Source organism: Mucilaginibacter oryzae (assembly GCF_003148845.1).
In the GTDB taxonomy this organism is placed as follows: domain Bacteria; phylum Bacteroidota; class Bacteroidia; order Sphingobacteriales; family Sphingobacteriaceae; genus Mucilaginibacter; species Mucilaginibacter oryzae.
The window spans coordinates 180795-237774 of sequence record NZ_QGHA01000005.1 but is presented as its reverse complement, the minus strand read 5'-3'; the positions used below and the strand labels follow the sequence as shown (position 1 = coordinate 237774).

Sequence of the window (56980 nt, the reverse complement as noted above, 5' to 3'; positions counted from 1 at the left end):
TGGACGGCGGTATCGGCTGGACGAATGGACGCTACTCGGTAAACGCGATTGTCAACAACCTGTTGAACCGCTTCAATTACGGCAGCGCCTGGATCACGCCATCGTCCGGCACTGTGGGTACCTATGCCTATGTTCCATATCCGCCGCGTGAACTGCGACTCAACGTAGGATTTAACTTTTAGCAAGGCAGATGGCCTGGAGAAAGAAATTAACGAAAACGGCTTTTAAGCTGCATGGCTGGGTAGGCCTGTTTGCGGGTTTATTCTTCTTGCTGTACGGCATAACCGGTTCCATGCTGATGTTCAGACATCAGCTGGACCGCTACTTTAACCCGGAATTACATCAATTGAAGCGCATTGGTCAGCCAATACCGGCCGACCGGCTTTACCGGATGGTACTCCGTACGCACCCTAACTTAAGGAAACTGGTCTTACATGACTTTCCCGCAGATCAACAGGATTGCTATGAATTTATGCTGTATAAACGGCAGCAAAAGCTAACGGATAATTACCTGTACTACGTATTTGTTAACCCATATACCGGGCAGATCATCCGGGAAGGCAGTTACGGATCGGTAACGCCTTCGTTTTTCCGCTGGTTATATACGCTGCACTACAGTTTACAACTGGGCATACCCGGCATGTTACTCAGCGGCTTAATGGGTCTTGGGATGTTAGTATCGCTGTTGACGGGGGCTATCATTTATCGTAAACATTTCTGGCGAGCCTTCAGGTTAAAGGCTGGATTAAATTTCAAGAACAGGCGTACCGCTGTTTCATCGCTGCACCGCATATTGGGCGTCTGGTCCTTAGGTTTTACAGCTGTTTTGTTTTTTACCGGTTTCTGGATGCTCAAAGAATATTTCACGCCGGCACAATGGACTTTACCTCGATACCAGGCGGCGTATGCCGTACCTGCCAATATTAATTCGATGGTCGCCCGGGCAAAAGCGATCGTCCCGGGATTTAAGCCCATCGCGGTGATTATACCGACAACTAAGGGGGCAGACGTATTGGTCAGGGGCTCGATGCCGACAACCGGCTTTTTGCTGTTGCAGGGAAAAGCAAGCGGGTTATTTTTTGATGCGGTGACAGGGAAGTTTAAAAAGCTATCGGATATCGACAGGCAAAGTTTTGATCAGCGTTTTGAAACAGAAGTTTACAACCTGCATATCGGTTCTTACGGTGGAAATTGGATCCGGTGGTTATATGTAGTCCTTGGATTATTACCGGGATTGTTATCGGTGACCGGCGCTTTGCTCTGGTTCAAAAAAGTCTATCAGCGATAACTTTATTTGCCGACGAAGTTTTTAAATATTTCATAGCACCAACCGTTTTTATTCTCAATGCAATGATCCTTCAGCGCCCCTCATAAATTTTGTTAAGCCGGTAATTTAGTTCTCCGACTGGCAACTGTATTTCAGCGGGTATCCTGTTTGATATTATTTATGAAGAATGATCTCGTTGCCTAAGTCATTGGCTGGGGTCACGAGGCTATTTAGGCAACGTAAAAACAAAAAGGCTGCCTTGTCCATCCTGCGGCTGTTCCGCCCATATGCGTCCTCCATGGCGCGTGATGATCTCTCCGGATAAATAAAGACCGATCCCTGAACCTTCGAATTTATGAACGACGTTTTCAGACCGGTAATACTTCTGAAATATTTTAGCGTGTTCAGCTTCATGCAATCCTATGCCGCGGTCACGAACGCTGATCTTAACATGATCCGGCATTTCGTGGACAGCCATCTCGATCGCAGAAGACGCTGGTGAAAATTTTACCGCATTGGCTAAAAGATTGATCAGTACCTGGCTGATCCGGTCCCGGTCAGCTGTGATCATAACAGGTCCGTTACCTTGAAACTGATACGAATGCAGCGGACTAACCATAGCGATACTGGCGGCTGTTTCCTCTAAAAGTGCGTGAATGTCGATTTGCTGCTTTTCTAAAATCAATTGATCACCCCTCCGGCGCGCAGGGTCAGAAATCTCCTGAAGCAGCCGGGCCATTCTTTCAGTTGCGGAAAGACTTTTTCTTGAAATCTCTGTAAACTTTTCATTGCCTGTCCCCTGTATAAATTTATGAAGTAGCTGAAGATATCCCCTGATGGCGGTAAGCGGCGTTTTAAGCTCATGAGTAGCTGTACTCAATAGCTCATCCTTCAGCATTTCCAAGTCCTTCTTCGCGGTAATGTCCAGCGTAGTACCTACCATGCCGTACGGTTGCTCGTTATTATAAAGAACTTTTCCATTGGCTTCGATCCAGTGAAGGCTGCCATCCGGATGGATCACCCGGTATTCTGAATGATAAGTACCGCAACCAGGTGTTAAGGCAGCAGCCACATCTGCCCGCATCTTTTCACGATCCTCAGGAATAATATTGCTGTTCAGGTCCTCGTAACTGATTGTTTCCTGATCCCCGGCCCCGACATTGATCTTGCATTGTGTAGTGCAGATCATGGCGGTAGTCACAAGATCAAGTTCCCAAAAACCAAGCTTCGTATGGTTTAATGCGATGTCCAGGTGTTCCTGTGATATGACTAGGGTTTGATCCTGTTTCATAAAATATATTTCAGTAAATGTACTATTAAAGTTAGCAATGAGAAACGGATCTATCCGCAAAAGGAACAAGCTTGGGGCGATTCTGCATCGTAAATTTAATCACTGATATAAATAATGGTATCAAGCCGGTTATTTTAAATGAGGCAGATGAATCTTTTGATAGCAGCGATAGAACCCTGGCGAATCCACACCATCCATTTAGAGTAAAAATACTGAACATAATAACCAATACAATACAACACATTTACAACTCACCCAAATCTGATTAATGAATATAAAAACCGTTGGGCCGCGCCGAATACTTGCCGGCTATGGTATATGATGTATATGCTTTGTCAACTTGATTCTGGTCTTCTCCTGCATATTCCTTCCGGTCAGAAACCACCACATCGCGTAGCGTGTCGTTTTTAATCTACTGCAAAGCTTCAGCCGCATGAGATCCTATACTTGTAAAGCTGATCAATTCGATCGACCTTCAATGACTGCGAGTTATTTGCCTGTTACGGATGGTCTTTCACGATCATAATCTTCAAACACAGGTATTAACCGGGGTAAAAAAAAATGATAGTCGCATTTGAATTAAATCGATGACAGCAACTGACTGATAATGTTGCTACCGGTATAATAATTTATGCGCCGTTACTTGGCCACAATGTATTTAGTGGCGATCAACAGCATCAGGGTCCGGTCCGCGCGTGCCTCATCGTAATTTTCTTTCAATAATTTCCTGATCTGTTTATTCCTGATCTTCACGGCTGCCATTTCCAGTATCTGGAAGGATGCGACCTCTACACTTTCGATCTGCTGCATGTAATTCGCGATGGCCAGATCCCTAAGCCCGTGATCGCGTCCCTTATGCCGCTTGATCGCCTGGAAAGCCTCCTCGATCATCCCGATCATTCCGGGACACCGCTCAGCAGTCATTTTTTCGCCAAGCAGTTCAAAGATCATCTCCACACGTACCATCTGTTTCAATACATCTTCTACCGTTTCCAGTATCCCTTTCCGCAGATCATGATAATGTACCTCATCCAAGATCTCGGGCAATTTACTGACCAGGTGCGATTTGGCCGCGTAGATCACGTTGAGGTGGTCAATAAAAAATCTGTGAGGTTCTTAGCACCAAGTTTAATGCGATTGGCGGGGCCGGGCTGTTCTTCCATGTTATTTTAAAAATTTCCTGATTTCCATAAGCAGACTGGGAATGTCAAAGGGTTTTGTGACGAAACCGTCAGCACCGCATCGAAAAGCGATCTCACTGATATCCGTCTCAGCAGATATCAGCAACACGGGTATCCTTGCACTTTTAAATTTTTGCTTGATATTTCTGCAAATATCTTCCCCGCTTTGCGGCGAGCCGCTGATCCGGATATCTAAAATAACCAAATCCGGTCCGATCTCCAGTATCTCGTTTGCGGTTTCACTGTGATTCGAAGTTATGACATTATAACCTGCATCACGAAATAATATGCTGAAAATATCCAGAAGGTCTTCATCATCATCAATTACAAGGATACGTTTCATAAGCTACAACTTACTTAACCACAAAGCAAAAATATTTCCAATCTATAGCCTTCACGTAATTTTTTTTCATATCCTTTGATTTTTCCTGAATTATGAAGGATGACATGATTTTCGGATACTTAAAGGCAGCATTAGCTTTATTCGATTTACAGGACATTTGCGTAATGCCTTTGAGCGGCAACGCGTTAATTGTGCTATATAAATCCATTATTTAAAACTATTAGGAGTTATTGTAGTTGAGCTTGTGTAGCTTAGCCGAAGATGTATAACAAAAAAAAGAAAGTACTGGTCATTGACGATGATCATGATATATTGGAGATCATCAGTATGGTACTGGATTCTTCCGGTTATGATGTGCTTACCGCGGATAATGGACGAAATGTTAACGAATTGGTCGAATCGTTTTCGCCGGACATCATTTTACTGGATGTGACGATCGGCGAAATGGACGGCCGGGATATCTGCAAGGCTTTGAAAAGCGAACCCCGGACCTCCAAAACTCCGATCATTATCGTATCGGCAACCCACGGTTTACATACCAGCAGCGAAAAGAAATGTAAAGCGGATCACTATATCTCGAAGCCATTCGACATCGATGACCTGGTTCAACAGGTGGTTAAGTATGCCTAAGGTTTGTCAGATGACTTTTCTTTAAATTTAATTAGCTGATAATCATTGTTTTATTAAGATTTGTGAAGGCCGACCAAATACTCATCGTTCCTGTTATTATCTGACATTTTGATGGACCTGAAATGGTTTTCCATCGAGCATATCGATGCCTGCCAAAGTAATGTTAGCTGACAACACAGACGGTTTATTCTTACCTGTCGTAGGTCTTACCGATTGGTCGCAACGCGATATGTCGGATCTTCGATGATATTCACCTCGATCACCTCATCCGCATTTTTAAGCAACATCCGGCAATCCTCGCTGAGGTGCCGCAAATGAAGCTTTTTGCTGTTTTTAGCATAACGTTCAGTCAATTTGTTCAAAGCCTCGATCGCGGACATATCTGCAACACGGCTTTCTTTAAAGTCAACGATCACTTCGGCAGGGTCATGCTGCACATCGACCTTTTCATTAAACGCCGTAACGGATGCAAAGAACAACGGGCCGTAGATCTCGTAATGCTTTACGCCTTTTTCGTCCAGGTATTTACGGGCCCGGATTCGTTTGGCATTTTCCCAGGCAAATACCAGTGCAGAGATGATAACACCGATAAGTACAGCTAAAGCAAGGTTATGAAGGAGGATTGTTATGATAGCCACTAAAATGCCAACAAATATGTCCTGCCTGGGCATTTTATTGATGATGCGGAAGCTAACCCATTCAAAGGTGCTTACGGCCACCATGATCATTACACCGGTTAATGCTGCCATCGGCACACGCTCAATGATCGGTGCGCCGAACAGAATGATCATTAGGATGGATAAAGATCAACCATGGTACAAAAAACTGGTCACTGTAGTTACCTGGATTGAGCTATTGTCCGCCAGTGGAAGCGTGCTTGCTGATAAGTTGTTAAAAACGAGCGCTAAGAACTTGATAGACGAATTCGGACGCAACTGGCCAGCTGAGTTTGAAACGGATTCCAGGGGAGCAGAAGCACGACAGACTCTCAATGATATTGCTGGTGTAGCAACAGTTCCGATTTCAGAAATGTTTGAATCATATAAAAAGGAAGTCGAAACGGAGTTAAAACGTTTAGAAAAGTTAGATGAGTTGGGTACTTTTTCATCTACCAACCCGAATGGAACACCAAGACATAGTCCGGAGATAATGACTGAGCTCCTGGAATTGGCTTATAAAAAAGAAACACCCGTCAGTGAAATTGCAGATCTGATACATATTAATTATAAGAACAGAAAGCTCATAGAATCAGAACAGTTATTATTGCAGGTGAAGTATTTTATCAATGTGACTAAGCTGAAGGGCTATCCAGCCGGATTCGCATCTCTTGAGAAATATGAAGATTTCTGTAATGCTGTCAAAACAGAGTTAAATAATATATTGGTAAAATTCGGAGAATCGTATAACGCAGATTTTAGATCTATTCAATTCGAGTTGAAAATTCAAGGGTCCTCACTGCGCAAGCGCTTTCTTACAGATCCTTTTCCGGAGGGGGTGGATCCAAGCGACTACGTCGGATTAGATGTTCCTGGAGATATAGAATTTGGGATTTTTATGGATGAGGAAAATTTTGAATCCTTTGTTAGGGAACTGGGAAACGCTCTAGCAAAAGCAAAAGGGCAAGGAAAATTAAACTCAAAATTAGGCAGCGCGATAAATTATGCAGGTAAACAAAGTGAAATTAGTAATAATTTTCTGATGTATATTCCTACTGAGCAAGGCAACGCTCTTGATGCAATAAAAAATCCAGGTTTTCAACATATTACCGGACTCCCATCAGCTGCTGATGTGAATTTTAAGTTTTTTAAATCCGGGGCCACCGGTGGCTTGGAACCGCTTTTAGAATTTAAATATTGATGATAAATCTTTTAATATTAATAATACAATGGCAACAGAAATAAAGTATAAGAACGCTTTGGGTTTGCAAGTGTCAGCTCAACAAGCTAATCTTTTAATAGGAGATTATAGTCACGAACTGTACGTTGATGGCGTTTTGAAGAAAATTGATTTGTTTGAAGATGGACAACTTGATAACGGGGAATATTTTTTATCCGAAGGTGAAGATATTCAATCTGCATTGCTGCTAACTCAGTCAGAGTGGAATTCCGGTGTGTATTTAACAAAGGTGCAGCAAACGGCTAATTACACTTTATTTGATTGGATACTTTATGAAAAAACTACAAAACTTGAAGAGGGCAAAAGGTTAGTTGATAATCAGGGAAGAGTTATTGCGGAACAATATATGGATCTATCGACACATGCTATCCGATATACGGTTAAATATTCCTATTTAGCTAACCTTGGAAGTTTTGTGAATTCAGGGACCATCAGCAATTACGGAACACTTGAATTTACTTACGGTTACCGGGAGCCAAATGAAATCATGGTAGAGGTCAACTTGCCTGGTTTTAATAACGAAACCTATTTCATAACAGCGGAAGATAATATTTTAAATCATCCAATTATAACCCCTTTGTTTTCGTGGGATACGCAAATATATTACCATTCTGATCAACTAATACCATTATAAAATGCTGGCTATACCGCATCATTTGTCTATGTGCGGGGAGTTCAATGTTTGATTAATAACACATATAACACAGTTATGACTACTTTAAATAAAGCGGTTACTAGGAGGTATTACCCAAGGCTGTCTGAACATATGTCGGTTGACGATCTTCCCGAGTTCTTGCATTTTGCCGAGTCTCCTCTTAACACATTATTAGATAATATTCATTATAGAAATTTTCAATATTCTAAAAGCTATCAGGGAGACGCGGCTTTTTATAGCCTCGACGTAGTTTCCAAAAACATAGGTATCGATCTTCCTTTCGGGTTACGGTTAATGCTGAACCCGGTTGATGATGGGGATCCTTCTATATCTGCCTTTCCTGTTAGCGTACAATACGAATGGGTGGTGCTGGCCTTCTTAAGGTCTTTTGATTTACACAATTTTTCATTCTCTCCAGATGGTTTTTTTGGGTTAGGGCTTAAGCTTTTTAATGTCACTAATGAGCAAGTCGTTGCTCTGGCAGTAAAGTCATTTATTAATCCCTTAAATGATAAATCAAAATACCAACAACTCATCGATGAAGTCAATTTGCGTTATCCAGCCGCAGGGCTAAACCTTCCTCCGGGTCAGGTTCCTACAGCCGCATCTGTGGTGACGTTAATAAGCCAGAATGCGAATATTAGCAAGGTAATCCCTGATTTAATTTTTGATTTATACATATCGAGCGCGGACATTGCTATAAGCGGAAAGAGGCTTTCGACTTTCTTTAACACGATAGCACCCAATGGAATAGAGAATTATATCTCTGATTTGCTTACCCCTAAAGCCAAAGCCACGCTTACGCTTTCTGCCGGGATTGAATTCCCCACGAGCGTTCTGCAGCCTGTAAATCTTGATGGTAGTGTCATTCCCAATACCAAGACTATGTTCAAGTTTGGGGAGGCTACATTTTATATCGATACAGAAGTAGGGATCGGCACGCAACTCGAGTTTGACGGTTCACTGATCCCTAACTATTCCCGTATCGGTAATACCGGCTTTATTATCGAAATTAAGAAAGCCAAACTTGATCTGAGCCAAACCACCAATATTCCGGAAGCGGATGCTGCCGGATATCCATCAGATTTTACAGGCCTGTATGTTCAGGAAGCAATGATCAAAGTCAGTAAGTATAACTTTTGCTTTGTCTAAAATAAATGAAATACCCTATTTAAACTTTGGCACCTTCCCTGTAGATACATTTAATCCCGCAAGTTATTACTTAAAAATTGCAATAATGCCAACTGTCAATGGAAATTCCTAATTCTTTACCAGCCTTATGACCGACGCCTGTATTTCATCAATGATAGACCAATCTTTTGACAAATATAAGTCCGTTACAAAGTTGTCATCGTCAATGTGATTCAATGCTAAAGCTTTATCATCGACTGAGAATCTACATTTATTTCTGGCGAAATCTGCAAAGGCATGCCTTGCATCGTAAAACTCTAAATTGGCTATTTTAAGCATTTTGCCAATGGCGCGCATGCCATATGCGATGGCCTGATCCAAAGTCCTGTGATCTGAATACCTTTCTGACAAAGCTCCTGCATATTTCATAAATATCGACCTGGCTTCTTTGATAAGGTTTATACTTATAAATGCGTCGTCGGTCCTTCTTGACGCTGTTTTGGATCGGGAGTAATCAATCCTTTTAGGAGCCGTTGTCGAAGAGCGCATTTTATAAATGTCAACGGCGTTCATGCCGCAGAGATAAAAGCTTAACATAAAAAGTTCTTTTGCTAGTTCGATTCTTGAATCTTTTGGCGCAACCAAATCTCGTATCGCCTGTACTTGCGCGATCGTCAATTTCCTTTTTCTACGCGGTTTGTAGCGTTTGATCTTAAATTTCTTAAATGGGTAGTGTTTTACAACGACTATGCCGTGGTCATCATCATTATAGTGGTCTTTGATGTTATTGAAAAGAATTCTCAGGTCCCTGAAATGACAGTGAATGCCATTGTCTCTTAATCCGGGTTCATTAGTAGTCACCAATTCACTAAACTGGTTGTAACGTTTTAAAGCGCTTGGCCTTTTCAAGTAGAGCTCATACTTAGTTAGCATTTTGGCGGTAATAGCAGTGATCGGAACAAAATCGGATTTAAAATAATCTTCCAGGCTATTGACCACAGTCGTCATATTACCTGCACTTGATGTCCGATTTAGTTCGCGCAATTCATTTATTCTGTTCCGGCCAAAAGAAATCACATTAATGTCATCTGGCTTAATGTTACCTAATTTAGTTTCTTCTATTTCGTTTAGCTTTTCAGCGAGTTGCCAAACGTCGAGGTAGTCATACTTGGATACAAAATCGTTCAGTTTATTGCGGTATGCTTCTACTTCGTCAAGAACCTTCTTGAGGATGAATGTATCCTTTAATGCAAAGGATTTATCCAATTGTTTTGAGCTTACGAAATAATTGGTATCCATATAGGTGGATTTCCTTTTGTGGGTAAGTCTGATCTTTACGTTCCACGTGTTGTCCTCTTTTTTGTGATGAGGTAAAATAATTTGTTTAAGGGTTGCCATTCCATCTTTCATTGCGACGAAATGTTTAACAAAGCGAGATTTTGTAAAACATTTACGTCAAATTCAACAAAAAAACCTGTTTAACTGCCTTTGACCTATCAAGGCGATATGGAAATGGAGAGAGCCGAAAAATGGCCCTGGAGTGCTAAAAAAGCCCTTTTTTAAAGTAAAAAAGGGCTTTTAAAATCTGTGACCCCGGAGAGATTCGAACTCTCGACCCAATGATTAAGAGTCATTTGCTCTACCAGCTGAGCTACGGAGTCGTTTTGTTATGGTATTAAATACCGGGCTGCAAATATGCGAATTTATTTTGTTTTAAAAGGTCGAAATCAGTAATACAGTACCGAAGTTTGTTTATTAAAGGTCAATTTATCGTTGATTAAGCAATAGGTGTTTTCACCGGGAAGAATAACGTAGTTATACGCAAAAAAATGAAATTTTGGTATTTTTAACGAAATCTTCGTTTTGTTATTATTTTATTAACAAAAAAGTGATTATATTGCGGATAATAACACCTTGAGCTATGAAAAAAAGAAAATTACTTAAACTAAACAAATCACAGTACGAGAAATTTGTAAAAGATTTTATTTCTCAGCATGGTTTAAATGTACAGTATTCGTACACCAAAGATCATTTTTATCTTTATAGCGATGAATCAACTATTGATCAGCTCGAAAACCAGGCTTTCGGTTTGGCGTAGGTTTAACGGTTAACATAAAAAGCCCGACTATCAGTAATAATCGGGCCTCATTCTTCATCAAGTTATTTATGCCGTAGCGTATAATTCTTCCTGTTGTTTTTGAACTACAGGGCTGTTAATATACTCGTCGTAAGTCATCAGCTTATCAATGTAGCCACCCGGTGTAAGTTCAATAATGCGGTTGGCAACGGTTTCAACCAATTCATGATCCCGTGAGGTGAAAAGGATGGTACCTCGAAAATCTTTCATGCCGTTGTTAAGCGCCGTGATCGATTCCAGGTCGAGGTGGTTGGTAGGTTCATCAAACATCAGCAGGTTGGCTTGTTGCAGCATCATACGGCTAAACATGCAGCGCATTTTTTCGCCGCCTGAAAGTACGCTGCATTTTTTCATCACCTCTTCGCCCGAAAAAAGCATCCGGCCCAAAAAGCCCCGGATAAACTGATCGTCTTTTTCGCCCGGCGAATATTCGCGCAGCCAATCAATAAGGTTATCGTTTTTACCCTCAAAATATTCGCTGCTGTCATTAGGGATGTCGGCAGCGTTAATAGTTACGCCCCATTTAAAGGTACCGGTAAAATCTGTATCCCTGCCCGTTAAAATATTGTAGAAGGCGGTGGTGGCCAGGCTGTTTTGCGAAAGGATAGAAATTTTGTCACCTTTATTAACCGTAAAGGTGATGTTGTTGAACAGCACTTCGCCGTTAAGTGTTTTGCCGAGATTTTCAACGGTAAGGATCTGGTCACCGGCCTCGCGCCCCTGGTTATTGAAAATAATTCCCGGGTATTTACGGTTCGATGGCTGGATTTCGTCAAGGTTAATTTTATCCAAAGCCTTTTTACGGCTGGTAGCCTGCTTTGATTTGGAGGCATTGGCGCTAAACCTACGGATAAACTCCTGTAACTCTTTAACCTTATCTTCGGCCTTCTTGTTTTGTTCGGCGCGTTGTTTCAAGGCCAGCTGGCTCGATTCGTACCAGAAGGTATAGTTACCGGTATAGATGGTCATCTTACCGAAGTCGATATCCACTACGTGGGTACATACAGTATCCAAAAAGTGCCTGTCGTGCGATACTACGAGTACAATAGCTTCGTAGGAGGCCAGGAAATCTTCCAGCCAGCTGATGGTGTGGATGTCCAAATCGTTGGTAGGCTCATCCAGCAAAAGTATGTCGGGTTTGCCAAACAGGGCCTGAGCCAATAATACGCGTACTTTTTGCGTATTGTCAAGGTCTTTTACCAGCTGGTAATGAAATTCCTCTTTTATACCAAGGTTGCTGAGCAGGGTAGCGGCATTACTTTCGGCATTCCAGCCATCCATTTCGGCAAAAAGATTTTCCAGTTCGCCGGCACGCTCACCATCGGCATCGCTAAAATCTTCCTTAAGATAAATAGCGTCTTTTTCTTTCATGATGGCATACATTTCCTTATGGCCCATCATTACCGTTTCTAAAACAGGGAAATCGTCAAAAGCGTAATGGTTCTGACTTAATACCGCCATACGTTCGCCGGGGGTAAAGCTTACAGAGCCGCTGGTTGGATCAATATCCCCCGAAAGGATTTTCAGGAAGGTTGATTTACCGGCGCCATTGGCGCCTATAATGCCGTAACAATTGCCTTGTGTAAATTTCAGGTTAACGTCTTCAAATAAAGTACGCTTACCATAACGTAAAGAAAGATTGGATACCGTGATCATGCTGCACCTATAATTTGGCGCAAAAATACGCTAAAATCTTCATTTTAACGATTTATACCGGCGATATTATGGCATGGAATTTTGACGGGCAAGTACTTTCCCCATCAATATTATTTATGGGTATTCAATTACACAAAAATGATAATTTAATGTAAACTAAAAGTACTAAACCTGCGTTAATACCATACATTCAGCCAATTATAACATAATGGTATAACCTTTGACTAATACTTACTATAACACAATTATTTAATATTAATATAAATTAACATTGGTCATGGGCGAACTAATCATCGGCTTAATTATCATCAATGTGATAATAGGCATTTACAATATACAAAAACGCAAGGTATATTAAACCTTACAGGCGCAAAAATCTAATATTAGCTTAACAGGTTAAGCAGGCTTTGCGTTTCATGATCGGCTAATTTTTGAAGTGGGCCTGATGCCAGCATCTTCATCATCATGCTAAGTTCTGCGCCGATTGTGAATACAACATCAGTATGGTCGTTGTCGAAAGATAACGACCATTTTAGTTCCAGGTCAAAAGGCGGCTTTTCGGCAGGAATAATGGTGATCAGTTCATCCGGCACACGTTCACTTATTTTTAAAGCCAGCTTAGCCATATTTTGGATGCTGAATCGGGCTTCATCGGTAGTGGAGGCCCATTCCTGAATATTATCGGGCATCAGTTGCCGGTGATTATTAAAATCGGCTAAAAAATCATAAACCGCCTTTAGCGGCTTGTTGATGCTTACCTTGCTGGTAAATGTATTCATTTGGATAGATATGGTTATAAACGTGAAATTTGATAGCCTGCGCTGGCGGTCAAATTTCAACCTAATCAAAACAACAATCAGTGGCTTTAGTTTGAAGCCACTCCCCAGGCCGATGGGTTTTCGCGCCATTGCTTTAACAGGTCAACATCTTTTTCGGTGATGTATTGATTTTCTGAAGCGTATTTAATAAGCGCGTTGTAGTTTGATAATGTTACATAAGGGCAATTAGCCTGTTTAAAGTTGTAGTCGGCAACATCAAAACCATAAGTGAATATAGCGGCAAGGCCTGCAACATCATACCCTGCATTGCGCAGCGCTTCAACAGCCTGAAGGCTGCTTTTACCTGTTGACAGTAAATCTTCAATTACAACAACGCGCTTGCCCGATGTGGTTGCCGCGTCGCCCTCAATCATGCTGCCCGTACCGTGTTCCTTGGGTTTTGAGCGTACGTAAATAAACGGGAGGCCCATTTCCTGCGCTACCAGGGCACCTTGCGGTATACCCGCGGTTGCCACGCCGGCTATGCAGCCAACCGAGCCAAATTTATCCTGTATGGCGGCAACCAGTTGCTGCCTGATATAGGTGCGGATAGTTGGATGAGAAAGTGTAACGCGGTTATCGCAGTAAATCGGAGATTTCCAGCCCGATGCCCATGTAAAAGGATTATTGGGTTGTAATTTAATTGCTTTAATTTGCAGCAGGAATTCGGCTACTTGTTGTTCGATCTCATTATTAGTAAACATGGCTCAAAAATACAGAATTTATATTAACGAAAAGGTTATCCTCATTACAGAATCTGAACCAAAACACGCGGATAATTTTGAAAAGCTTGATGCAGAGATGTTTGATCTTAAAATTATATATACCTGGATCCTTGCTAACCCCAATAAGCTTTTCTATATCAAAACAGCCAATGCCAAAGTGTATTTTAAAGCCGTGAAGAAAAACATTACACTAATTGAAGCCGCCGGGGGGCTTGTTATGAACACTAAGGGCCAATACCTTTTCATTTACCGTAATGATAAATGGGATTTGCCAAAAGGAAAGATCGAAAAAGAAGAAGGTGTAAAAGAAGCGGCCGTGCGTGAGGTTGAGGAGGAGTGCGGTATTAAAGTGAGCGAGCTTAACGAAAAAATTTGCAAAACATACCACGTTTATGTTAACCGGGGGGAAGTAGTGCTTAAAAAAACGCACTGGTTTGCCATGAAAAGTAAAACTAAAGACAAGCTAAAACCGCAGAAAGAGGAAGGCATAACCGATGTGCGCTGGTTTGAAAAAGAACATATCGAACCTATTATCGATAATACCTTCCCATCCATTATGGATGTGCTGCATAAAGAAAAACTGGTTACAAATAAGGTAATGCCTCTTTCGGAATAAACTGGCTTACATCGCCGCTGTACCGGATTATTTCGCGTACAATGGTTGAACTGATGGATGAATAGCCTGGTTTACTTACTATAAAAATGCTTTCGATATCGGGTGCCAGCGAGTGGTTCATCTGGGCGATGGCTTTTTCGTATTCAAAATCAGATACGGTACGGATTCCCCTGATCATGTAGGCGGCACCTATGCTTTTGCAAAAATCAACCGTTAACCCCTCATAGGCTATTACATGGATGCGCTCGTCGTGCGCAAAAACCGCCCTGATCATCTGCTCACGTTGTTCGATAGTCAGCAGGCCCTTTTTACTGCTGTTTACACCAATGCCGATATAAAATTTATCAAATAATTCAACCGAGCGTTTTACAATATCAACGTGTGCCTTGGTAATCGGGTCAAACGACCCAGGGAAAAGCGCTGTTTTCATGTTGTAAAAGTAATGAATAGTTGATTGGCTGTATGGTTGTTTTTTCTTTTCGGCGAATGATTGATTAAGTTCAGGTTACGAAATGAATTTAAAGTATATGCAAGTAATTGTAAGCCCTTTTTTAGGCTTGTTTCCGTTTCAGGGAAGCGGCGTTTAGCCACAGGTAAGAACACTGTCGGGAGCAAGCTACTGCTTATCCGTCACCGCAAATCTTGAAAGATTTAAGGCATCCGGGATAGCGGCTACTGCCGCGTCATTATTGAAATAACACCAGGCTTCTTTTATCTTTGGATTTTCCTGCACTTCATCAGCAAATTGTTGTAAGCTTTGCTCCGGATATGCCGAGCGGTATAAATCCGGAACACCATGAAACCGGTAATAAATCGTTGCTGTATTAGCGATTAACTGGTTTGGCAGGTTGGGATGGCTCATCCCGCAAAATGCTACATCCTGTTTTGCCAGGCGTTCATAAACTTTTGGCTGCCACCAACTGGGGTGGCGAAATTCGATCACATTGCTGAAGCCCGGATCCATTTGGCTCATGATCCGCTCGAGCCGGTCTTCCGCGTAAGCCAATCGTGTCGGCAGCTGAAAGAGAATGGGGCCGAGTTTTTCCTGCAATCCCTCCCTTGTGGTATCATAAAAACTGCTCAGCAAATCTGCGGTATCATGAAATTGCTTAAAGTGGGTAATCGCTCTCGGCGCTTTTACCGAAAACCGGAAATCTGCAGGCGCCTGCTCATGCCAGTTTTTAAGGAAAGATACCTGCGGAAAGCGATAAAAGGTAACGTTAAGTTCAAGCGTACTAAACTTCCCCGCATAAAACTCAAACCATCGCCTTTGCGGTAAATGATCAGGATAGAATGTACCGCGCCAATGTTTATAGTAAAAACCGGAGCAACCGATATGCCAGTTAATCATTTGAATTACTTGAAATAACAAAGGCTGCCGAAAGGCCGTCTTTATTTTATGTTAACGAATTGTTCTGTTTCGGCAGGGACAAAGGTTCGGTACTCTTGATAATCAGGATTTGGCCGTTCGGCCGCAAACCGTTGCCTGCTTCTTTTTTGTTTGTTCATCTTTTTTTCTGAACCAATTATGAGCGGACAGGAAGGCTATTGGCAACGCAAAGGCAACGATAAGAGCGAGTGCGATCTTATGTTTAAGAGTTTTCATAGTGATAGCTATCTAATATCCAATAGTTTACCTACTTGCGCTGCGAGTGGTGTCTTCCCGCGTTTTCATCAAATTGTAGCGCATAGCATATTTAACCAGTGCGGGCGTGTTGCGCACACCGGTTTTATTGATCATGGCTTGCCGGTGGCCTTCCACGGTTCGTCTGCTGGTAAACAGTTGGTCGGCAATTTCCTGGTTGGTACATCCATCAGAAATCAATCGCAACACCTCCATTTCCCGTCCCGAAAATTCGATGTTTGGCTCAACTATAAGCGACGCCGCTTCAGTTCCTTTTAAAAAGAGGAGCGTAAGCCTTGATGCCAGTAGCGTACATATATAGTATTTGCCCTGGTTAACCTGCCTGATGGCAAAAATTAATTCCTCCCGGCCAACCAGTTTGCTTAAATAGCTTTTTATCCCTGATTTAAACCCGTCAATAAGGTATTGTTCCTGGTCTTCGGTGGTAAACATGATTGTTTTGATGAAAGGGAAATGCCGACTGATCTGTTCGGCTATTAAAATGCCATTTATTCGGGGCAGGTGCACATCGGTAAGTACTATATCGGGCGTTACGCCTGCGCTGATCAGTTCGAGCACGCTTTCTCCGTCTGATGCCTGGGAAAGTACTTCAAATTCCGGCTCATCACTCAACAAGTTTTTTACACCGGCTAAAGTATGTTCATTACCGTCAGCTATTAACACACGTATCATATCGTTTTTTAACAAAATATTTTTGGAATATTGGTTCGGCAAATAATTGCCGGAAAGCCGGCCCGTATCGGAATGGTATTAAATCGAAGTGTTATTAATTAGATAATCAATTTTTTTCTTAATTGTTTACTAAATTCCAAAAAATACCATTATTACAATTTACGCCACATTGTAAGCTTAAACAATGAAAATCTGTTAATGGTGTCTATAATCAGCGTTTCCCCAAAATGTGGAACGCTTCCACGGTAAAAATTCCACGGTAAATTCAGTTGTTAGTATTTAATTTTTAGTTAAAAATTAAATTGAAGATAGACATTGGCAAGCGGTCTGCCGGTCACGGTCTATCAAAATTAAATAAACTATAACAGGTACTTTACACCGGGTTTTCACGTATATACCGTACAAACAGTAACCGTTTATGTCATGTTGTCATTGAAGCGTTTTAACAAATAGAAACGCTTCTGACAAAAAACGACATGAAGATATTTACCTGGCACATACATGGAAGTTACCTGTTTTATTTATCGCAGGTTAACCATGACATTTATATCCCTACGAGGGCCGAAAAGGGAGAGGGGTATTACGGGCGGGGAGAAACCTTCCCTTTCGGCCCCAACGTTATTGAAATACCGCATGAAGAGGTAAAGCTCCATGAATTTGATTGCATCCTTTTTCAAACCAATCAAAATTATCTTTTGGATCAATACGAGATCCTGTCTGAAAAGCAACGTGCGTTGCCGGCGATCTACCTTGAGCACGATCCGCCGCGCCTGCATCCAACCGATACCAGGCATTTAATCAACAACCCCGAGATCACCCTTGTACATGTAACTCATTTTAACCGTTTGATGTGGGATTGCGGCGATACGCCTACAATGGTTATAGAACATGGCGTTACAGATCACGGCGCAATTTACAGCGGCGAACTTGCCAAAGGGATAGTAGTGATCAACAACCTGCCTACGCGCGGGCGCTTACTAGGTTTTGATGTTTTTAAAACCGTAAAAGAGAAGATCCCTGTAGACCTGGTAGGTATGGGAACCGGCGAATGGGGGCTTGGCGAGGTGCTGCACCCTCAACTTCCGGCATTTCAATCAAATTATCGTTTCTTTTTTAACCCTATCAGGTACACAAGCCTGGGGTTGGCTATATGCGAAGCCATGATGATGGGCATCCCTGTTGTAGGTCTTGCCACTACCGAGTTAGCTGCTGTAATTGATAATGGTGTAAACGGCTTTATCCACACCGATTTGGATTATTTGGTTGAAAAAATGCAGCAATTGCTTCATGATCCTGAACTCGCCGCCACGATTGGTGCAAAGGGACGTGAAACAGCATTAGCTCGTTTTAATATCAACCGTTTTACGGCCAATTGGGAGAAGTTATTTGAAAAAGTAAGCAGCCGTTCAGGGCTTATAGATACTGAAACAAAACTGATCTATCATGAATAATAACCCCCAAAAAATAGCCTTTATCAGTGAGCATGCCTCGCCATTGGCTTACCTTGGCGGCGTAGATACCGGCGGCCAGAATGTATATGTGGCACAACTGGCAAAACACCTGGCCGACGAGGGGCATTCTATTGATATTTATACCCGGCGGGAAGATAACAGCGTGCAAACCATAGTGGATTGGGTGCCAAATATCCGGGTTATTCATGTGCAGGCCGGACCGGCAAAAGTAATTCCGAAAGAAGAGATTCTGTCCTATATGCCCGAATTTGCCGGTTGGATGCGCAGTTTTATCAATACAGAAAAATTGAGTTACGATCTTGTACATGCAAACTTTTTCATGTCGGGCCTGGTTGCCATGAAACTCAAGTTGAAAATGCAGATTCCGTTTGTCATCACCTTTCACGCGCTCGGGCGCGTAAGGCGTTTACATCAAAAGGAAAAAGATCTGTTCCCTGCAGAACGCCTCAATATAGAAACGGTGCTTTGTAAAGAAGCTGATCAGATCATTGCAGAGTGCCCGCAGGACAGGGAAGACCTCATTGAACTTTACCAGGCCGATCCCGGCAAAATCGCCATCGTACCATGCGGTTTTAGCCAAACAGAGTTTCATCCGGTTAACAGGGATATAGCGCGCAAAATGCTTCAGATAAACCCTGATGAAAAAGTATTGCTGCAACTTGGCCGTATGGTGCCGCGCAAAGGCATCGATAACGTGATCCGCTCGTTAGCTTCATTAAGCGATAAAAGCGCTGAAAAAGTAAAACTGCTTATTGTTGGGGGCGATAAGGATGATGTGACCGAATCATCATGCGCCGAGTATAAAAGGTTATCAGACCTGGCCGCCTTTTTAGGAGTTGCTGATAAAGTACAGTTTGCAGGCAGGAAAAGCCGCGAGTATTTAAAGTTTTATTACGCTGCCGCAGATGTTTTTATCACCACGCCCTGGTATGAGCCTTTTGGCATTACACCGCTTGAGGCTATGGCTTGCGGTACACCGGTTATAGGATCTGACGTAGGGGGAATTAAATACAGTGTGATTGATGGCGTTACGGGCGCACTTGTGCCGCCTAAAAACGCGGAAGCACTTGCACAAAAGATAGATGAACTTGTGACCGATGAACGTGTTTTAAGCGAAATGGGCCGAAATGCATTAAAGCACGTAAACGCTAACTTTACCTGGAAAAAGGTGGCCCAGGAAATTCAAAAGGTTTATAAGGTTACATTAAGGAAAACGGCAAATCCGTTCGCCCGTAAAAATGCCACCCGTATTGAAGCTGCGTGATATGAACAGAGCTGTTTTTTTAGACAAAGATGGCACGCTGATACCGGATATCCCTTACAATGTCGATCCTGATAAAATCAGCCTGGCTGATAATTGCACAGAAGGCTTACGAATGCTGGCAGCAGCGGGCTATAAACTAATTGTTATTTCCAATCAATCAGGCATCGCGAAGGGATATTTTAGTGAAGCTGAGTTTTTATTGGCGATGAAACGACTGTATAAACTTTTTGAAGCAGAGGCCGTGAGGCTTGAAGCCTTTTATTACTGCCCGCATCACCCCGAAGGAACCAACACCGGTTATAGCATAAACTGCGATTGCCGCAAGCCAATGCCGGGAATGCTGCTAAAGGCGGCCCGGGACCATCAACTTGATCTTGATCACTGCTGGATGATTGGTGATATCCTTAACGATGTGGAAGCCGGTAACCGTGCCGGATGCAAAAGTATTTTAGTTGATAACGGAAATGAAACCGAATGGCTTGAAGGGCCATACAGGCAACCGGGATTTAGCTGCAGAAATGTTAACGAAGCGGCTGCTTACATCTTAAATTATGGTTCAGATGTCGGGCTGGGATAACTTTAAAAATATTTTGTGCATCCGTCCCGATAATATGGGCGACCTGATCATGAGCGGCCCTGCATTGCGCAAGTTTAAAAAAGGGTTAAACGCCCGCATCACCTTATTAACATCTTCTATGGCAGCGGGCATTACGCCCTTTATCCCTGAGATTGATGAAGTCATAATTTTTGATTTGCCCTGGGTTAAACAGGCAAATACCGAACGCCCGGACGCATTGTTTGCATTAGTTGAACGGCTTAAAAAGTATCATTTTGATGCCGCCGTTATTTTTACTGTTTACAGTCAAAACCCGTTGCCTTCGGCCATGATCGCTTATCAGGCAGGAATTTCCAGGGTTTTGGCCTATTGCCGCGAAAACCCATACGGCCTGATCACAGATTGGGTGCCGGACGAGGAGCCCTTTCGATACATTGATCATCAGGTCGACCGCGATTTAAAACTGGTTAACCACGTTTGTAATGTAAATGTCGGCAAACGTCTGAGTCTGACAGTAAATGAAACCGGATGGCCTGAAATTACAGAAAAGTTAAAGCAAACCGGATTGGATAATGGTAGGCCATGGCTCATTCTACACGCAGGGGTAAGCGAAATTAAAAGACAATTTCCGGAAGAACTTTGGATTGAAACCGCGTTGCAAATAATATCAAAAGGTTACCAGGTATTGCTCACCGGATCAGCCGGGGAAAAGGAACTGGTTAGCCGTTTGCAAACCCAAATAGGAGCAGGCGCCTTTAACGCAGCCGGGCTTTTCCCTATCGGGCAACTGATAACGCTTATTAGTCGTGCTTCTTTATTGTTATCTGTCAATACCGGTGTCACGCACATCTCCGCCGCAGTGGGCACGCCGGTAGTTGTTCTGTATGCACAAACCAATCCGCAACATACGCCCTGGATGGTGCCTAACACTGTAATTGAATTTCCGGTACCGGATGGTTTGAAAAGTAAAAATGGTGTGATCCGTTATGTAGATGATACAATTTATGCCAATCCTGCCATGATGCCCGAACCTGCGGTTATTACAGATCATGTGATCCGCTTAATCAGGTCGTCTGCTGTATCAGGTCGGCAGTTTCACGGAACACCACATGAAAATCAGGAACTTTAAGCCAATTGATCGTACGGTGGTGGAAGGTATCTATTGGTCCCCAGCGATGGGGCTCGCCATCCATACTGATCACCACACTGCGGGTTTTAAATGCCGCCGCGATATGTGATACGCCGGTGCAGTTTGAAACAAGCAAGGCGGCGTTACTGATCAAGGCGCCAACCGCGCCCAGCGATGTTTTCCCGGTGGTGTCGATAGGTGTGTTTTTCATCTGGCTGATTACTGCATTGGTGACGTCTGTTTCGTCCCTTATGCCGGTTATTACCGCCTTGTAACCCTGGTCGATGCAAAAATCAGCAAGTGCCGCAAAATAATTTACAGGCCATTGCCGCCATGATCCGCGGGAACCGGGATGGATACAAACGTATCGTTGCGGTTCTATCGGTAAACTCAAGCTGCGTAAATCAGCCATATCTGCTTCTGATAACGGGAACTCGAGTTCATTACCCAGCGGAGCACATCCTAAGTGCTCCACTAAGCTGATATGCCGGTCTATTTCCGGGCCATGATCAGGATAATCTAAAAATAGCCCGTTATCCGGCGCATAGTGCCCGGCGGTTTTAAATCCGGCTACATGCTTTGCCCCTAATAATTCCATCATTGGGTTCACAACAGATCCATTACCCTGCATCTGCAATAACAAATCAAATTGTTCTGCCTGCATTTGTTCAATAAAAGCAGGAAATATCTTTGCGTCAAAATCCTGTTCCGGCAATCCGGGAAAGCCCGGAAAATGGATAAAGCCATCAAAATAACGGTCGAAACGCCCGGTAAAGCCTTTAGCCCAGGGCAAACCTAATAAAATGATTTTAGCGTGGGGATAAGCATTGCGCAGCGCGCGGATGGCTGGAATGGTACATAACAGATCGCCTAACTGAAGCGCCCTGAAAATGCCGATTTTCTTAATTTCCTGAACGGGTAACTTCATGTTTAAATAAATAAAACGCGGTATTTAAAGGCGCCATACCATTGCCAATAGATGGAATAAAAGGGGATGAGTATTGATGTAAAAACTATTTCAGCCACATGCCTTAATGAGCGGCTGGTATGGTATAACCGCCTGTAAATGAAATAAGCAGTAAGTACAAACCAACCTGTAGCCCCGATTACGGTAAGCAAAGAAGAAGCTGAAAATAATCCTGCAATAAAGATCATAAAACAGGCAATGATCAGGTAATACAAAACAGGTGGCTGCGGTTGGATTTTAGCACGATAAAGTGATGGAAACTTTTGATAAAGTAAAGCATTAAACAAAGTTTTCTTTTGCTCTTTAAGGCTGATACCCCAGGTTGCCTGCCGTACGGGATGAACTACTAATGCCTGATCTATCTTTTTGATATCTATATTGTACCGGATTAGTTTAAACTCCAGGTCGCTGTCTTCCCGCCAGGCCATGCTAAACCGTTCATCAAAGCCGCCGGTAATAAATAGGGCTTGCTTTGTACAGGCACAATTAGCGGTAACAAAATCGGCGGTTTCAAGGCCCGCTGTGTTAAGTTCATAGTCGGTAGGGCGCTGTCCACGGGGAACAAAAACACGACCGGTAAACGCCTGCGGCTTAGTGGGGTCAGCTTCTGCAAGTATGGCCCTAAGCCAATTCTTGTCGGGCTGGCAATCATCGTCGGTAAAGGCTACAACCGCAGCTTTTGCATTAAGCCAGCCCAAGTTTCGCGCCGCAGCCGGCCCCTTTTTTTCCGGCAGGCAGAAATACCTGATATTTAACAGTCCGTTAAATTCATTTACTGCCTGCTCAGTTTCCTGATCGGGACCGTCGCTTACTACCAATATCTCAAAAGCCTGTTTATTCAGCAACTGCTGCTGCAGCGCTTTCAAGCAATTCCTGAGTAACTGCGGCCGCCTGTATGTTGGTATAATTACGGATATCTGCATTTTTTTCGATTATAAATGAACCAATGATCAAAGCATCAAAAGGGGAGCTCCAAAAACACTCGATAGCATCGCGCGGCGTACAAACTATAGGTTTGCCAAGCGTGTTGAACGAAGTGTTGATCAATACCGGAACACCGGTTTTGCGGTAGAAGGCCTTTAGCAGATCATAATATTTTTTGTTTTGCTGTTCGTTTACCGTTTGGATCCGCGCTGTGCCATCGGTATGCCGTACTGCGGGGATGCGGTCGGCTTTATCGGCCTTTACATCGTATATAAATAACATAAACGGCGAATATTCCGCACCTTCAAACCAGTTGGCGGCTTCCTCTTCAAGCACAACCGGCGCCACCGGACGGAAATCTTCACGGTCTTTTACCTCATTCAGGCGCGCCTGCATTTCCGGATTAATGGGAGATGCTAATATGGAGCGGCTGCCCAAAGCCCGGGGGCCAAACTCCATCCGGTTTTGGTACCAGCCTATTATTTTATCCTGCGCAAGCACTTCGGCCGTTTCTTCGGCTATATCTTGCATGCGGCGGTAAGGCACCTTGCACCACTTCATGAATTTTTCAATTTCATCGTCGTTGTATTCCGGCCCCCAGTAGGCGTGATTCATCACAAATTCGCGTTCATTACTTTTTCTTTGCTGGGCATCTATCCATAATGCTGAACCTAAGGCAGTACCATCATCGCCGGATGCGGGCTGCACCCAAATGTTACTGAAAGCTTTCGCATCTCTGATACGTGCGTTAGCCACACAGTTAAGGGCTACACCGCCTGCCATGCACAAGTTTGCCGAGCCGGTTTCTTTTTGCAGCCAACCGGTAATATCAAGCAAAGTTTCTTCCAATACCAGTTGCAGCGAGTGCGCGATATTGAAATGATGGGCGGTAAATTCCTGGTGGCGCAACCGTTGGGCACCAAAACGCTCCGTGAAATTTTGATTGGTAATGGTGTATTGCCCCTGGCCGCTTAAATTGATCATCTCCCGAAAGTCTTTCACAAAATCGGTATTCCCATAAGACGCCAAAGCCATAACCTTGTACTCGTCCGACGAGTGCAGGAAGCCGAGGTGAGTTGTTACCTGTTCGTAAAGTAAACCTAAAGAATGCGGCATGTTTACCTGGCCTATGCGTGTTAGCTGCTGGCCGCTGCCCAAATTATAAGTTGTTGTAGCCAGTTCACCACGCCCGTCAACCGTCATTACCGCGGCCTCATTAAAAGGCGAACAGTTAAAGGCGCTTGCGGCATGAGCCACATGGTGCTCCACATAATGCCATTGCTCCGGTTGTATGTTTGCGCCTATAAAGCGTTTTTGCAAATGATGGGGGTAACCATCATTAAGCTGCGCACGCGCGTTAATAATGGAAGACAAAAACAGCGGGTCCCATACGTTCAACCAATCATTGCTATCAATTTTTTCGTTGTTTTCAAAGGGTATCGCTATAGTTGGCTTGCCACGATATTGTTCGCCTATCAGAAGATAAGGATCGAACGAATAAGCTACATGATCTAGATCATTGATATGGATGTCGGCTACGCGCAGGCAATAATCAATGGCATGAAAGGGTAGTTCCCAGGTTGAAAATGGTACCGGCCTTTTGCCGTGTTTGAAGTGAGTGAACCTTTCCTCTTCCGCTGCCGCGATAAGCCGTCCGTCTTTTATTAAACACGCCGCCGAATCGTGAAATACAGCGTTTATTCCTAAGGTATACATAATTTATAATTTCTGTCTGTTGGATTCGGTTTAAATAACACCGGCATCGCTCATGCAGTTTTGGAAGTATACCAAACAGGCGATGAAACAGGCGTGCCATTATTGGTTTACTTTGATTAAGTATTTTAAAATCAATTGTTTGTATTTTTTTCTGTTGCGCCGGGCTTATGAAATCGGGTACTTAACACCGCTATTTAACGTAATTTACGCAAGCGCAACAGTATATGAATATTGTTTAGTAATAAAGTCATATCAGATATCCGATGTTTTGGCCCCTAAAAATTCAATCATTCTACCTATTTATAACTGTATTGTTTTGATTTCTTTTTGTTTAACCTAATTAACTTAAAGTAAATGGCATTGTAATTATGACGTTAGATAAATTCAGTTACTACTATAATAATATTTAAACAAAAGTTAAAACCACCTATATGTTAGCAATGAATTACCGGGGCCCTTACCGCATCAGAAAAGTAGATAAGCCAATGCCCGAAATTTTACACCCCGAAGATGCCATAGTACGGGTAACGCGCAGTTGTATCTGCGGTTCTGATAGTTACTACCATTTGCATTTGTATTTATAGGATTATTCATTGTTATAGCGCTTTTCCTCATCATCAGGAGAACCAAGCGAAGGGATTAAAGCATCTAAACCGATTAAAACCAACCACTATGAAAAAAATATATTACCTGATGTTGCCGCTTGCTTTGGTAGCGGCCTGTAAGGGCAACTCTTCCGATGAGAACAAAGGAGGTAGCGACAGCGCTAAAGCCGTGAATGTAACGGCGAAGGCAAGAAACTCTGATGCCGATACCAATGTCATGAAAATCGGAACAGAGCCGACAGGAGGGGAGGCAGGCTCTGCCATGGGACAGAAGTTGATGGCCTCGTCTGATTGTAATACCTGTCACCATACAGATTCAAAACTAATCGGGCCTGCCTTCCAGGACGTGGCTTCCAGGTACCCGGCATCGAAGGCCAATATTTCCATGCTTGCCAAAAAGGTTATTACTGGAGGCAGCGGGCATTGGGGTAATATCGCTATGACACCCCATCCATACAACTGGACTGGGCCCACATCCAGTTAACTGAGATCAGGCTCATCCCAAGCGCGAGTTATTCCTACTGGGATATTTACCCGGAAATGCAGATTTGCCTTGACCTGCTGAGTAAAGGGAAGATGAACACGAAGAAGATGATCAGCCACCGCTTCCCGCTTTCCAAAATCAATGAGGCTTTCGATACAGCCGAGCAAAAGGAATCGACACAGGCGGTGTTTGTCGCGCTGACATTAGACGATGAGTAATCCAGGTTTCTAAACCCCAAATTAGTTGATATGAACGAGCAGGAATTTTTAAAAGGCCAGCGTGTAGTTACACCCGACGGGCAGGGCGAAGTAACCGATGCGATAGGCGACAAGGTTACTGTGAAACTTGACAGCGGAACAGACAAGGTTTATCCAGCAGACGACTTGCAGGATGACAGTAGCGCCGGATAAATCATGAGAATATAATCAAAGAATGTTTGTTTTTAGCCGACATATTTAAGTAAAAAAGCCGTAATCAGCATAATTTTCGTTCTGACTACGGCTTTTTTACCTGGAAAGTATTGATTAGATAGGTAAGCGCTGATGCTTAACAGTTTTTAATTCGGTTTGTAACCGGTACGAAGTATCTCGATGGTATTAACCAGGTAAGCCAGCGGCGCGTTCCAGTTAATAGCGATCTCGTTGGATGCATAGGCTTTATCATCATCCAAATATGCCTGGTCTGCCACGGCAGAAGGATATTTTTGCCCATCCTGTACGCCTGGGTTGGGGCCTCCAACCAACAAACCGGGAACCGGCTCCGTAATACCGTCGGCAACTGAAAGCCGGTGATGCGGGTGCTTCGGGTTTTTAGTGCCGAAGCCCGTTACATAACAATATCCCGTTCCGTTTCTCCCCAAAAGATAATCAAGGTTAGTGATAGCCCCGGCCAGGTATTTTGCTTTTTGGGTAATTAAATAGGCCTGGATTAAAAGTATACCTTCATTTGCAGCAAAGCTGTTACTTCCCCAATTAAAGTCTGTTGCTGATGATCCCATTACAGTACCGTACGCGGATCCTCCGGCACGTTCAAGCATGGCATCAGCAAAATTTAATAATTGGCTGGTCATTCCCGGTAAATCGCTTTCAGCTATTCCGTCAACATCTTTTTTGTTCCGTATCAGTGAATAATAACCCAGCAATTTAACCTTTCCCCACGATGGGACACCGATAGAATTGTCATGGATCAGCCTGGTTATTTTAAAATAGTTTTCATCTTTAGTGGTTACATACAGTTCACAGGCTGCCCAAAAAAATTCTTCGCCAAAGCTGAAACTGCCATAAGTGCCCGTGGTTATGCGGGGCTCAAACTTCCGGTTTATTTCATCCTGATCGTACGCAACCTGCCGGTTGGTCATAGCCCATTGCCATGCTTTGGTGGCCGCGGTTAAACAAGAGTCGGAAAGATGCGGACAAACACTCCCGAAGTTTTTAAATATGCGTGCAGATTGCGCCATCACGGCTGCAAACTCCAAAGCGGCGGCAGTACTTTTTTGTACAACATATCGCGGCGAAACGCATTTGTCGGGCATCAGCATGCCATCAAAGTCGGCGTTGGTGAGTTTGTGATATACACCCCCGTCATCAGGATCCTGCATGGTGAACATCCATCTCAGGTTCCACAAAACTTCGTTAAGCACATCAGGCAATTGGTTGCCGGTTTCGGGTATATCAAGCTGCACCGATTTCATTTGTGCCGGAAAATCTTCATAAAGCGATAATAAGGTGCCCATTGTAATCCCGCTGTTTACAATGTATTTATTGTAGTCGCCGGCATCATACCAGCCCCGCGGTGATGAAATTAAACTGCCGGCAGGCCGGGTTTTACCGGCTGCCGACGGATGTACCAAGACAGCAGTATCCGGATGCCCCTCGTTTCGATGCCAGATGCCCGCGTATTTCTCCGGAAGAGGCGTTGAAGCCCGCTGAAAATAAAACGCCTTGATTGAAGCTTTGGCCAATTTTTGATAGGCATCAGCTTGTATCACGAAAGGGTATGACCGCCCTGCTCCATCCACCATTAGTGTATAAGTGCCTGGTTGAGTTAATGAAGTAAAGTCTGCTATCCAGGTAGTTTTCCCTTCCAGGTCGGGCTTTAAGGCCTTTTTTAATTTGCCGGAAAATGCAGTGGTGCCATCCGGTGCTTTGATGGTAAAATCCGCTTCTTTATCGGTATATACAATGGCCGTTTTTGCGGTATTGGGGTAAAAACCGACCTGATTAAGCCTGATATTATTCGCCTCCTGTTGCGCGTAGCCGGTATTGATTAACGCAGCAAGCAAGAGCAGAGCGAAAATGTGTTTTATCATTTTTATTACGCTTTATATTAAAGTTAGTAAATTGAATTATTGCCCCACGCTGTCGGCAACCACCACTTCGGCAGATACGGCATCAATAAACAAAGTGCCGGATGCATAGCCCATAGCTGCCAATATTTTAAACTTTACAGCCCCCGAAGGTATTGTTACCTTTTTACTGATGAATTGCCAGCTTTGGTCGCCAACCAGCCGGGCAACACTTACCGACTCGCCAATTTTTTGTTCCCGTCCATCCAGGAACTCCACGTTTAAAATAGCTCCGTTCCAGTCATCAAAGCCTTTTACTACGTTAATTGTTTTGAGCCAGGCGCTAACCTCCAGCGCCGGTGCCTTTTTAGGTATGTTGATAACCTGGTGTAATCCTAACCATTTTTCGGTATTGGGGGCAATGATCGCGCAGCTGTTTTTTCCTTCTTTAAAATCGTAAGGGGTAACGGTGCCGCCATAGTTCACCCATCCCTCTGTGTCATCCTCAAAACCTCCGTTAGTCACCAGGTTTTTTTGAGCAGAAACTTTATTAACGGAGATTAATAAAATAAACCCCAGTATCCATATCGATGCTTTCATCGTACTTTTATAATTTCACTGTTAAATAAAAAGCAGATGCCGCTATTTTAAAATAGCAGCATCTGCAACCATTAATATTTTAAAACACACCTATATCATCCAGGTAAATGGTTTCGGGCGCTTTGCCGCTCAGATCCTGGAAGCCGATGTAGCTTACGGCAGCGGGTATACCGGGCGCTTTGTCATTCTGAAACAAACTGAGAGGAATAACGTAAGTGGACCATTTTTTCTCGTGCAGTATCACGTTTACGGCGCGGTTATCAAAATCGTTTAAAGCAACTTTAATCACCCGCCCTTCGGTGCCGGTACTGGCTCCGTAAATTGAAAACTTTACATACGTTTTTCCGGTGAGATCGATATTGCCGCCAACCGCATAACCGGCATAATTACCATTGTACTGAACCATGATAGAGTGGGTTCCTCGTTTAACAATGTCGGTACTTTGATTATTTACCACTACACCATTAAAGTTAAATTCAAAGCCTCCGCTATTCACGGCGTCATCATACAGCATGCCGTTAAAACCAAAAGGAATTACATAAGCTTTGGCAATACCATCATAAGATACAGCAGGCCCTGTTACCGTTCCGCCCGGGGTGGTTACGCTAATTAAGCCCGATGCATTAGCAGGTACTTTTACTGTAATTTGTGTTGATGTGCTTGCTGTTACCTGCCCTGCGGCCGTACCAAATTTCACTGACGATACGTTATCGAACGCCGTGCCTGTTAATGTAATGATATCGCCGGGGTTACCTGCAAACTGGCTTGCATCCGTTATTGTTGGCGGCGGTTGAAGAATACTAAAGCCGAAGGTTGTGGTACCATAACTGGTAACCAGCGTAATTTTACTATTAGCAGATTGAAAGGGGATATTTAAAGGTATGGTGAAGATAACGGCATTATCATTAATAAGGGCTTTGTTAAATATAACAGGGGTGCCATTAATGGTGATACTGCTGGTGGTTAACAAATTTTGCCCTATAATGGCATATAGCCCGTTGGCCCTGCCTGCCGTAACCGTCGAATCAAAAGCCACCGGCTTTACATCTACAGATGTATAAGAACTTGTTAGCGTAACCTGGTGAACCACACTGGCACTATCCTGTTTACTAACCGTGCGTACGCGCGTAATAACCGGCGCGCCTTTACCGCCATCATTATCCTTTTTACAGGAAGAATTAAAAACCGTTAATGTAATGCAAACGGCGTAAATGGTATAATATATTTTGTCTATGATCTTTTTCATGATAGTTATTATTAGTCTAACTATATAATTTGTTCTTTACTGCCAATGGCCCTTAAAACTTAAAGGCAACCGGCGGCTCCAATAATTTAGGATTTAAAGCCACCTCGGTAGTAGGGTAGGGCATCAAAAAATTAGCATCTGTCGGTGTGTATTTCGGAACATACTGCCCTCTTTGCTGATTGCTGATAATGGCAATGGCTTTTGGATGTGATTTGGAATTGAAACCGTCCATCCGACCCAGATCAAACCAGTAATCGCCTTCAAAGGCCAGTTCAACCCTGCGTTCGTGCATGATGTCATTAAGCGTTATCGATGTACGTGGCGGTAAACCTGCACGCTGGCGTACTTTATTGAAGGGTACAATTGCCGCTGCGTTTGCAGTGCTTGCTTGCCCGGCTAAAACAGCTTCGGCCTCAATTAATAAAACCTCGGCGTAGCGCATCAGGTAAGTATTGTTGGCTGCGGATAAAAAACCACCCTTACCACCATTGTCTGCAGGTGTACCCACAACATACTTTTTAAGAAAGATGGTAGAGCCCTGTGTTACCGCATTGGCGGGCACTGTAAAGCCGCCCTGCGCCTGGTTGATTTCCGCGTAATAGTCGCCCGGAATCATCAGGGTGGCTTTCCGTCTTTCATCACCGGCCTCATAGGTGTTCAGCAGATCTATACTTCCTACTACCGAGCCAAAGCCATCGCCGGTACCGGTGATTTGAGGCGTGAAAGCAAAAAAACCTTGTAAAGAATTGCCATGCCCGTAAGGCGAACCGCCCTGCCACTGCATGGCAGCAATAGATTCTTCGTTGTTGTTATTTGCCGTTTTAAACAAATCGTTATAGGTCTTCCCCGGTATATCTACACCATAAAGTTTAAACTCGCCGCTGTTGATCACTTTTTCTGCTTCGGCACGCGCATCGGTGTAATCCTGCATATACAGGTAAACCTTGGCCAAAAGGGCTGATGCCGAACCACTGGAAACATGGCCCTGCGTGTTGGCCCCGGTTCTGATGGTGCTTGTGCAGTTAGCTTCGGCAAACTTCAGGTCGTTAATAATGAATTTGTAAATGTCTGTTACCGGGTTAGTATTTACCTGGTAATTGCTTACCATATCTATACTGTTAGTTACGATAGGCACATTTCCCCAAATGCGGGTAAGATGGAAATAAGCTAAGGCCCGCATGTAATGCGCTTCGCCAAGCGCGTTATTAACCACACTTGCCGGAACTGAAGACGGTACTTTAGCCGGTAAATTATTAATAAGCGCGTTCGCTTGTGCAACAACTGTGTACATCGAGCTCCACGCAGCCAAAATCTGGGTATTATCTCCTGTTACTGAAAAATTACTGAAGTTGATTACATCCGGCGAATATGAAAACGCGTTGCCGCTCAATAACTCGGTTATACACCATGATGATTTATTATTCCAATCAAACCACGGAGAGTTATAGAGTATAAGCGTACTTGCCTGTACCTGATCTGCTGTTTGATAGAAATTGTCAAGCGTAAGCTTATCTTGCGGTGGTGTGTCAAAAAAGTCTTTTTTACAGCCCGAAATGATTGCTGTAAGAGCCATCATCAAACCAGTGAAATATTTGGTGTGTTTTTTCATGATATTTTTATTTTGATGGATTAAAACTGAGCATTAACGCCGAAGGTGACGGTTCTGGCAATAGGATATCTGCCGATATCGATATTGGTGAGAATAGCGTTTTGGTTATAAGATCCGAGTTCCGGATCGAAGCCTTTATAAGAAGTAAATGTATAAAGGTTCTGTACGCTGCTGTATATACGTAAGCTGCTCAGCTTTGCTCTTCTTATCCATGCCGAAGGCACCTTCCAGCCCAGGTTAATGTTTTGTATGCGCAAATACGAACCGCTATGAATAAAACGGTCGGAAATTTTAAGATTCGGGTTATCTATGCCGCTTTTAGGCGCAGGGATGTCGGATTGTGAATTTTGAGGTGTCCAGAAATTGGCAACCGAAGCATATTGGTTTTGATAGGTTGAAGCCAGGCCACCTAAAGTAGGGTCCATCAAACTCAAAATTTTTGAACCGTAGGAGCCGTTTAAAAATATGCCTAAATCAAACGCCTTATAGCTGAAATTATTGGTGATGCCGTAAGTGAATTTTGGATTGGGGTTACCCAAATCTGTTCTGTCGTTCTCATCAATCTTGCCATCTTTGTTTACATCTACATATTGTACATCGCCCAGCCAGGTACCCGCGCTTGTATTGGTTACAGGGCGGCCAAATTGAATGGGGGCGTTGGCTAACTGATCGGTTGTTTTAAAAATACCCTTTACCTTGTAACCGTAAAACTCGCCAATTGGCCCGCCAACTACCGTCCGCGACACGGTAGACACTAAATAAGCGTTAGTTACAGAACCAAGGATCTGATCAAGGCCGTTCCCTAATTCTTTTACAGTGTTTTTGTAACGGGAGAATACGATTGAGGTATTCCATTTAAAGTTATCGGTTGCGATGTTCCGGGAGTTGATGCTGATGTCAACCCCGCGATTATCGAGTTTACCAAGGTTTACATAAGGAGCGTTTATACCTCCCAGGTAGCTAAAATCACCCAACACGTAAGCTGGTAAGGTTAGCTGGAATATGAAGTTTTTGGATGTTTTGTCGTAAAAATCTACGCTGGCGTCTACTCTTCCTTTCAAAATACTGAAGTCCAGACCGGCATTATATTGTATTGATGTTTGCCATTTAAGTTTCTCACTTGGGATTTGAGTGAATTGGAACCCGGTACCCAAACCTGTTATAGCAGGCGAAAGAATGGCATTGTACAGGTTGTTAGGCACTTCCTGGTTACCTACCTGCCCATAACCCAACCTGATTTTTACGTTATCGGCGATGTTTTTAAAGTTACGCATAAACGGCTCTTCAGACATACGCCAAAAGGCGGCGAATGAAGGGAAGTAACCGGTTCGGTGACCGGCTGCAAATTTAGATGAGATGTCCTGGCGGATAGTTGAGGTTAAGCTATATTTATTATTGTAAGTATAAATAACGCGCGCATAATATGACTCTTGTGTTTGTTTACCTTTGTATTCGTCGTTGGTAGCGGTAATGGCTTGACCAAGGTTAAGCGTTTGCACGTCATTGCTGTAAAAGCCCTGGCGGCCTGCTTCAATGCCACGCCAGTTCACCTTTTGCGCCTCGTGACCTAAAACAGCATTAAAATCATTTTTTGCCCCGAACTTATGCGTGTAGTTTAAGTATTCCTTCCAGATCATGAATGAGCTTTGCTGGAAGCGTTCATTAAGCGTGGCTGTCGGGTTGGTAAAACGGCCGTAAGTATAAGTAGGTGTAAACGCGTTATTGTCAGAAAAGTTAAAGTCTCCTCCAAGTTCAGACCTTAAGGTCAAATCTTTATACAGTCTGATATCGTTATATAAATTGGTATTGATATTATTCCTGTTCAGGATGTTGGAAATATTTAAAGCCTGCGCCACCGGGTTTAAAACGCCGCCTGCTGCCCTGGGATCATTAGCGGGAGGTCCTGTATATGAACCGTCGGGATTGGTAACGCTCAGATCGGGTGCCTGTAGCAGGGCATTGTAAACAATACCGTTATTATCGCCAACCACCACCCGCTCATTGCTGTGGCTTCCGGTTAAAGAGATACCGAGTTTAAACCAGTCGTTTACCTGGGCGTCGATATTCGTTCTGAGATTGTACCGGTTAAAGTTGGAGCCGATGATAATACCGTCCTGGTTCAGATAACCGCCAGACAGGTAATAATTAACGCCGTCTTTGCCGCCCGAAACGGAAACCTGGTGACTTTGCTGAATGGCCGTCCTGAAAATAGCGTCCTGCCAGTTAGTGCCTTTGCCTAACAGGGTAGGGTCTGCAAATTCATCACGCCTGCCGGTACCATAAACATCGCCCAGCGCGTTCTGAAGCGTGGCATATTGCCTCAAGTCCATCATCTGGATGCGCCGTGTAACGTTCTGAATCCCGGCATAGCCGTCATAACTGATGTGAGCCTTGCCTGTTTTACCACGCTTGGTGGTGATGATGATTACCCCGTTTGATGCCCTGTTGCCGTATATGGCGGTTGCAGAAGCATCTTTCAATACATCTATTGATTCGATGTCGCTGGGGTTGATCAGTGATAAGGGGCTTACAGAGGTTTGCGCCTCCGCATTACCGCCGGCGGCGCTGTTTGATGTTTGCAAGGCAGACCGGCCGCTTGTACTTTGATTGGTGGCATCGCCCGAAATAGGAACACCATCAATCACATACAGCGGCTCGTTGCTGCCGCTCAGTGAAGTAACACCTCTTACACGCACCGAAGTATTGCTACCCGGTGCGCCGGAGTTTTGGCTAATGGTTAGGCCCGCCGCCTTGCCCTGCAGCATTTGATCTACGCTTACCTGGGGGCTGTTGGCGATATCTTTGGCCCTGATAGAGGATATAGCGCCGGTAAGATCACCCCGTTTCTGTGTGCCGTAGCCAATAACCACAACATCAGCTATGTTTGTACTTTCCGCTATAAGGATAACATCGATATTGCTTTGATCACCAACGGCAATTTCCTTAGTCGCAAATCCTATAAATGAAAAAACAAGGGTGCTTTTGGTATCCGGGACCTTGATTTTATAATTGCCCTTAGTATCTGTAATCGTGCCAGCCCTGGAGCCCTTGATAACGATGTTTACGCCCGGAATAGGCTCTCCTTTAATATCTGTAACTTTTCCTGATACGGTTATTTCCTGTGCAATACCCGGAGCCAAATTTGTTTTTTGTTTGATAATGATGGTATTATCAATGATTTCGTAGGTGAGGTCCTGGTTAAAAAGGCATTTATCCAATACCTCCTTTACATCACCTTTCGAAATATCAATGGTTACGGGCCGCGCGTTTTTAACCATTTCGGAGTTGTACAGGATCTTGTAGCTGGTTTGTTGCCTGATGTCGTTAAAGATTTCCTTTAACGGCACCTGGTTTTTACTGATGGTTATCTTCTGCGCATAAGTGGTCGCGCTCAGCTGCAAAAAGGTACATATCATAAAAAAAAATGTTAGCTTCATGGTTAACAATAATTTAAATGAAACAGGGGGAAGCAGTCTGCATTTATATGCAGTACAATTTTTATACATTTGAATGTTAGGTTAATTAATAATTGGTTGTTTAAGAAGTAGCCTGTTTTATTAGCCTGGCATAGCAACAGCTATTGACCAGGGGCGGTGCGAACGCTCCTGGTTCAATTTAAGGTAACTGCCAGTTGAGTGTAAAGATTATCTCATCACAGTTATCCTCCTTCCTTCAACTTTAAAGTGTATTGTTCCGGTTGATTGCAGCATCTTTAAAAGATCTGAAATGTTGTTGTATCTTGATAAGGTGCCATCAAAATGCATGGCGCCGAAACCTGCATCATAAACCACTTCCACATTATACCATCTTGCCACTTTCCTCATGATGCTGTGAATATCCTCGTCCTGGAAATTAAAGTAGCCGTTTTTCCAGGCAAGCACTTCTTCCAAATTGGCTTTTTGCACCTTGATAAGGTTTGTAGCGTTATTCAGTAACGCCTGGTTACCAGGCGTTAAAAGCACATCGCTTTTATTCCGGCTAAATTTTACCGAACCTTCAAAAAGGGTAGTGGTAACGCCAGGCTCGTCGGGGTAGGCCATTACGTTAAAGTGGGTGCCTAATACCCGGGTTTCGGTACCGTTTGCGGCTACTATAAAAGGCATAGCCGGATTTTTAGATACTTCGAAATAAGCTTCGCCCATAAGTTCCACCCGGCGGTTAGCGCCGGCAAAGGCATTGGGGAATTTTATGGATGACGCCGCGTTTAGCCAAACCCGGGTACCGTCTGGTAGTTGTAACTGGTACTCGCCACCCGGAGGCGTTTTTAAAACATTATATTGAATGTTTGTTGCAGTTTTGATATCAACATCTGGTTGATAACTAAGCTCGCCGCCTGTTTTTTGAATAATAGAAGTGTTGCCGGCTTTAGCCAGTATGCCCTTTTTGCTATTGTTTAAAACAATAGATGAACCGTTTGCCAGCGTTAATATAGCTTTGCTGTTGCCGGGAGAAATATCAGTTTTAACAATGCTGTTTTGGCTGCTAACAATAGCTGTTTTTATGGGGGGCGCGCTAAGGTATCTGAACAGGGGATATGACATAGAAATTAGCACACATGCGGCAGCAACCCATTTTAACCATTGTAATCGAATAACCTTGCCCTGCGCAACCGATTTTCTGATCTGGCTTTGTATGCGGTGTTTCACCGCCCTTTCATCACCCATTTCCGGCTGCCATTTGCCGTCAATCAGAAAATCATTGCCAACCTCATTTAAAAGTTCAATCTCTTCAGGACTACAATTGCCTGCAAGAAATTTTTCATGCAAATCAATATATTCTTCTTGAGTCATAAATTAATTTAAGGGATGAAAATATTATAATCGGTTACACTCACATAGTGACTATTTCAAATGCGTAACACACATAGTTTTTTAAACTTTTTTTCATTAATTGCACAACTCTCTTTTTTTCAGTGATTTAATTTTTAATAATTGTTATACTGTTTTTGATAAAACACATAATTTTAAAAACCCAATTATGTTAAACAAAAATTATAGCGACCAGGATTTATGGGATGCCATTGTTGCAGGCGACAGCCGGGCTTATGATTTGTTGTTTAAAAGATATTGGAAAAAACTTTATATCACGGCTTATCACTATCTGAAAGACAAGCATACCTGCGAACAAATTGTGCAGGATATATTTATATATCTATGGGATAAGCGGGAGCAACTGAAGATTATTTCGTTTGAAAAATACCTGAATACGGCCGCACGCTATCACGTTTACAAGCAGTTAAATGCAAAAAAAACTTCGCCGGTAAGTTATGTGGAGGACTATATTTTTCCGGAGGAAGAAAATAACAAAAACAAAGGAGAAGAAGCACTGCTAACCGCCGACCTGGTATATGAAATAAGTACGTTGCTGCAGCAACTGCCGGAACGGTGCAGGGAGATTTTTGTAATGAGCAGGCTTGAGCACCTGTCTAACGGAGAGATAGCAGAAAAACTACATATTTCGAAGCGCACTGTAGAAAATCAAATTACACACGCGTTAAAGCATTTAAGAAATTCGCGCAAATATGTAGCCATATTTATGCTTTTGAGTAGTTTATTGAAGTGAACCCGGTACGCCTTCTATTTAAAGAAATCAGCATCCTGAATTGCGCGATAGTATAAGAGATTTGCTATAATCTCGTTTTTCTTTTTATGCGGGAGAGCAACAAAATAAAGACCGCCGCTATCAGTATCACAACTCCCCACATAATATAGGTGTTTCTTTTACCATATTCCTTTGAAATTCTGCCGGGATCAGCATTTTTGCCTGTGTTGTCATTGTTTTCCCGGCCAATACCTTGCGTGCCGCTTTTTCCGCCGGTATCCTGTAACATTTGTCTATCGCCCGGGCTTGCCGCGGGTGAAGCCTGGTCATCAGTAGGGGAAGAGTTTTTTTGAGCGCGGGAACGCTCAGCAGCCGAGTCGCGTGGCGTTTGTGCGGTTGCCGGTGTGCTGTTTATCCAGAGCGCACTTACCAACATGCTCAGGACCATCGTTTTTATTATTTTCATCTGATTAAATTATGTGGATACTATCGGCTACGATTAATTGGCCTGATCGCAAATCTTATAAATCTATCTTGGCGTATTGGCATGGCCGCCCGGGTCAACGTTGCCGCGCCCTGTCGAATCGCTTTCCTGCATATTTACAGAGTCTTGCCGGTCTTTATTAATGCTGGAAGTATCCCGGATAGGAGGGCCGCCTCCTCTTGTAACATTGTTGGTATCCTTACTGTTACCTATTTCTTTTTTGCTTGCATTTTGATCACATGATGCTGACAACAGCATTACTGCGCATACGATAAAAGGTGCATAAACTAATTTTTTCATGTAGATGTGTTTGAGTTATTGCGTGGTTGGATTTAACCTTTCGTTTTAAAATAAACAGCAGGTACCCTCGCCGGTTTGTACACCATACTGCGCCAATTTTATTTCGAATTGCCTGTCTCGCTGTTAATTGGTTGATAGTTATCAATTTATGTGTTTGTGATTGGTTGGCGAGCGGTATTAATCACGTAGTTTCCTGTACGTTTTCAGGTGTAATCCACAACCTTAAACCGTATATAAACCACCTTTCCTCACCATGGATTAAATGGGCATCATCATCTGAACGATTGTTACTGTAGTAGATAAATTAAATAAGGCAGACGGATATTGCAAAATATGCGGGAGTTACGTGAGTAATAAGGTCCCGATTATAGGTATAGGTGCTTGTACGGTTTAATTATCTATATAAAAAGTAAAAAGAGCCGGAGCTAACTAAAATGTTTTGTTGTCATATTTCTTCTGACATAAAGTACAGTAATAACAATGGCGTTTTGTTTTTCCCAGGTCGGCTTTGATGAAGTTAACATGATCACGCGGACAAATGGTTTGCTCATGTGCTTCGAGGTGTTCTCTTAAGATTTTAGCTTTGCGCCACCTGTAAAAATCATTACAAAAGTTTAATGTTTCTTTGATGATTTCCCGCTGTTTATTCGCCGGTAAAAAAGCAATCTTACTTTCAGGATGTACCCTGGTTCTGAACAAAACTTCATTTTTAACGATATTCCCAGATCCGGCAAAAATCTCCTGGTCAAGCAGCGCATCGCAGATCATCCTTTCCGGTTTCAGTTGTAGTTTTTTCCTGGCTTTCCGTATATCGAAACCGGAACTCATCACATCGGTCGACCAGTCGAAAACCTCGTCGATTGGTTGTTCGATAAGTTTTACTTTACTGATGTAAAAATTGATCTCGCCGTCGTTGCAGACGACCTGTAACGACGCCCTGTTGCGGCCCCGTTCATTTATTTTATAACTGCCAAACAAGCCAAAATGGACTTTGATCGAAAACCCATCGAAAAGCATGATCAGGTATTTTCCCCATGATTTGATATCCTTTATTGTATGGTCGATTAAAATTTCCGGATCAAAACCTTTTACGTATCCGCTTGCCGATACTACCAATTGGCCAATAAATGGTTGTAATTTTTCTTTAAGTATTACTAGGGTCGGTCCTTCGGGCATAATGATGTTTATGCACTAACAATTTGCAAACCGTTTGGTTTACCGGCCGATAGCCTGGGGGACGAAGTGGGCTTTAACGCCAGTTATTTCAGGTAGACGTGGCAAGCCCAATCAATATCGCTCAATCAAACTGCTCTTTCAGCCTAACCAGCCTGTCAATCATCAGGTTCAGTTTTTCTTCCTCGTTTTTAAACATACGCGGTTTAAGATAAAAGGTGGTGAATAGGAACCATACCAATATGGATGTATAAGTAACTATTTTAAACGTGAGTGAAGAATGCTCCAATATCTCAACAAAATACATAGCCAGACCGGCACTCAGCAACAATATGTAGGTGTAATAAAACCAGCCTATCACTTTACTGCGGTTTTTTTGGTAAGCTTTCAGGCTATCCAGGTAATCGGCGGGATTAACGGTAGCGTCGCGTTTGCTCAGGATATGGTAATGGCGCACCATGAGGGCCAAACCCATAATCATGGTTACCAAAACAATCAGGATACCAATTGTGGTAACCGCTGATTTAAACGCCAGGAAAAAGGTAACTATAAACGCGAACACTACGGTTGCCACCATAGCAACAATGCTCCAGTACAACTTGTTGGTTATACTCCTGATCCCTTTTTTTACCTGTTTCAGTACTTCATCAACTGAAAGCTGATCTGGTTTTGGCTGTCCCTGCCAAACCGACATCAAATGATCAAAGTCTTTCATACTGGTTATATAACTCCGTTAATTTTTGTTTAATACGATAAATTTTCACCCTCAAATTCCCTTCTGATATACCCGAAATCTCGGCGATCTCGGGGTACGGTACTTCGTCAAGCACCATGGTTATAATGATCCTTTCCGATTCTTCCAGTTTTGAAATACACTTATATAATAAGGCAACCTGTTCGTTTTTTTCCGATAGTTCTTCGCGTTTGGTTTCGGCTAACTGGGGGGTCAGTTCGTCTTTAGCCTGTCGTTTTTCCGATCGCAAATAGGTTAGGCAGGTATTTACAGCTATACGGTAAATCCAGGTCGAGATCATGGCCTGGTTCCTGAATTTATCCAGGTTTTGCCAAACTTTCAAAAAAGTTTCCTGCACCAGGTCGTACGCGGCATCGTCATCGCCGGTGTAACCATAGCACAAATGGAATATCTTTTTAGAATTAGCTTCATATATCTGCTTGAACGCTGCTTCCTTGTTGGCCACTTGTCAGTTAATTTTATGTTTAGACGATGTTAAGCGTTAGATGTTACAACAGGTGATCATTCTTTTTAAACCAGCCCAGTTTATCTTCGGCATCGCTTATTAATTGATTGTAGCTATCCTGGTAATCAAACTGCAGGTCTTCATGTAGCTTGCCTATCAACCCACGCACTTTATCAACCTGTTTAATCAATATCAGTCGCAGTGGTTTGTATGAGGTGCGCCTGTCGGCATATTCCAGGTAATTTTCGCAGAAGTTGATGAGCAGTTCAATTTCCGCACCCTTCGAGGCCATAAATTTACTGTACTTTCCTAACAACCTTAAAATTTTGCGCATGCCTTTTGCAGCGTTGTAACTGATGGATGATAACTGGCTGAACATAAAACCGGCTTCGGCTTTTACTTTTTCAATAAAGGCGGCTTCGTTATGGGCTTCAAATAACAGGTAAGCCAGCAGCTCTTTATTTTCTTTCTTGTAGCGGGCCAGGCGCAGCATCAATTCAGCCAGTTGCGCATTGGGCAGGTGCTGAATTTCCTTTTTGATATGTTGTAATCCGTAGGCTGGAGCGCTCATGTTGTAATAAGCCGACAAAATAGTAATTGTTTAAATTTTTAACGAATTGCCTTAGCAGTTCAATAAGATTAAAACGAATTACACGAATACTGATCTACGACTCATTCGTGTTCATTTTAATTCGAATAATTAGTGAAGAAATTAAAACACGATCTCCCGTCCGTTATAATTTTGTTCTTCATTTAACTTCATCATAAAATACAATATCCCAGGGACTGTTTAAACAACGCTTAATTTTGTAGTTTTGCAGGCTTATTGAACTAAATGAAAAAAAGCAGACTGACGCTCTTCATTTTTATCGCGCTGGTAGCAGGCGTGGTTGCCGGTTATATTTATAATACCTATGTATTTGCCGATTTGAATAAACAAATCAGCACTGCCGGCACAAATATTAAAACTATCAATAAAAGTATCGAAGCTTTAACCGATACTACGAGTGCTGCTTTTAAAGATCTTAAAATACAAAAAGCCGTACAGCTTAAAGCACAATCTACCGCTACAGATGCCCGTGAGGGTAAGCTTGAACTATTCAATATCTTAAGTAAGATTTTCCTTAATTTAATAAAGATGATTGTTGCTCCGCTGGTGTTTACTACACTGGTGGTGGGCGTTGCTAAAGTGGGCGATATTAAAGCGGTAGGCCGCATAGGTGGCAAAACTATGCTTTGGTTTATCAGTGCTACATTGGTTTCGCTGTTGCTGGGCATGTTGCTGGTAAACCTGTTTGAGCCCGGCAAAACCATGCATTTGCCATTGCCGGATAGCCATTTAAGTACGGGTATTAAAAAATCGGCACTCTCATTAACCGAGTTTATTGGCCACGTATTTCCGAAAAGTTTTATCGAGGCTATGGCCAATAACGAGATTTTGCAGATCGTGGTGTTCTCGTTGTTTTTTGGCGTGGCCACCGCGGCTATAGGCGAACAGGGAAAAATTGTGATCAAGGCGATGGACGCCTTTGCACATGTGATTATGAAAATTACCGGCTACGTAATGAAGCTTGCTCCATTGGCTGTATTTGGCGCTATTACCGCTGTGGTAGCTAAACAGGGGGTAGGGGTGCTTTCAACATACGGCATATTTATCAGCGAATTTTATTTTTCGCTGATTGTGCTTTGGTCGGTGATCATATTGGCCGGTTATATTGTTTTGAGGAAACCGGTATTCAGACTTATTAACAGGATTAAGGATGCCATGCTGATAGCCTTTAGCACCTCAACAAGCGAGGCCGCTTATCCTAAGGTTCTGGAAGAGCTGGAGCGATTTGGCTGTAGCAATAAAATTGTAAGTTTTGTATTGCCATTAGGATATTCTTTTAACCTGGACGGCTCAATGATGTACATGACGTTCGCGTCGTTATTCCTGGCACAATCGTATGATATTCATCTTTCGTTCGCTTCCCAATTATCGATGTTATTGGTGCTGATGCTTACCAGTAAGGGAGTGGCGGGTGTGCCGAGGGCTTCGTTGGTGGTAATTGCTGGTACTTTATCTATGTTCAATATCCCTGAAGCTGGTTTGTTCCTTTTAATAGGTATCGATCCGCTTTTAGATATGGGGCGTTCAGCCACTAACGTACTTGGGAATGCCATGGCAACGGCAGTAGTAAGCAAGTGGGAGGGGGAAGGAATTAATTAGCGAATTAGCGATTTAATGAGTTAGTGATTTAGTTATTTTCGCTTTCAGATTAAACACCTTGTCAATAATTAAGCCCGTATATGAAAGACATAAGTAAAACGGATTTTGCCGAAAAATTTAGAAATCGTACTAAGAAATTCGTAGTAGATAATATTAAGTTTTTCAAAACCTTACCAAAAACGGAAGAAGCGAAAATTATCGGACGGCAATTGTTAAGATCGTCATCCTCAGTAGGAGCCAACTATCGCGCCGCTTGCAGAGCACGATCCCAGGCCGAATTCCATGCGAAATTATCAATAGTTGTGGAAGAAGCAGATGAATCGGCATTTTGGATGGAGGTGTTGATTGAGGCTGAGATAGTAAAACAATCAGCATTAGCGGGCTTGTTGGACGAGGCCATCCAGATCTTAAAAATAACCTCGGCATCAAGAAAAACAGTATCATAAAAAATTACACCGATTTAATTCATTAAATCACTAATTCAATAATTCACTAATTAATTACATATGTCTCCCCGATTAAAAAAGGTATTCCTGATCATGACTGTGGTAGTACCATTCATTTTGTACTGCGTTTATTATTATGGTATGATGATCAAAAACGCCCCATATCGTTTTGTCGATTTTCAGTCCCTCAGTTTTGAGTATGGCCACAAGGATAGCCTTTTAAATAAATACGACTCGCATACCGGCATGTTCCAGTACCTCGACAGGAAAGACTCGCTGGTGAAAGAGCATATCCGTTTAACCAAAGACGACCTGCTGTACCTGCACCGTAAAGCTGCCGATTTGGGTTTTTGGGATTTCCCGTCTAACGAGATAGGTGATACCACCGCCGCCGCCTCAAAAAAAGCAGTGCGTTATGTGATACAGTTTAAGTATAAAGAGAAAACCAAACGCGTAATTTTCGACAGCGATTATTTCGGCGATCCTAAACTGGTGGATGCTAACCAAAGGCTGATAGCTGAGATCCAGAAAAAACTTACCGACGTAGAAAACCGGGAGAAAAAATAAAATGCCGGGTGTGTTGTTTATTAAATAGGCAATCCCTATATTTGCACCTCGAAATTTAAAACAAATAATTAACAAAACATGTACGCAATAGTAAGTATAGCAGGACAGCAATTTAAAGTTGCTAAAGACCAGCAGATCTTTGTACACAGGTTACAAGGCGATGAGGGCGCTAATATTGAATTTGACAATGTATTGTTAGCAGAAAACGAAGGTTCATTTAAATTAGGTTCTGATTTAAAAGGCGCTAAAGTATCGGCTAAGATCCTGTCTCATTTAAAAGGTGATAAAGTAATTATCTTCAAAAAGAAAAGAAGAAAAGGTTACAAAAAGAAAAACGGTCACCGTCAGCAATTTACCAAGATCGAGATCACCGGTATCACATTATAATTAAAGGTTGAACCAAGGAGTTGTTTCGCAATTCCATAAAAGATATAAAAAATGGCACACAAAAAAGGGGCCGGTAGTTCCAAAAACGGCCGCGAGTCGCATAGCAAACGTTTAGGTATCAAAATTTTCGGTGGTCAGCCTGCTATCGCAGGTAACATCATCGTTCGTCAGCGTGGTACCAAACATAACCCGGGTTTAAACGTAGGTTTGGGTAAAGATCATACTTTATTCGCTCTTGCAGAGGGTATCGTAGTTTTCAAAAAGAAAGCAGATAACCGTTCATATGTTTCAGTAGTTCCTTTTGAGGCTGCTGAAGTTGAAGAAGTTGCTGCACCTGCACCGAAAGCAAAAAAGGAAGCTAAAGCTGTTGAGGTAGAAGCTCCTGCTGCTGAAGAAGCTCCTAAAAAGAAAGCTGCTCCAAAAGCAAAAAAAGAAGAAGCTGCTGATGCTGCTGAAGAAGTTGTAGCTGAGTAATCAGTTAATCAATTAGGATATAAAAAATCCCGGTCAGTTTTGATCGGGATTTTTTTGTGCCTGAAATTTTTTTTACCAGGTGATGGATATGCTATCTTCTGATCTGTTTGTTGCAGGTTGCGTGTTCATACGCATGTTCTATTGTTTTATAGTTTCACGGAAATAATCAGTGGAGATAAAAAACCGATCAGTAAGCATAAGGGCATGGAAATTTAAGCTATAGCACAGTAGTTATATAGTCGTTTTATTTTAAAGTAAATCTATTGATTAGGTGATATGCCAGCTAAACTACTCCAATCGCTTCTTTGCCAGTTCAGGCGAGTATCGTTCATTCAATCTTTGGTTAGGCATTATCATAAACACTGCCGTGCCTTTTTCCCTTGCCAGCGGATTGGTTACTTCGCCAATTTTGTGATAGCTGTCAATCATTTTCCCGGCTACAAATTGCCGGATGTTTTCCCCGCCGTTATCATCAACATAAATCATGTACCTGCATTTCAGGCTGTCGGGTGCCCAAAGGGTGAAACTGCTGTTTAATGAGATTACTTCCGGGTAGCCGTATTGCTTACGGTAGTGGTGCAGGGCTCCCGCCTCGCCGTAATTATCGGCATAAACAATGGTTTGTTTTTGATCGGTCGGGCTAAGGCTTTGGTAAGCCTTGGCAACCAGGACGGCCATATCTTCCCAGCCCAGCATATCGGCATAATCCTGCGAGGTAGCATGTGTTTTACCATCTTCCCAGGTCATCAAAAATCGCAGTGCGGGCATGTGTTTATCCGCGAAGCTGAAAAAGTTCAGTGTTTGGTTCAATGGTAAAACCGGTAACAGCATGGGCAGCAACAGGATATTAGGAAGCGTGAAAACAAGTGCCAGCGCTATTCGGAGGGGATAACCGTTTGCTTTTAAAAGCCGTTCAAAACCAAAACCTCCCGCCGCAAACAACATCGGATAAGCGCCGAACAGGTAATAGCTTTTACCATCCATCAGCAGCAAAAAAAGAAATATAAGCGCGTAAGCCAGCGCCAGAAACTGGAAATTGCGCAGCCTGAACGAGAAAATTAAAAACACGAGTCCGTTAAGCCATACAAAAAGCGCAACCCCGTTAACCAGTAGCTGTTGTTTGATAAAATCGGTCGGGCTGATATAATCAAGTTGCTGTTCTCGAAGTGCCTTCATGTGGGTGAATACGGGCATATGGTGTGTGAGCTGCCAGATCAGGTTAGGCAAAACGATCAGAAAGGTTAGTGCAGCCGCGCCTAAAATATGCCTGTTAAACAAAAGCTTACGCTGTTTACTGATAAGAATGCCGATAATTAACGATCCGGTGAAAAACAGCATCGTATACTTGGTCAGTACGCCTAAGCCAACTGCAGCGCCCAACCAGTACAAATAGCGTACATCGGTTGTGTTAAGGTACCTGATAAGCAGCCATACGGTTAATACCCACCAAAACTGATCAAATACTACCGGCTGAAAAAGGTACTCGCTGGCCACAAACGCAGGGGCGAATAACATGGATAGGCAAGCTACCGTAATGCCGAATTTTTTACCGCCAAACTCAATCACAATGAGCCCGGTTAACCAAACTATTAACCCACCAAAAAGGGTAGGGAACAAACGTGCCGCGAAAACCGAATTACCAAAACATGTAATGGATATTTTAGCCAGTAAGGCTATAAACGGTGGTACCTCCTTGTAACCCCAATCCATATGATCGGCAAGTACCAAATGCAGGAACTCATCGCGGTGAAAGCCGAAATGAGATATGGCAAACAGGTTTAAAACAATTTTAATCAATACAAAAATCAGTACGAAATAAACGTAAGTAGGCTTCCTGTTTTTGTAGGGCATTGTTTTTAAAATGGTTTTTTAAAGGTAGTGTTTTTTAAGGTGAAAGGATAAAGGCGAAAGGTAAAAGGTTTGTTGAAGAAGTACTAAAATGATGAGCCAGGCATTAAAATAAAAAAGGTTAAAAGCACTTGCGAATCGCAGTTGCCTTTAACCTTTTGCCTTTCAGCTTTCACCTCAATTATATCCGGGTTATATCTGCGCCAAGGGCTTTAAGCCTGGTATCGATGTGCTGGTAGCCACGCTCAATTTGTTCGATATTATAGATTGTGGACTGGCCCTGCGCCGATAGGGCGGCAATCAGTAAAGAAACCCCCGCACGGATATCCGGCGATGTCATGGATATGCCCCGCAGCTTTACCTGGTTATCCAAACCGATAACGGTGGCGCGGTGCGGATCGCAAAGGATGATCTGGGCGCCCATATCCAACAGCTTATCAACAAAGAACAAGCGGCTCTCGAACATTTTTTGATGGATCAGTACCGAACCTTTGGCTTGTATAGCTACTACCAGAACAATACTCAATAAATCGGGTGTAAAGCCAGGCCATGGGGCATCCGCTATCGTCATGATCGAACCGTCAATAAAGGTTTCTATCTCGTAATGATCTTGTGCGGGGATAAAGATATCATCGCCGCGCAGTTCCAGTTTAATGCCCAGCCTTCTGAACACATCCGGAATCATGCCCAACTCCTTGTATTGAACATCTTTAATGGTAATCTCGGAGCCGGTCATCGCTGCTAACCCAATGAATGAACCTATCTCAATCATATCAGGCAGTAAACGGTGCTCGGTACCACCCAGTTTTTCAACCCCTTCAATGGTAAGCAGGTTTGAACCTATCCCGCTGATTTTAGCGCCCATGCGGCTCAGCATTTTGCAAAGCTGCTGCAGGTACGGCTCGCAGGCGGCGTTATAAATGGTGGTGGTGCCTTTGGCTAATACTGCGGCCATTACCACGTTAGCGGTACCTGTTACCGAGGCTTCATCAAGCAGTATATAGGTTCCCTGTAAGTTAGATGCGTCTACATTAAAGAAACCATCTGCGGTGTTATAGTGAAATCGGGCGCCCAGTTTTTCAAAGCCTAAAAAATGGGTATCCAAGCGCCTGCGGCCAATTTTATCACCTCCTGGTTTCGGGATGGATGCTTTGCCAAAACGGGCCAGCAGCGGACCAACAATCATGATCGAACCGCGTAAACCGCCGCCCTTAGCCTTAAAGGTTTCTGAAGCGAAAAAGTCCTGGTTAATATCTTTAGCCTCGAAGGTGTAGGTGTGCCCGTTTATGCGCTCAACACTAACGCCCATATCGCCAAGAAGCTCTATCAGCTTGTTAACATCTTTTATATCGGGGATATTGCTGATGGTTACCTTTTGGTCGGTAAGCAAAACGGCTGATATAACCTGTAAAGCTTCGTTTTTTGCACCCTGTGGGGTTATTTCACCTTTTAGCGGCTTGCCGCCATTTATTACAAATGCGTTAGTCATGCGGATTTTCAGATAATTGATAAGATCACCATCAATAAACTAACAAAACCATCCATCGGTTTTGTTAAATAATTTTTACGGGGCAAAGATTAGAAAATTAATGGAAAAATCGGCTAATAATGGAGGTTGGTAAAATACTTTTATCGGGTGTAAAAAGCCCTACTTACCGCAAGGCTTTCAGATGGTTTATATTATCCTTTTATTCCATTACGCCAGTGCCCCCAAAGTCGAAATGCTACCTCAAAATTGAGTAAGAAAGTACGTTGGTTTATACCCTGAAAAGGAGTAAGCAAGGTGTTATTGACGGTTTGGCTATAATCAACAGGAAAAACTGAGTTTGAAAGATAGGTGGTACTTATAGCATAACGCATTTTACTTAGATCCCAACCAATTTCTAAACTAAGAGCGTTAAGGCCTTTTTTACCGTTGGGCAATATATAAGTTGTATTAGTTCCATCGGGCATGGTAACACGGTAGCTTTGCTGTTGTGTAAAAATCCGTGAATAACCAATACCTAAATAATTTTGTCCAACCAACCTACGGTTAAATCTGAATTCGGCCATAAATTGTAATTCTACTTGTTTTCTTTCGGCTCGCGTAACATCATATCCTTGGCTACCACCTGTGGCATTGTAATCCGAATAACGTGGATTGTACCGATACTGGCCATATTGGGGTGTTATAGAGAAAGCAAAGAAACCAGTATCTGGAAATAAGTGCAGATTAAGGCCTCCATAATAGCCTATTCCAGGCGTAACAGTACCACCAATGTTCATATAATGTCCGGATCCGCCTGCTTTAACGCTAACGGCAAAAGGATAGTTTACATCATGCTTTTTTGCAACTATACGTTTTTCGAGGTTTCGTTTTCGGGCAATGCGAACCGAATCATTTTTGTAAGGTTCGTCACAATCGGTAGCTTCATGACCTTTATATATCAGGTTAAAGTACTTACAATCGTAACCATTATCGCTCATGGCCGATAACTTTTGCTTGATGATATATGTGGTGATCACATCAAAGATTTCATTTCCTTTTGATGAAGCAATTAAACCGTTAAAATAGCCATCCGCGTCAACAACAGGGTAACCAGATGCAATAATATCAGGTATTTTTTGTAGAAGGCGAAAGCTAACAGGATCATTATTTTCAGGATCAAAGCGCTTGGTATTCATTTCAACCGGATGGCTATCAAAAAAGTCGGGTTCAAACTCATTCTCTTCGGTATTGCGATTAATGAATATCCTGAAATTTGCACGGTTACCTATTGCTGGATCCTGAACATATTTACGGCGTATACTGGTACGTCCGGCCGCCTGGTAAACTGCGATACGATAACTCCCAATAAGTACAATACCGCTGTAAGGTATTAATGAAGCACGAACAGACCGCATTTTGTTTTTTTCAAATCCCTCAGTAATATATTTAATATTCACGGCAGGCACGGGATCTATGTTTTGCGGATAGATCATCACAAAATAAAAATTTTCGTTGCTTTTATCTGTCCCCGTAATAAAACCATATTGTGGTGCATTACCGTTACTGGTGGCATCCGTCATTCGCACCATATTATAGCTAAAATCGCTTGTTGTTTGTGCTGATACAATCACGCTCGCGAATACTAAAGATAAAAAAAGTATTGTTTTTTTCATGATAAGAATAATTTAAGGGTTTAGGGGAGGGAGCTCTTTTTTTACAATATCGAGTATTTGAGAAATACATAAAACTTCGCAAGAACGGTCGCCGCTTATAACAATACCAGTAAGGTAAGGGCTTGCTCCGCTGGTAAATACTGGGCCTCCCGAATCGCCGCCTTGCACATCGGGCATATATACCTTATAGGTATGGGCCTTTTTATTTCGTGTAATAAGTAACTGATCTCCCTCGCCAGATTCTGCATACAGGTGTTCATTGTGATAATAAAAAACAGGCATATTAGTCCTGAGAGTGTCAAGCGCGATAAATTTTGGATACTCATAGCCCTTTGCTACTACGCTGCATATGGCGAGGTCCTCGCTATCTCCATTATCTGTGTCGCGATAAAGTTTAATACACGCGTGCAAGGTATCTGCACTATCACCGATCGTGACAATAATTGGTGCGTTTTTCGCGCGATAACGAAGCACGTGACCTGCTGTGGCCAGATAAAGCGTATCGTTTTGGTGTCCTAAAATAAACCCGGTTCCATATTCAGGAGAGCCGCTGGTCCGTGTAACTTTAAATCGGCAAACCATGCGCTTAATTGCTGTGGTATCCTGGGCATTTACGATGAGGACAATAAATAAAAATACTATTATCAGGAGCAAAATTCTCATATCGATTTTTTTTGACGCACTAACATTGCTATCAGCAAGGGCACAATAATACTTACCACTGTTAGTAAATACGGCGATTCGTCGGTGATGCTCTTGAGCATCCGGGGCATCTTGTTCATGTTTTCGCCAAGTGCTTCGGGGCCACATTCCAAACTGGTAACTACACCATTTGTGCGTAACCTTACGTATCCCTGGTCTGCTGATAAATAAACTTCAACGGGATCTTTAAACTTTAACGATAGCCGGTCGCCCTCATTTAATACATTTAAAGAGTCTTTATCTTTGATATTAATCAGCGAAACCTTTCCCGACACTATTGAAGGACCACTCTGTGGCATATCGGGATTAGCCTCAAAACTGAGTTCGCTAACACGGATAGGACGACGCAAACGCCATTTATTTACCCTGGTTAACCGTATATTATATAGCGAACCGAGCCTGAGTTTCTTTTGCAAATTAAAAATGCGTTCGTTCAAACATGTATCAGATAACATACTGCCTCCATATTTAATTTTCCTGTCGCTAATTTTGATATCCCAGTTGATTACGGGTGGAGGCGCCAGGGGATCCCGCCATAGGTAATTGATTGTTGCGCTAATACTGTCTGTAAAACCAATCCCCATGTAGCATCTATCGGGCAATGGCAGTTTGTAAATTTCAAGAGGTTGGCTTGTAGCGCAGGAAAATAATTCGAGCTTTTTTTCAATTTTATCGGGGTTCTTATCCGGCTCGAGCAAAACATCGTCTGTAAAGCTATCTTTCTCATTGGCAAGCATATGCCAATCATGCCTGTCGAGTGTGGTGCCAGCGTCGGGATTTGATATTTGCCACATTACGTTGGTTGCCTTTACATCTACATAAACCGGAGTTTCCCGGCTGCGCAAAACGCTAAGCGCGATAATAAAAGCTCCAAGAATTAATATCAAAATCCAAAACCTACGGTACAAGATAGCTACATTATGTACAATCAACTCATCCACCAATTTCAGGCGCGATTGCTCGGCTTCCGTTACGGGCAAATTGGCTAATACCCGGTTTGTTGAATCGCGGGTTAGCTTTAGGTGCTTAGCCCTTAATTTGCCAATAACTCGCCCTTGTTTTGTAAAATATAAATTAGGGAAGAAATTAATATCCTTAATCTTATTTACCGGCCGCTTAAATATTTCTGAGATCCACCTGAGGAAATTCATGCTTTTGGAATGATGATTTTCAGCTTCTGCAAACGTTCCTTACTCTTTCCCCCATTAATTTTACCCCAAACCTGGATAATAACAGTAGTACCTGGTGCAAATTTTTGCTTAAACTTCAATGGAATAGTGATCGGACTTCTTTCGGAAACGGAAGCTATGGTATCATCCCCAACTGTTGGTTCAGTTAACAAACCCGAATTGGCAGGCAGATAATCCCAGGTAACATCGGCAACGCTCTTTATCGAAATAAGCGTTAAAACGTACTCAGAATTATTTTTGGCATTAACAGAAGACCGAACTTCGACAGGTATATAACAAATTGGTGAACCTACCAATCCGGTATAGCCATAAATGCCCAGGTGATCTTTGAAAAGGTTTTTTGTTTTTATGGCTGCATTAAGAGGGACATGGGCTTCGTCTCCGCTTTTTAAATGAATATCAAGTCGGTAATCAGGCCAAAAATTAAAGCTGGCACCGGCTATGAAAGCCGAATCAACACCCGGAATTTTTGGGGCTATTATAATTAATTTCTCTTTCCCGCTCATCACATAATCCAGCTTGCCTTTAAGTAACGAAAACACGCTGAAATCCTCTTCTCCTTTTTCTTTGTTGTAAAAACCTTCGTAACGCTCATCATCAGGCCGCATGGAATAACCGGCATCCTGTTTGGACAATGCCTTCCTTAGCGCGATACGATTAGGGATAACAGATTGAGAACTTACCCGCCCAATTAATAATAGGCATAATAAGGTTGTAAGCAAAAAATATCTACCGGGCATAAACATGCAATAAGGTTAATTGTTTCAAATATATGTAAAAGAGCTTTTTAAAACAACAAGAAAACTTATGAGAAAATAGCCATTCAGCTTATTTTTATTTAATAAGACGCGCGTAGGTTTTATTGTTTAAGTATCGGCCGGTGTACTCGCGTAACTCTGGATTGTTGAGGTGATAGAAATATCGGCAAGAAGTTTAAATAAAAACGCCTCCTTAAAGGGAGGCGTTGAGTGGGCTTAATATTTTTTAGCGCCGCTGTTATTACGATTGCGGTTGTTTTGATTGTTGTTGCGGTTGTTTTGGTTGTTGTTTTGCCTGCCGCCGTTACCACCGCCGCGGTTTTGATTGTTTTGGTTATTGTTGCGGCCGCGGTTGTTGTTACTGCCCGCATTTTGCTGGAAGTTATTAGGGCGAAAATCAACACGGTTAAGGTTGATGTTTTCTTCCAGTTTTAATGTACCGCCGGATAAGGCGTAAAGATCCGAAAGGATGCTTTCATCGCTTACCGAATCCTTGTTCCATTGTACATAAGCCATTTTCATGAAATTGGCAATGGCCTGTACCATGTGGCGTTTACGCTCCGGTTCTTCAATTGCCTTGGCTTTCTCGATCATCAGCTCGATGGTTTTGCCATAGTGTTTATATTTAATACGCTGATGCGGATAATTTAAGGGCGCCGGTTTAATATGCACAGCCTCTGGCGATGGTTTTGGGTAGGGCGAATCTACATCAATCTGGTAATCAGAAATGATGTGCAGGTGGTCCCACAGTTTGTGTTTAAAGTCGGCCACATCACGCAGGTGCGGGTTTAAAAAGCCCATCAGGTCAATCACTACCTGTGCGTAGCGGTTACGTTCTTCTTTGGTTGGGAGCGCAACAATGTATTTAACCATATTTTGTACGTTGCGGCCATATTCAGACAGGATCAGTTTATTCCTGGTTGAATTATAATCAAAATTTGCAGGCGCTTTATCTAATGCCATGTTAGTTGTAATGTTTTAAGAAAGTTTGAAAGTTAGCCAGACAAATTTCCCTGAGCGGAGAGGGCAAATGAGGCTAAAATTGAATTGTTACCTGTATTGGAGTTGTGCAAATATAAGGTAATACTTACAATGTGCAAATTACATAAACCAAATGTTACAAATATTTGTTTTAATTTGGCTATTAAACATCCGCAATTTGGAAAATCAGCAATTAATTATCACCCATATAGATATTTACCGCTTCAGTATCCCGATGGAGCCGTTTACCATCGCCACCGGCACAATGGATCATGCACAGAATGTTTTTATTCGTGTGCATACATATGCTGGTTTTTACGGCGTGGGCGAGTGTTCGGCCTTCCCGATGATTGTTGGCGAAACCCAGGATACCTGCCTGCTTATGGCCCGTGAGTTTGCCCGACTTTGGAAAGGTAAAGACGCCCTCGATATTGAAGCGCGCTTAAATGACCTGCATAGTTTTACAGCCGGTAATACCACTATTAAAAGCGCGTTTGATATGGCCCTTTTTGATCTCACGGCCAAAAACGCGGGTTTGCCTTTATACCGGTTTTTGGGCGGATCGAAACGCCCTGTAGAATCGGATATTACTATAGGTATAGCCGGGCATCATACCATGGCTTTAAAAGCGCTGGATTTCCAGGCATCGGGCGCCAGGATATTGAAGATAAAACTGGGTAAAAATGCGAAGGATGACGTTGAACGGATCAAGCAGATCTGTGGCGCAGTTGGGCCGGGTATGCGCATCCGCATAGATGCCAACCAGGGCTGGAGCTTTAATGAGGCAGTTTTCGCACTCCAGGCAATAGGCCAATACGATATCGAATTTTGCGAGCAACCCATGCGCACCTGGTATGACGACCGCCTGCCCGAGCTGATGCAGCTATCGCCGGTAAAAATTATGGCCGACGAAAGTGTGTATAACCACCATGATGCCCGTAAGCAGATCAACAGCGGTTCGTGTAATTATATCAATATTAAAATGGCTAAATCGGGTGGTATTTACGAGGCAAGAAAGATCCACGACCTGGCCGCCTCCAGGGGCATTGCCTGTATGATGGGAGGGATGCTGGAAAGCAGGATCGCCCTCAGCGCCAAACTGCATTTTGTTTATGCAAGTCATAATATAGGTTTTTACGATATGGACACCTGCAAGTTGGGCCACCTGGTTGATCCCTGTATCGGCGGCGCGCGTTATGAAGGTTATCATCTTGATATCGATGATGCGCCAGGTATTGGCGCGGACGCCGATGAACTATTCCTGGCCGGATGCGAACGTTTTACGATTTAACGAATAGCCATGATTATCCGAAAAGCAACCCTTCAGGACCTGCCTGTACTTTTGCAGTTTGAGCAGGGGATTATCAGCGCCGAGCGGCCGTTTGATGACACACTATTGCCCGACCCTATAAGTTACTATGAATTAAGGGCTTTTATTGACGCGCCCGATGTTGAGCTCCTGGTAGCAGAAATTGATTGCGACGTGGCTGGCAGCGGTTACGCACGCATTAAAGAAAATTCAAAAACATACCACGATTTTGAAAGGTATGCCTATCTCGGTTTTATGTATGTACTGCCCCGGTTCAGAGGGCTGGGGGTAAACCTGGCTATCATCCAACAACTTAAGCAATGGGTGCTTGAACAGGGGCTGAATGAAATTAAGCTTGAAGTATATAACGATAATACGGGCGCCATTAAGGCTTATGAAAAAGCCGGGTTTAAAAAACGGATGATTGAGATGCGGATGAGATTGTAAAATAGCAGTTGCCCGCGTCAAAGCCAATCAATTGATATTAGCTATAAACCAGACAAGCCGGTAAGTTATCCTCACCGGCTTGTTTGGTTGTTATAAAATATTTTATAACAGGGGTTTCCGCTTTGCACGGTTCATGGCTGCCGCCTTACCTGTGCTGTTTTTTTCCTGTTTCGATGATTTAAGATCGTGCAACTGTTTCGATGCTTCGGTCTTTTCCTTTTCCAATTCTTTAGTTGCCATAACGGTAGAGTTTGTTTTTAATAGATAATAACATTAGTATAATATTTGTTTGGCAATAAATGAAAATAAAACGGCTGCAACCTCCTTTTTAATACTTTATAGCATGTTTATGATAATTCGGCGAAATATTTGTGAAATAGCGGGATTGTTTCGATACCCTTATAATAATTGTATATATCGTATTTCTCATTTGGCGAATGCAATGCATCGCTATCCAGGCCAAAACCCATAAGCACGGTTTTTAAACCAAGTTCGGCTTCAAACAGCGCCACAATAGGGATGCTGCCGCCACCGCGTGTTGGAATGGGCTCTTTCCCAAATGATTCGGCTATGGCTTTTTGTGCAGCTTTGTAAGCTATGCTATCTGTTGGTGTAACTGCCGGTTCGCCGCCGTGGTGCGGGGTAACTTTTACTTTTACAGAGGGTGGGGCTATGCTTAAAAAATGATCAGTAAACAGTTTGGTAATAGCCTCCGAAGTTTGGTTAGGAACCAGGCGCATAGAAATTTTTGCATGAGCTTTTGATGGCAGCACAGTTTTAGCGCCTTCGCCGGTATAACCACCCCATATACCGTTTACCTCGAGGGTAGGGCGGGTGCCGGTACGCTCGAATGTGCTATATCCTTTTTCTCCCCATAGTTCGGCAATGTCCAGGTCTTTTTTATACTCGGCTTCGTTGTAAGGTGCGCTGTTCAGGGCATTACGCTCATCTTGAGTTAACGGAACTACGTCGTTATAAAATCCGGGAATGGTGATATGGTTGTCTTCGTCATGAAGGCTGGCAATCATTTGAGCCAGGATAGTAATTGGATTGGCAACAGCGCCGCCGTAAACGCCCGAATGCAGATCGCGGTTAGGGCCGGTTACTTCAACCTCAAGGTAGGAAAGGCCGCGCAGGCCGGTTTCGAGCGAGGGGTGCTCCATACTGATCATCGATGTATCGGAGATGAGCACCACATCGGCTTTCAGTTTCTCTTTGTTTGCTTTAACAAAAATGCCCAGGTTGGAAGAGCCTACTTCTTCCTCGCCCTCAATCATAAATTTAATATTGCAGGGCAATGTGCCGGTTTGCATCATCAGCTCAAAAGCTTTTACATGCATATAAAACTGGCCTTTATCATCGCAGGCGCCGCGGGCATAAATTTTTCCGTCGCGTACAGTAGGCTCGAACGGCGGGGTATGCCAAAGTTCCAGTGGATCGGGCGGTTGAACATCATAATGGCCATAAACCAACACGGTAGGTTTTGACGGGTCGATGATCTTTTCCCCGTATACAATAGGGTACCCTGCGGTTTGGCAAATTTCAACATTTTCAGCCCCGGCCTCGCGGAGCTTTGTGGCTACATAATCGGCAGTTTTTAGTACTTCAGGTTTGTATTGTGGATCGGCACTAACCGATGCTAAACGTAACAGATCGAATAATTCGTCTAATAAACGCTGTTTGTTTTGCTCAACATATTGCTTTATGTGCTGCATAATAATTATGGTTTGCAGCAAATATAGTCATTAGGTTATTGACACTTTATGTCATAACATTAATCGCCGTTAAATTTTGACGATCATGAGCAGTACTTTACCCACTTAATCCGCCGAACCCAAATCTGATTTTGGCGCATTTGGGCTTCTAACAAAATCTGCTTTTATTATCTGAACTTTAGCTTCGGTTTTAGATTCTTTATGGGTTAAAGAAACCGCTGTGAGCCCGGTTGCTACCAGGGCTACCGCTATAATCAGGATTTTTTTCATGATGTTTTATTTTGAAGTTTGCTGACCTAACCCGTAGACTATTATGCAGTGAAGTCCGCAGAACCTAAATCACGTTTCGGACCGGCTTCGGTAAAATCCGCAGAACCCAAATCTCTTTTTGGACCGGCGTTAGTAAAATCCGCAGAACCTAAGTCGCGTTTTGGGCCAGGGCCAGTAACAGCATAATCTGCAGAACCTAAATCACGTTTCGGACCAGCTTCGGTAAAATCAGCGGAACCCAAATCTCTTTTTGGACCAGCGTTAGTAAAATCGGCAGAGCCTAAGTCGCGTTTTGGGCCAGGGCCAGTAACAGCATAATC

61 protein-coding genes, 1 tRNA gene and 1 pseudogene (1 of these 63 running past the window's edge) are annotated in these 56980 nt (G+C 43.0%); 24 read left to right on the top strand and 39 right to left on the bottom strand.

Translation table 11 applies throughout. The features are described 5' to 3' along the window. Positions 1-182: the final stretch of a TonB-dependent siderophore receptor gene (locus LX99_RS15075; RefSeq protein WP_109608631.1), read on the top strand. 1996 nt of this gene lie to the left of the window's left edge; only the last 182 of its 2178 coding nucleotides appear in the window; the start codon falls outside the window, past its left edge; it ends in the stop codon at positions 180-182. A gap of 8 nt (positions 183-190) precedes the next feature. Further along, a complete protein-coding gene (locus LX99_RS15070) occupies positions 191-1288 on the top strand; it encodes a PepSY-associated TM helix domain-containing protein (RefSeq protein ID WP_109608630.1) in 1098 nt (365 codons plus the stop codon). 205 nt (positions 1289-1493) lie between these two features. Here LX99_RS15070 and LX99_RS15065 read toward each other — a convergent pair whose 3' ends face one another. The 3 genes from LX99_RS15065 to LX99_RS15055 form a co-directional block, all read right to left on the bottom strand. Next, the gene (locus tag LX99_RS15065; protein WP_109608629.1) at positions 1494-2558 is read right to left on the bottom strand and encodes a PAS domain-containing sensor histidine kinase; all 1065 of its coding nucleotides are present in this window, start codon (positions 2556-2558) and stop codon (positions 1494-1496) included. Between the two features lie 639 nt (positions 2559-3197). Then, the gene (locus LX99_RS15060) at positions 3198-3641 is read right to left on the bottom strand and encodes a DUF892 family protein (RefSeq protein WP_245927931.1); all 444 of its coding nucleotides are present in this window, start codon (positions 3639-3641) and stop codon (positions 3198-3200) included. Positions 3642-3722: 81 nt separating this feature from the next. Continuing rightward, the gene (locus LX99_RS15055; protein WP_109608628.1) at positions 3723-4082 is read right to left on the bottom strand and encodes a response regulator; all 360 of its coding nucleotides are present in this window, start codon (positions 4080-4082) and stop codon (positions 3723-3725) included. Positions 4083-4343: 261 nt separating this feature from the next. On the opposite strand from LX99_RS15055, the gene LX99_RS15045 reads away from it, so the two are divergent. Further along, positions 4344-4712 carry a response regulator gene (locus tag LX99_RS15045; RefSeq protein ID WP_109608626.1) on the top strand — a complete coding sequence of 123 codons (369 nt, stop codon included), beginning with the start codon at positions 4344-4346 and terminating at the stop codon, positions 4710-4712. A 206-nt stretch (positions 4713-4918) separates the two neighbouring features. Here the strand turns inward: LX99_RS15045 and LX99_RS15040 are convergent. Next, positions 4919-5503, bottom strand: a pseudogene (locus LX99_RS15040) (SulP family inorganic anion transporter); the annotation flags it as partial. 4 nt (positions 5504-5507) lie between these two features. On the opposite strand from LX99_RS15040, the gene LX99_RS15035 reads away from it, so the two are divergent. From LX99_RS15035 to LX99_RS15025, 3 genes are all read left to right on the top strand, one after another. Further along, the gene (locus tag LX99_RS15035; RefSeq protein ID WP_146203138.1) at positions 5508-6569 is read left to right on the top strand and encodes a hypothetical protein; all 1062 of its coding nucleotides are present in this window, start codon (positions 5508-5510) and stop codon (positions 6567-6569) included. Positions 6570-6597: 28 nt separating this feature from the next. Continuing rightward, the gene (locus tag LX99_RS15030) at positions 6598-7242 is read left to right on the top strand and encodes a hypothetical protein (RefSeq protein WP_109608624.1); all 645 of its coding nucleotides are present in this window, start codon (positions 6598-6600) and stop codon (positions 7240-7242) included. 75 nt (positions 7243-7317) lie between these two features. Continuing rightward, the gene (locus LX99_RS15025; protein ID WP_146203137.1) at positions 7318-8415 is read left to right on the top strand and encodes a hypothetical protein; all 1098 of its coding nucleotides are present in this window, start codon (positions 7318-7320) and stop codon (positions 8413-8415) included. 108 nt (positions 8416-8523) lie between these two features. On the opposite strand, the gene LX99_RS15020 is transcribed toward LX99_RS15025, so the two are convergent. Then, the gene (locus tag LX99_RS15020; protein WP_109608622.1) at positions 8524-9804 is read right to left on the bottom strand and encodes a phage integrase SAM-like domain-containing protein; all 1281 of its coding nucleotides are present in this window, start codon (positions 9802-9804) and stop codon (positions 8524-8526) included. Between the two features lie 178 nt (positions 9805-9982). Then, positions 9983-10055: transfer RNA gene (locus LX99_RS15015), tRNA-Lys, on the bottom strand. Between the two features lie 260 nt (positions 10056-10315). On the opposite strand from LX99_RS15015, the gene LX99_RS25720 reads away from it, so the two are divergent. Continuing rightward, positions 10316-10492 (top strand): hypothetical protein, encoded by a 177-nt coding sequence (locus tag LX99_RS25720; protein WP_170122714.1) that lies wholly within the window; start codon positions 10316-10318, stop codon positions 10490-10492. Positions 10493-10558: 66 nt separating this feature from the next. On the opposite strand, the gene LX99_RS15010 is transcribed toward LX99_RS25720, so the two are convergent. The 3 genes from LX99_RS15010 to pyrE form a co-directional block, all read right to left on the bottom strand. Then, entirely contained in the window at positions 10559-12187 is a 1629-nt protein-coding gene (locus LX99_RS15010; RefSeq protein WP_022832476.1) for an ABC-F family ATP-binding cassette domain-containing protein, read from the bottom strand. Between the two features lie 383 nt (positions 12188-12570). Then, positions 12571-12966 carry an SRPBCC family protein gene (locus LX99_RS15005; protein WP_109608815.1) on the bottom strand — a complete coding sequence of 132 codons (396 nt, stop codon included), beginning with the start codon at positions 12964-12966 and terminating at the stop codon, positions 12571-12573. An 86-nt stretch (positions 12967-13052) separates the two neighbouring features. Beyond that, positions 13053-13709, bottom strand: a complete 657-nt coding sequence (gene pyrE, locus LX99_RS15000; RefSeq protein ID WP_109608621.1) for an orotate phosphoribosyltransferase — start codon at positions 13707-13709, stop codon at positions 13053-13055. On the opposite strand from pyrE, the gene LX99_RS14995 reads away from it, so the two are divergent. Continuing rightward, positions 13708-14346, top strand: coding sequence for an NUDIX hydrolase (locus tag LX99_RS14995; RefSeq protein WP_022832479.1), 639 nt, complete (start codon positions 13708-13710; stop codon positions 14344-14346). The genes pyrE and LX99_RS14995 overlap by 2 nt on opposite strands. On the opposite strand, the gene coaD is transcribed toward LX99_RS14995, so the two are convergent. The 4 genes from coaD to LX99_RS14980 form a co-directional block, all read right to left on the bottom strand. Continuing rightward, on the bottom strand, positions 14315-14776 hold the full coding sequence (coaD, locus tag LX99_RS14990) for a pantetheine-phosphate adenylyltransferase (protein ID WP_109608620.1): 462 nt from the start codon (positions 14774-14776) through the stop codon (positions 14315-14317). The genes LX99_RS14995 and coaD overlap by 32 nt on opposite strands. A gap of 186 nt (positions 14777-14962) precedes the next feature. Further along, complete coding sequence (locus tag LX99_RS14985; protein ID WP_109608619.1) at positions 14963-15697, bottom strand: DUF72 domain-containing protein; 735 nt, start codon at positions 15695-15697, stop codon at positions 14963-14965. 102 nt (positions 15698-15799) lie between these two features. Next, the gene (locus LX99_RS25715; protein WP_170122713.1) at positions 15800-15952 is read right to left on the bottom strand and encodes a hypothetical protein; all 153 of its coding nucleotides are present in this window, start codon (positions 15950-15952) and stop codon (positions 15800-15802) included. A gap of 27 nt (positions 15953-15979) precedes the next feature. Continuing rightward, positions 15980-16663, bottom strand: a complete 684-nt coding sequence (locus LX99_RS14980) for a response regulator (protein ID WP_146203136.1) — start codon at positions 16661-16663, stop codon at positions 15980-15982. 476 nt (positions 16664-17139) lie between these two features. Here LX99_RS14980 and LX99_RS14975 point away from each other — a divergent pair, with 476 nt between their 5' ends. The 4 genes from LX99_RS14975 to LX99_RS14960 are packed head-to-tail and all read left to right on the top strand — an operon-like array spanning position 17140 to position 21084. Next, positions 17140-18114, top strand: coding sequence for a glycosyltransferase family 4 protein (locus LX99_RS14975; RefSeq protein ID WP_109608617.1), 975 nt, complete (start codon positions 17140-17142; stop codon positions 18112-18114). After that, positions 18107-19399 carry a glycosyltransferase family 4 protein gene (locus LX99_RS14970; RefSeq protein WP_109608616.1) on the top strand — a complete coding sequence of 431 codons (1293 nt, stop codon included), beginning with the start codon at positions 18107-18109 and terminating at the stop codon, positions 19397-19399. The genes LX99_RS14975 and LX99_RS14970 overlap by 8 nt, the downstream gene beginning before the upstream one ends. Before the next feature lies 1 nt (position 19400). Further along, positions 19401-19976, top strand: coding sequence for a D-glycero-alpha-D-manno-heptose-1,7-bisphosphate 7-phosphatase (locus LX99_RS14965; protein WP_109608615.1), 576 nt, complete (start codon positions 19401-19403; stop codon positions 19974-19976). After that, entirely contained in the window at positions 19951-21084 is a 1134-nt protein-coding gene (locus LX99_RS14960) for a glycosyltransferase family 9 protein (protein WP_211319030.1), read from the top strand. Before LX99_RS14965 ends, LX99_RS14960 begins: the two co-directional genes overlap by 26 nt. Here LX99_RS14960 and LX99_RS14955 read toward each other — a convergent pair. The 3 genes from LX99_RS14955 to LX99_RS14945 are packed head-to-tail and all read right to left on the bottom strand — an operon-like array spanning position 21020 to position 24691. After that, the gene (locus LX99_RS14955) at positions 21020-22012 is read right to left on the bottom strand and encodes a glycosyltransferase family 9 protein (protein WP_109608613.1); all 993 of its coding nucleotides are present in this window, start codon (positions 22010-22012) and stop codon (positions 21020-21022) included. The genes LX99_RS14960 and LX99_RS14955 overlap by 65 nt on opposite strands. Positions 22013-22014: 2 nt before the next feature. Beyond that, on the bottom strand, positions 22015-22917 hold the full coding sequence (locus LX99_RS14950) for a glycosyltransferase (RefSeq protein WP_245927930.1): 903 nt from the start codon (positions 22915-22917) through the stop codon (positions 22015-22017). Next, the gene (locus LX99_RS14945) at positions 22886-24691 is read right to left on the bottom strand and encodes a carbamoyltransferase family protein (RefSeq protein WP_109608611.1); all 1806 of its coding nucleotides are present in this window, start codon (positions 24689-24691) and stop codon (positions 22886-22888) included. The genes LX99_RS14950 and LX99_RS14945 overlap by 32 nt, the downstream gene beginning before the upstream one ends. A 440-nt stretch (positions 24692-25131) precedes the next feature. Between LX99_RS14945 and LX99_RS14935 the strand changes: the two genes are divergently transcribed. The 4 genes from LX99_RS14935 (at position 25132) to LX99_RS25710 (ending at position 26190) form a co-directional block, all read left to right on the top strand. Continuing rightward, positions 25132-25275 (top strand): hypothetical protein, encoded by a 144-nt coding sequence (locus LX99_RS14935; RefSeq protein WP_245927929.1) that lies wholly within the window; start codon positions 25132-25134, stop codon positions 25273-25275. 88 nt (positions 25276-25363) lie between these two features. Continuing rightward, positions 25364-25780, top strand: coding sequence for a c-type cytochrome (locus LX99_RS14930; protein ID WP_109608609.1), 417 nt, complete (start codon positions 25364-25366; stop codon positions 25778-25780). A gap of 92 nt (positions 25781-25872) precedes the next feature. Continuing rightward, positions 25873-25998 (top strand): hypothetical protein, encoded by a 126-nt coding sequence (locus LX99_RS26270; protein WP_281270964.1) that lies wholly within the window; start codon positions 25873-25875, stop codon positions 25996-25998. A gap of 30 nt (positions 25999-26028) precedes the next feature. Then, positions 26029-26190 carry a hypothetical protein gene (locus tag LX99_RS25710; protein ID WP_170122712.1) on the top strand — a complete coding sequence of 54 codons (162 nt, stop codon included), beginning with the start codon at positions 26029-26031 and terminating at the stop codon, positions 26188-26190. 146 nt (positions 26191-26336) lie between these two features. Here the strand turns inward: LX99_RS25710 and LX99_RS14925 are convergent, their stop codons facing one another. From LX99_RS14925 to LX99_RS14900, 6 genes are all read right to left on the bottom strand, one after another. Next, entirely contained in the window at positions 26337-28088 is a 1752-nt protein-coding gene (locus tag LX99_RS14925) for a glycoside hydrolase family 9 protein (protein ID WP_109608608.1), read from the bottom strand. 36 nt (positions 28089-28124) lie between these two features. Beyond that, on the bottom strand, positions 28125-28664 hold the full coding sequence (locus tag LX99_RS14920) for a hypothetical protein (RefSeq protein WP_109608607.1): 540 nt from the start codon (positions 28662-28664) through the stop codon (positions 28125-28127). 79 nt (positions 28665-28743) lie between these two features. After that, positions 28744-29910 carry an IPT/TIG domain-containing protein gene (locus tag LX99_RS14915; RefSeq protein ID WP_109608606.1) on the bottom strand — a complete coding sequence of 389 codons (1167 nt, stop codon included), beginning with the start codon at positions 29908-29910 and terminating at the stop codon, positions 28744-28746. 52 nt (positions 29911-29962) lie between these two features. Continuing rightward, complete coding sequence (locus LX99_RS14910) at positions 29963-31519, bottom strand: RagB/SusD family nutrient uptake outer membrane protein (protein ID WP_109608605.1); 1557 nt, start codon at positions 31517-31519, stop codon at positions 29963-29965. A 20-nt stretch (positions 31520-31539) separates the two neighbouring features. After that, on the bottom strand, positions 31540-34956 hold the full coding sequence (locus tag LX99_RS14905; protein WP_211319029.1) for a TonB-dependent receptor: 3417 nt from the start codon (positions 34954-34956) through the stop codon (positions 31540-31542). A gap of 207 nt (positions 34957-35163) precedes the next feature. Then, a complete protein-coding gene (locus LX99_RS14900) occupies positions 35164-36309 on the bottom strand; it encodes a FecR family protein (RefSeq protein WP_109608603.1) in 1146 nt (381 codons plus the stop codon). A gap of 187 nt (positions 36310-36496) precedes the next feature. Between LX99_RS14900 and LX99_RS14895 the strand changes: the two genes are divergently transcribed. Next, positions 36497-37081, top strand: a complete 585-nt coding sequence (locus LX99_RS14895) for an RNA polymerase sigma-70 factor (RefSeq protein WP_146203135.1) — start codon at positions 36497-36499, stop codon at positions 37079-37081. A gap of 64 nt (positions 37082-37145) precedes the next feature. On the opposite strand, the gene LX99_RS25705 is transcribed toward LX99_RS14895, so the two are convergent. The 6 genes from LX99_RS25705 to LX99_RS14865 form a co-directional block, all read right to left on the bottom strand. Continuing rightward, the gene (locus LX99_RS25705; RefSeq protein ID WP_170122711.1) at positions 37146-37526 is read right to left on the bottom strand and encodes a hypothetical protein; all 381 of its coding nucleotides are present in this window, start codon (positions 37524-37526) and stop codon (positions 37146-37148) included. Between the two features lie 63 nt (positions 37527-37589). After that, on the bottom strand, positions 37590-37844 hold the full coding sequence (locus tag LX99_RS14885; protein WP_146203134.1) for a hypothetical protein: 255 nt from the start codon (positions 37842-37844) through the stop codon (positions 37590-37592). A gap of 429 nt (positions 37845-38273) precedes the next feature. After that, positions 38274-39020 carry a DNA-formamidopyrimidine glycosylase family protein gene (locus tag LX99_RS14880; RefSeq protein WP_109608600.1) on the bottom strand — a complete coding sequence of 249 codons (747 nt, stop codon included), beginning with the start codon at positions 39018-39020 and terminating at the stop codon, positions 38274-38276. 121 nt (positions 39021-39141) lie between these two features. Beyond that, on the bottom strand, positions 39142-39732 hold the full coding sequence (locus LX99_RS14875; protein WP_109608599.1) for a hypothetical protein: 591 nt from the start codon (positions 39730-39732) through the stop codon (positions 39142-39144). Then, a complete protein-coding gene (locus tag LX99_RS14870; RefSeq protein WP_022832268.1) occupies positions 39719-40216 on the bottom strand; it encodes an RNA polymerase sigma factor in 498 nt (165 codons plus the stop codon). Before LX99_RS14870 ends, LX99_RS14875 begins: the two co-directional genes overlap by 14 nt. 43 nt (positions 40217-40259) lie before the next feature. Beyond that, positions 40260-40787, bottom strand: coding sequence for a hypothetical protein (locus LX99_RS14865; protein ID WP_109608598.1), 528 nt, complete (start codon positions 40785-40787; stop codon positions 40260-40262). Positions 40788-41051: 264 nt separating this feature from the next. Here LX99_RS14865 and LX99_RS14860 point away from each other — a divergent pair, with 264 nt between their 5' ends. The 5 genes from LX99_RS14860 to rpmA all read left to right on the top strand — a co-directional run bounded on the left by LX99_RS14860 (position 41052) and on the right by rpmA (position 44299). Beyond that, positions 41052-42425, top strand: coding sequence for a dicarboxylate/amino acid:cation symporter (locus LX99_RS14860; protein WP_109608597.1), 1374 nt, complete (start codon positions 41052-41054; stop codon positions 42423-42425). Positions 42426-42505: 80 nt separating this feature from the next. Then, entirely contained in the window at positions 42506-42871 is a 366-nt protein-coding gene (locus tag LX99_RS14855; RefSeq protein ID WP_109608596.1) for a four helix bundle protein, read from the top strand. Between the two features lie 60 nt (positions 42872-42931). Beyond that, the gene (locus LX99_RS14850) at positions 42932-43438 is read left to right on the top strand and encodes a hypothetical protein (protein ID WP_109608595.1); all 507 of its coding nucleotides are present in this window, start codon (positions 42932-42934) and stop codon (positions 43436-43438) included. A 78-nt stretch (positions 43439-43516) separates the two neighbouring features. Next, the gene (gene rplU / locus LX99_RS14845; protein WP_022829534.1) at positions 43517-43825 is read left to right on the top strand and encodes a 50S ribosomal protein L21; all 309 of its coding nucleotides are present in this window, start codon (positions 43517-43519) and stop codon (positions 43823-43825) included. 51 nt (positions 43826-43876) lie between these two features. Beyond that, on the top strand, positions 43877-44299 hold the full coding sequence (rpmA, locus tag LX99_RS14840) for a 50S ribosomal protein L27 (RefSeq protein WP_022829533.1): 423 nt from the start codon (positions 43877-43879) through the stop codon (positions 44297-44299). A gap of 288 nt (positions 44300-44587) precedes the next feature. Here the strand turns inward: rpmA and LX99_RS14835 are convergent, their stop codons facing one another. The 7 genes from LX99_RS14835 to LX99_RS14805 form a co-directional block, all read right to left on the bottom strand. Continuing rightward, complete coding sequence (locus tag LX99_RS14835) at positions 44588-46150, bottom strand: ArnT family glycosyltransferase (RefSeq protein ID WP_109608594.1); 1563 nt, start codon at positions 46148-46150, stop codon at positions 44588-44590. A 178-nt stretch (positions 46151-46328) separates the two neighbouring features. Next, positions 46329-47636, bottom strand: a complete 1308-nt coding sequence (gene murA / locus LX99_RS14830) for a UDP-N-acetylglucosamine 1-carboxyvinyltransferase (RefSeq protein WP_109608593.1) — start codon at positions 47634-47636, stop codon at positions 46329-46331. Positions 47637-47827: 191 nt separating this feature from the next. After that, the gene (locus LX99_RS14825) at positions 47828-49288 is read right to left on the bottom strand and encodes a hypothetical protein (protein WP_109608592.1); all 1461 of its coding nucleotides are present in this window, start codon (positions 49286-49288) and stop codon (positions 47828-47830) included. A gap of 12 nt (positions 49289-49300) precedes the next feature. Further along, a complete protein-coding gene (locus LX99_RS14820) occupies positions 49301-49951 on the bottom strand; it encodes a trypsin-like serine peptidase (protein WP_109608591.1) in 651 nt (216 codons plus the stop codon). Further along, positions 49948-51141 (bottom strand): hypothetical protein, encoded by a 1194-nt coding sequence (locus tag LX99_RS14815; protein ID WP_109608590.1) that lies wholly within the window; start codon positions 51139-51141, stop codon positions 49948-49950. The genes LX99_RS14820 and LX99_RS14815 overlap by 4 nt, the downstream gene beginning before the upstream one ends. Further along, positions 51138-51815 carry a hypothetical protein gene (locus LX99_RS14810; RefSeq protein ID WP_146203133.1) on the bottom strand — a complete coding sequence of 226 codons (678 nt, stop codon included), beginning with the start codon at positions 51813-51815 and terminating at the stop codon, positions 51138-51140. Before LX99_RS14810 ends, LX99_RS14815 begins: the two co-directional genes overlap by 4 nt. Positions 51816-52154: 339 nt before the next feature. After that, positions 52155-52901, bottom strand: coding sequence for a DUF4290 domain-containing protein (locus LX99_RS14805; RefSeq protein WP_109608588.1), 747 nt, complete (start codon positions 52899-52901; stop codon positions 52155-52157). Positions 52902-53052: 151 nt separating this feature from the next. Between LX99_RS14805 and LX99_RS14800 the strand changes: the two genes are divergently transcribed. Together LX99_RS14800 and LX99_RS14795 are read left to right on the top strand one after the other, a co-directional pair. Continuing rightward, the gene (locus tag LX99_RS14800) at positions 53053-54210 is read left to right on the top strand and encodes a mandelate racemase/muconate lactonizing enzyme family protein (RefSeq protein WP_109608587.1); all 1158 of its coding nucleotides are present in this window, start codon (positions 53053-53055) and stop codon (positions 54208-54210) included. Positions 54211-54219: 9 nt separating this feature from the next. Next, the gene (locus LX99_RS14795) at positions 54220-54675 is read left to right on the top strand and encodes a GNAT family N-acetyltransferase (protein ID WP_109608586.1); all 456 of its coding nucleotides are present in this window, start codon (positions 54220-54222) and stop codon (positions 54673-54675) included. A 102-nt stretch (positions 54676-54777) separates the two neighbouring features. Here the strand turns inward: LX99_RS14795 and LX99_RS25700 are convergent, their stop codons facing one another. The 4 genes from LX99_RS25700 to LX99_RS25690 form a co-directional block, all read right to left on the bottom strand. Beyond that, positions 54778-54915, bottom strand: coding sequence for a hypothetical protein (locus tag LX99_RS25700; RefSeq protein WP_022834009.1), 138 nt, complete (start codon positions 54913-54915; stop codon positions 54778-54780). Between the two features lie 107 nt (positions 54916-55022). Further along, positions 55023-56390, bottom strand: coding sequence for a dipeptidase (locus LX99_RS14790; RefSeq protein ID WP_109608585.1), 1368 nt, complete (start codon positions 56388-56390; stop codon positions 55023-55025). A gap of 105 nt (positions 56391-56495) precedes the next feature. Further along, complete coding sequence (locus LX99_RS25695) at positions 56496-56660, bottom strand: hypothetical protein (protein ID WP_170122710.1); 165 nt, start codon at positions 56658-56660, stop codon at positions 56496-56498. 41 nt (positions 56661-56701) lie between these two features. Beyond that, a partial coding sequence (locus LX99_RS25690) for a hypothetical protein (protein ID WP_211319028.1) occupies positions 56702-56980 on the bottom strand: 279 nt, incomplete at its 5' end.

Bases quoted from the DNA above. Each gene is read 5' to 3' on its own strand.
- LX99_RS15070 (WP_109608630.1), top strand. From the start codon at position 191: ATGGCCTGGAGAAAGAAATTAACGAAAACGGCTTTTAAGCTGCATGGC.
- LX99_RS15065 (WP_109608629.1), bottom strand. From the start codon at position 2,558: ATGAAACAGGATCAAACCCTAGTCATATCACAGGAACACCTGGACATC.
- LX99_RS15055 (WP_109608628.1), bottom strand. From the start codon at position 4,082: ATGAAACGTATCCTTGTAATTGATGATGATGAAGACCTTCTGGATATT.
- LX99_RS15045 (WP_109608626.1), top strand. From the start codon at position 4,344: ATGTATAACAAAAAAAAGAAAGTACTGGTCATTGACGATGATCATGAT.
- LX99_RS15035 (WP_146203138.1), top strand. From the start codon at position 5,508: ATGGATAAAGATCAACCATGGTACAAAAAACTGGTCACTGTAGTTACC.
- LX99_RS15030 (WP_109608624.1), top strand. From the start codon at position 6,598: ATGGCAACAGAAATAAAGTATAAGAACGCTTTGGGTTTGCAAGTGTCA.
- LX99_RS15025 (WP_146203137.1), top strand. From the start codon at position 7,318: ATGACTACTTTAAATAAAGCGGTTACTAGGAGGTATTACCCAAGGCTG.
- LX99_RS15020 (WP_109608622.1), bottom strand. From the start codon at position 9,804: ATGAAAGATGGAATGGCAACCCTTAAACAAATTATTTTACCTCATCAC.
- LX99_RS25720 (WP_170122714.1), top strand. From the start codon at position 10,316: ATGAAAAAAAGAAAATTACTTAAACTAAACAAATCACAGTACGAGAAA.
- LX99_RS15010 (WP_022832476.1), bottom strand. From the start codon at position 12,187: ATGATCACGGTATCCAATCTTTCTTTACGTTATGGTAAGCGTACTTTA.
- LX99_RS15005 (WP_109608815.1), bottom strand. From the start codon at position 12,966: ATGAATACATTTACCAGCAAGGTAAGCATCAACAAGCCGCTAAAGGCG.
- LX99_RS14995 (WP_022832479.1), top strand. From the start codon at position 13,708: ATGGCTCAAAAATACAGAATTTATATTAACGAAAAGGTTATCCTCATT.
- pyrE (WP_109608621.1), bottom strand. From the start codon at position 13,709: ATGTTTACTAATAATGAGATCGAACAACAAGTAGCCGAATTCCTGCTG.
- coaD (WP_109608620.1), bottom strand. From the start codon at position 14,776: ATGAAAACAGCGCTTTTCCCTGGGTCGTTTGACCCGATTACCAAGGCA.
- LX99_RS14985 (WP_109608619.1), bottom strand. From the start codon at position 15,697: ATGATTAACTGGCATATCGGTTGCTCCGGTTTTTACTATAAACATTGG.
- LX99_RS25715 (WP_170122713.1), bottom strand. From the start codon at position 15,952: ATGAAAACTCTTAAACATAAGATCGCACTCGCTCTTATCGTTGCCTTT.
- LX99_RS14980 (WP_146203136.1), bottom strand. From the start codon at position 16,663: ATGATACGTGTGTTAATAGCTGACGGTAATGAACATACTTTAGCCGGT.
- LX99_RS14975 (WP_109608617.1), top strand. From the start codon at position 17,140: ATGAAGATATTTACCTGGCACATACATGGAAGTTACCTGTTTTATTTA.
- LX99_RS14970 (WP_109608616.1), top strand. From the start codon at position 18,107: ATGAATAATAACCCCCAAAAAATAGCCTTTATCAGTGAGCATGCCTCG.
- LX99_RS14965 (WP_109608615.1), top strand. From the start codon at position 19,401: ATGAACAGAGCTGTTTTTTTAGACAAAGATGGCACGCTGATACCGGAT.
- LX99_RS14960 (WP_211319030.1), top strand. From the start codon at position 19,951: ATGGTTCAGATGTCGGGCTGGGATAACTTTAAAAATATTTTGTGCATC.
- LX99_RS14955 (WP_109608613.1), bottom strand. From the start codon at position 22,012: ATGAAGTTACCCGTTCAGGAAATTAAGAAAATCGGCATTTTCAGGGCG.
- LX99_RS14945 (WP_109608611.1), bottom strand. From the start codon at position 24,691: ATGTATACCTTAGGAATAAACGCTGTATTTCACGATTCGGCGGCGTGT.
- LX99_RS14935 (WP_245927929.1), top strand. From the start codon at position 25,132: ATGAATTACCGGGGCCCTTACCGCATCAGAAAAGTAGATAAGCCAATG.
- LX99_RS14930 (WP_109608609.1), top strand. From the start codon at position 25,364: ATGAAAAAAATATATTACCTGATGTTGCCGCTTGCTTTGGTAGCGGCC.
- LX99_RS26270 (WP_281270964.1), top strand. From the start codon at position 25,873: ATGAACACGAAGAAGATGATCAGCCACCGCTTCCCGCTTTCCAAAATC.
- LX99_RS25710 (WP_170122712.1), top strand. From the start codon at position 26,029: ATGAACGAGCAGGAATTTTTAAAAGGCCAGCGTGTAGTTACACCCGAC.
- LX99_RS14925 (WP_109608608.1), bottom strand. From the start codon at position 28,088: ATGATAAAACACATTTTCGCTCTGCTCTTGCTTGCTGCGTTAATCAAT.
- LX99_RS14920 (WP_109608607.1), bottom strand. From the start codon at position 28,664: ATGAAAGCATCGATATGGATACTGGGGTTTATTTTATTAATCTCCGTT.
- LX99_RS14915 (WP_109608606.1), bottom strand. From the start codon at position 29,910: ATGAAAAAGATCATAGACAAAATATATTATACCATTTACGCCGTTTGC.
- LX99_RS14910 (WP_109608605.1), bottom strand. From the start codon at position 31,519: ATGAAAAAACACACCAAATATTTCACTGGTTTGATGATGGCTCTTACA.
- LX99_RS14905 (WP_211319029.1), bottom strand. From the start codon at position 34,956: ATGAAGCTAACATTTTTTTTTATGATATGTACCTTTTTGCAGCTGAGC.
- LX99_RS14900 (WP_109608603.1), bottom strand. From the start codon at position 36,309: ATGACTCAAGAAGAATATATTGATTTGCATGAAAAATTTCTTGCAGGC.
- LX99_RS14895 (WP_146203135.1), top strand. From the start codon at position 36,497: ATGTTAAACAAAAATTATAGCGACCAGGATTTATGGGATGCCATTGTT.
- LX99_RS25705 (WP_170122711.1), bottom strand. From the start codon at position 37,526: ATGAAAATAATAAAAACGATGGTCCTGAGCATGTTGGTAAGTGCGCTC.
- LX99_RS14885 (WP_146203134.1), bottom strand. From the start codon at position 37,844: ATGAAAAAATTAGTTTATGCACCTTTTATCGTATGCGCAGTAATGCTG.
- LX99_RS14880 (WP_109608600.1), bottom strand. From the start codon at position 39,020: ATGCCCGAAGGACCGACCCTAGTAATACTTAAAGAAAAATTACAACCA.
- LX99_RS14875 (WP_109608599.1), bottom strand. From the start codon at position 39,732: ATGAAAGACTTTGATCATTTGATGTCGGTTTGGCAGGGACAGCCAAAA.
- LX99_RS14865 (WP_109608598.1), bottom strand. From the start codon at position 40,787: ATGAGCGCTCCAGCCTACGGATTACAACATATCAAAAAGGAAATTCAG.
- LX99_RS14860 (WP_109608597.1), top strand. From the start codon at position 41,052: ATGAAAAAAAGCAGACTGACGCTCTTCATTTTTATCGCGCTGGTAGCA.
- LX99_RS14855 (WP_109608596.1), top strand. From the start codon at position 42,506: ATGAAAGACATAAGTAAAACGGATTTTGCCGAAAAATTTAGAAATCGT.
- LX99_RS14850 (WP_109608595.1), top strand. From the start codon at position 42,932: ATGTCTCCCCGATTAAAAAAGGTATTCCTGATCATGACTGTGGTAGTA.
- rplU (WP_022829534.1), top strand. From the start codon at position 43,517: ATGTACGCAATAGTAAGTATAGCAGGACAGCAATTTAAAGTTGCTAAA.
- rpmA (WP_022829533.1), top strand. From the start codon at position 43,877: ATGGCACACAAAAAAGGGGCCGGTAGTTCCAAAAACGGCCGCGAGTCG.
- LX99_RS14835 (WP_109608594.1), bottom strand. From the start codon at position 46,150: ATGCCCTACAAAAACAGGAAGCCTACTTACGTTTATTTCGTACTGATT.
- murA (WP_109608593.1), bottom strand. From the start codon at position 47,636: ATGACTAACGCATTTGTAATAAATGGCGGCAAGCCGCTAAAAGGTGAA.
- LX99_RS14825 (WP_109608592.1), bottom strand. From the start codon at position 49,288: ATGAAAAAAACAATACTTTTTTTATCTTTAGTATTCGCGAGCGTGATT.
- LX99_RS14820 (WP_109608591.1), bottom strand. From the start codon at position 49,951: ATGAGAATTTTGCTCCTGATAATAGTATTTTTATTTATTGTCCTCATC.
- LX99_RS14815 (WP_109608590.1), bottom strand. From the start codon at position 51,141: ATGAATTTCCTCAGGTGGATCTCAGAAATATTTAAGCGGCCGGTAAAT.
- LX99_RS14805 (WP_109608588.1), bottom strand. From the start codon at position 52,901: ATGGCATTAGATAAAGCGCCTGCAAATTTTGATTATAATTCAACCAGG.
- LX99_RS14800 (WP_109608587.1), top strand. From the start codon at position 53,053: ATGTTACAAATATTTGTTTTAATTTGGCTATTAAACATCCGCAATTTG.
- LX99_RS14795 (WP_109608586.1), top strand. From the start codon at position 54,220: ATGATTATCCGAAAAGCAACCCTTCAGGACCTGCCTGTACTTTTGCAG.
- LX99_RS25700 (WP_022834009.1), bottom strand. From the start codon at position 54,915: ATGGCAACTAAAGAATTGGAAAAGGAAAAGACCGAAGCATCGAAACAG.
- LX99_RS14790 (WP_109608585.1), bottom strand. From the start codon at position 56,390: ATGCAGCACATAAAGCAATATGTTGAGCAAAACAAACAGCGTTTATTA.
- LX99_RS25695 (WP_170122710.1), bottom strand. From the start codon at position 56,660: ATGAAAAAAATCCTGATTATAGCGGTAGCCCTGGTAGCAACCGGGCTC.